Source organism: Streptomyces sp. NPDC050085 (assembly GCF_044460595.1).
Classification (GTDB): Bacteria; Actinomycetota; Actinomycetes; order Streptomycetales; family Streptomycetaceae; genus Streptomyces.
This window is the reverse complement of record NZ_JBITJZ010000010.1, coordinates 109,392-162,007: the sequence shown is the minus strand read 5'-3', so window position 1 is coordinate 162,007 and position 52,616 is coordinate 109,392. Positions and strand designations below refer to the sequence as shown.

At 71.3% G+C, this 52,616-nt stretch carries 59 protein-coding genes, 1 tRNA gene, 1 pseudogene and 1 riboswitch (2 of these 62 cut by a window edge); of the genes and pseudogenes, 29 read left to right on the top strand and 32 right to left on the bottom strand.

The features are described 5' to 3' along the window. The 4 genes and pseudogenes from ACIBUY_RS31450 to ACIBUY_RS31435 all read left to right on the top strand — a co-directional run. Positions 1-521: the 3' portion of a MurR/RpiR family transcriptional regulator gene (locus ACIBUY_RS31450; protein WP_365566667.1), read on the top strand. The gene continues 409 nt to the left of window position 1, outside the view; the window shows 521 of its 930 coding nt (coding positions 410-930); its start codon lies beyond the left edge, outside the window; it ends in the stop codon at positions 519-521. A gap of 140 nt (positions 522-661) precedes the next feature. After that, entirely contained in the window at positions 662-1,603 is a 942-nt protein-coding gene (gene murQ / locus ACIBUY_RS31445) for an N-acetylmuramic acid 6-phosphate etherase (protein WP_399154396.1), read from the top strand. A 46-nt stretch (positions 1,604-1,649) separates the two neighbouring features. Beyond that, on the top strand, positions 1,650-3,152 hold the full coding sequence (locus ACIBUY_RS31440; RefSeq protein ID WP_399154395.1) for a PTS transporter subunit EIIC: 1,503 nt from the start codon (positions 1,650-1,652) through the stop codon (positions 3,150-3,152). A gap of 280 nt (positions 3,153-3,432) precedes the next feature. After that, positions 3,433-3,687: pseudogene (locus ACIBUY_RS31435) on the top strand (helix-turn-helix domain-containing protein); the annotation flags it as partial. Positions 3,688-3,699: 12 nt separating this feature from the next. On the opposite strand, the gene ACIBUY_RS31430 reads toward ACIBUY_RS31435, so the two are convergent. Both ACIBUY_RS31430 and ACIBUY_RS31425 read right to left on the bottom strand, forming a co-directional pair. Beyond that, positions 3,700-3,903 (bottom strand): hypothetical protein, encoded by a 204-nt coding sequence (locus ACIBUY_RS31430; protein ID WP_365566854.1) that lies wholly within the window; start codon positions 3,901-3,903, stop codon positions 3,700-3,702. Then, positions 3,900-4,160: a hypothetical protein gene (locus tag ACIBUY_RS31425; RefSeq protein ID WP_399154394.1), complete on the bottom strand. Its 261-nt coding sequence runs from the start codon at positions 4,158-4,160 to the stop codon at positions 3,900-3,902. Before ACIBUY_RS31425 ends, ACIBUY_RS31430 begins: the two co-directional genes overlap by 4 nt. Before the next feature lie 80 nt (positions 4,161-4,240). Between ACIBUY_RS31425 and ACIBUY_RS31420 the strand changes: the two genes are divergently transcribed. The 5 genes from ACIBUY_RS31420 (at position 4,241) to ACIBUY_RS31400 (ending at position 9,563) form a co-directional block, all read left to right on the top strand. Beyond that, entirely contained in the window at positions 4,241-5,080 is an 840-nt protein-coding gene (locus ACIBUY_RS31420) for a Scr1 family TA system antitoxin-like transcriptional regulator (RefSeq protein WP_399154426.1), read from the top strand. Next, positions 5,061-5,336 carry a DUF397 domain-containing protein gene (locus ACIBUY_RS31415; RefSeq protein ID WP_399154393.1) on the top strand — a complete coding sequence of 92 codons (276 nt, stop codon included), beginning with the start codon at positions 5,061-5,063 and terminating at the stop codon, positions 5,334-5,336. Before ACIBUY_RS31420 ends, ACIBUY_RS31415 begins: the two co-directional genes overlap by 20 nt. Positions 5,337-5,364: 28 nt before the next feature. Then, positions 5,365-6,072: a hypothetical protein gene (locus tag ACIBUY_RS31410; protein WP_365566671.1), complete on the top strand. Its 708-nt coding sequence runs from the start codon at positions 5,365-5,367 to the stop codon at positions 6,070-6,072. Positions 6,073-6,217: 145 nt separating this feature from the next. Continuing rightward, positions 6,218-7,882 carry a hypothetical protein gene (locus ACIBUY_RS31405; protein WP_365566672.1) on the top strand — a complete coding sequence of 555 codons (1,665 nt, stop codon included), beginning with the start codon at positions 6,218-6,220 and terminating at the stop codon, positions 7,880-7,882. Next, positions 7,872-9,563 carry a carboxypeptidase-like regulatory domain-containing protein gene (locus ACIBUY_RS31400; protein WP_399154392.1) on the top strand — a complete coding sequence of 564 codons (1,692 nt, stop codon included), beginning with the start codon at positions 7,872-7,874 and terminating at the stop codon, positions 9,561-9,563. Before ACIBUY_RS31405 ends, ACIBUY_RS31400 begins: the two co-directional genes overlap by 11 nt. A 40-nt stretch (positions 9,564-9,603) precedes the next feature. On the opposite strand, the gene ACIBUY_RS31395 is transcribed toward ACIBUY_RS31400, so the two are convergent. The 3 genes from ACIBUY_RS31395 to ACIBUY_RS31385 are packed head-to-tail and all read right to left on the bottom strand — an operon-like array spanning position 9,604 to position 11,049. Beyond that, positions 9,604-9,825 carry a hypothetical protein gene (locus tag ACIBUY_RS31395; RefSeq protein WP_365566674.1) on the bottom strand — a complete coding sequence of 74 codons (222 nt, stop codon included), beginning with the start codon at positions 9,823-9,825 and terminating at the stop codon, positions 9,604-9,606. A 43-nt stretch (positions 9,826-9,868) separates the two neighbouring features. Further along, positions 9,869-10,546 carry a hypothetical protein gene (locus ACIBUY_RS31390; RefSeq protein ID WP_365566675.1) on the bottom strand — a complete coding sequence of 226 codons (678 nt, stop codon included), beginning with the start codon at positions 10,544-10,546 and terminating at the stop codon, positions 9,869-9,871. Beyond that, positions 10,543-11,049 carry a sigma-70 family RNA polymerase sigma factor gene (locus ACIBUY_RS31385; protein ID WP_365566676.1) on the bottom strand — a complete coding sequence of 169 codons (507 nt, stop codon included), beginning with the start codon at positions 11,047-11,049 and terminating at the stop codon, positions 10,543-10,545. The genes ACIBUY_RS31390 and ACIBUY_RS31385 overlap by 4 nt, the downstream gene beginning before the upstream one ends. Before the next feature lie 57 nt (positions 11,050-11,106). Here ACIBUY_RS31385 and ACIBUY_RS31380 point away from each other — a divergent pair, with 57 nt between their 5' ends. Beyond that, positions 11,107-11,625 (top strand): hypothetical protein, encoded by a 519-nt coding sequence (locus ACIBUY_RS31380; protein WP_399154391.1) that lies wholly within the window; start codon positions 11,107-11,109, stop codon positions 11,623-11,625. 46 nt (positions 11,626-11,671) lie between these two features. Beyond that, positions 11,672-11,965 (top strand): hypothetical protein, encoded by a 294-nt coding sequence (locus tag ACIBUY_RS31375; RefSeq protein ID WP_399154390.1) that lies wholly within the window; start codon positions 11,672-11,674, stop codon positions 11,963-11,965. 31 nt (positions 11,966-11,996) lie between these two features. On the opposite strand, the gene ACIBUY_RS31370 is transcribed toward ACIBUY_RS31375, so the two are convergent. From ACIBUY_RS31370 to thrC, 8 genes are all read right to left on the bottom strand, one after another. After that, positions 11,997-13,199, bottom strand: coding sequence for a hypothetical protein (locus ACIBUY_RS31370; RefSeq protein ID WP_399154389.1), 1,203 nt, complete (start codon positions 13,197-13,199; stop codon positions 11,997-11,999). A gap of 99 nt (positions 13,200-13,298) precedes the next feature. Next, the gene (locus tag ACIBUY_RS31365; RefSeq protein WP_399154388.1) at positions 13,299-13,799 is read right to left on the bottom strand and encodes a hypothetical protein; all 501 of its coding nucleotides are present in this window, start codon (positions 13,797-13,799) and stop codon (positions 13,299-13,301) included. Then, positions 13,792-14,289, bottom strand: coding sequence for a SigE family RNA polymerase sigma factor (locus ACIBUY_RS31360; RefSeq protein ID WP_365566681.1), 498 nt, complete (start codon positions 14,287-14,289; stop codon positions 13,792-13,794). The genes ACIBUY_RS31365 and ACIBUY_RS31360 overlap by 8 nt, the downstream gene beginning before the upstream one ends. Before the next feature lie 92 nt (positions 14,290-14,381). Next, positions 14,382-15,068: a DUF6215 domain-containing protein gene (locus ACIBUY_RS31355; protein ID WP_399154387.1), complete on the bottom strand. Its 687-nt coding sequence runs from the start codon at positions 15,066-15,068 to the stop codon at positions 14,382-14,384. Positions 15,069-15,197: 129 nt separating this feature from the next. After that, positions 15,198-16,823 carry a chaperonin GroEL gene (gene groL, locus ACIBUY_RS31350; protein ID WP_365566683.1) on the bottom strand — a complete coding sequence of 542 codons (1,626 nt, stop codon included), beginning with the start codon at positions 16,821-16,823 and terminating at the stop codon, positions 15,198-15,200. A gap of 319 nt (positions 16,824-17,142) precedes the next feature. Then, on the bottom strand, positions 17,143-17,349 hold the full coding sequence (locus tag ACIBUY_RS31345) for a cold-shock protein (protein ID WP_164304865.1): 207 nt from the start codon (positions 17,347-17,349) through the stop codon (positions 17,143-17,145). A gap of 431 nt (positions 17,350-17,780) precedes the next feature. Then, positions 17,781-18,056, bottom strand: a complete 276-nt coding sequence (locus ACIBUY_RS31340; RefSeq protein WP_188337653.1) for a MoaD/ThiS family protein — start codon at positions 18,054-18,056, stop codon at positions 17,781-17,783. Between the two features lie 39 nt (positions 18,057-18,095). Beyond that, positions 18,096-19,409 carry a threonine synthase gene (gene thrC / locus ACIBUY_RS31335; RefSeq protein WP_399154386.1) on the bottom strand — a complete coding sequence of 438 codons (1,314 nt, stop codon included), beginning with the start codon at positions 19,407-19,409 and terminating at the stop codon, positions 18,096-18,098. An 18-nt stretch (positions 19,410-19,427) separates the two neighbouring features. Continuing rightward, a riboswitch (SAM riboswitch) is annotated at positions 19,428-19,583 on the bottom strand. 148 nt (positions 19,584-19,731) lie between these two features. On the opposite strand from thrC, the gene ACIBUY_RS31330 reads away from it, so the two are divergent. Together ACIBUY_RS31330 and ACIBUY_RS31325 are read left to right on the top strand one after the other, a co-directional pair. Next, entirely contained in the window at positions 19,732-20,679 is a 948-nt protein-coding gene (locus tag ACIBUY_RS31330; protein WP_399154385.1) for a glucosyl-3-phosphoglycerate synthase, read from the top strand. Between the two features lie 99 nt (positions 20,680-20,778). Next, a complete protein-coding gene (locus ACIBUY_RS31325) occupies positions 20,779-22,158 on the top strand; it encodes a trehalose-6-phosphate synthase (protein ID WP_365566686.1) in 1,380 nt (459 codons plus the stop codon). On the opposite strand, the gene ACIBUY_RS31320 is transcribed toward ACIBUY_RS31325, so the two are convergent. Genes ACIBUY_RS31320 through ACIBUY_RS31305 form a run of 4 tightly spaced genes read right to left on the bottom strand, consistent with a single transcriptional unit; the run spans position 22,155 to position 25,163 of the window. Next, entirely contained in the window at positions 22,155-22,694 is a 540-nt protein-coding gene (locus ACIBUY_RS31320; RefSeq protein WP_365566687.1) for a hypothetical protein, read from the bottom strand. The genes ACIBUY_RS31325 and ACIBUY_RS31320 overlap by 4 nt on opposite strands. A 37-nt stretch (positions 22,695-22,731) precedes the next feature. Next, entirely contained in the window at positions 22,732-23,592 is an 861-nt protein-coding gene (gene otsB, locus ACIBUY_RS31315; RefSeq protein ID WP_399154384.1) for a trehalose-phosphatase, read from the bottom strand. Between the two features lie 52 nt (positions 23,593-23,644). Then, complete coding sequence (locus ACIBUY_RS31310; RefSeq protein WP_365566689.1) at positions 23,645-23,872, bottom strand: DUF3263 domain-containing protein; 228 nt, start codon at positions 23,870-23,872, stop codon at positions 23,645-23,647. A 10-nt stretch (positions 23,873-23,882) separates the two neighbouring features. Further along, the gene (locus tag ACIBUY_RS31305) at positions 23,883-25,163 is read right to left on the bottom strand and encodes an extracellular solute-binding protein (RefSeq protein WP_365566690.1); all 1,281 of its coding nucleotides are present in this window, start codon (positions 25,161-25,163) and stop codon (positions 23,883-23,885) included. 162 nt (positions 25,164-25,325) lie between these two features. Here ACIBUY_RS31305 and ACIBUY_RS31300 point away from each other — a divergent pair, with 162 nt between their 5' ends. The 4 genes from ACIBUY_RS31300 (at position 25,326) to ACIBUY_RS31285 (ending at position 28,949) form a co-directional block, all read left to right on the top strand. Beyond that, positions 25,326-26,291 (top strand): ROK family protein, encoded by a 966-nt coding sequence (locus tag ACIBUY_RS31300; RefSeq protein WP_365566691.1) that lies wholly within the window; start codon positions 25,326-25,328, stop codon positions 26,289-26,291. Further along, entirely contained in the window at positions 26,291-27,436 is a 1,146-nt protein-coding gene (nagA, locus tag ACIBUY_RS31295; RefSeq protein ID WP_399154383.1) for an N-acetylglucosamine-6-phosphate deacetylase, read from the top strand. The genes ACIBUY_RS31300 and nagA overlap by 1 nt, the downstream gene beginning before the upstream one ends. A 104-nt stretch (positions 27,437-27,540) precedes the next feature. Further along, positions 27,541-28,479, top strand: a complete 939-nt coding sequence (locus ACIBUY_RS31290) for a 1-phosphofructokinase family hexose kinase (protein WP_399154382.1) — start codon at positions 27,541-27,543, stop codon at positions 28,477-28,479. A 38-nt stretch (positions 28,480-28,517) separates the two neighbouring features. Further along, positions 28,518-28,949, top strand: a complete 432-nt coding sequence (locus ACIBUY_RS31285; protein ID WP_365566694.1) for a hypothetical protein — start codon at positions 28,518-28,520, stop codon at positions 28,947-28,949. Positions 28,950-29,000: 51 nt separating this feature from the next. Here ACIBUY_RS31285 and ACIBUY_RS31280 read toward each other — a convergent pair whose 3' ends face one another. Continuing rightward, the gene (locus tag ACIBUY_RS31280; RefSeq protein WP_399154381.1) at positions 29,001-29,981 is read right to left on the bottom strand and encodes a carbohydrate-binding protein; all 981 of its coding nucleotides are present in this window, start codon (positions 29,979-29,981) and stop codon (positions 29,001-29,003) included. A gap of 122 nt (positions 29,982-30,103) precedes the next feature. After that, positions 30,104-31,816 carry a diguanylate cyclase CdgB gene (cdgB, locus tag ACIBUY_RS31275; RefSeq protein ID WP_365566696.1) on the bottom strand — a complete coding sequence of 571 codons (1,713 nt, stop codon included), beginning with the start codon at positions 31,814-31,816 and terminating at the stop codon, positions 30,104-30,106. A gap of 264 nt (positions 31,817-32,080) precedes the next feature. Between cdgB and ACIBUY_RS31270 the strand changes: the two genes are divergently transcribed. Next, the gene (locus ACIBUY_RS31270; RefSeq protein WP_399154380.1) at positions 32,081-32,680 is read left to right on the top strand and encodes a flavin reductase family protein; all 600 of its coding nucleotides are present in this window, start codon (positions 32,081-32,083) and stop codon (positions 32,678-32,680) included. A 27-nt stretch (positions 32,681-32,707) separates the two neighbouring features. Here ACIBUY_RS31270 and arfB read toward each other — a convergent pair whose 3' ends face one another. Beyond that, the gene (gene arfB, locus ACIBUY_RS31265; RefSeq protein ID WP_365566698.1) at positions 32,708-33,136 is read right to left on the bottom strand and encodes an alternative ribosome rescue aminoacyl-tRNA hydrolase ArfB; all 429 of its coding nucleotides are present in this window, start codon (positions 33,134-33,136) and stop codon (positions 32,708-32,710) included. 187 nt (positions 33,137-33,323) lie between these two features. On the opposite strand from arfB, the gene ACIBUY_RS31260 reads away from it, so the two are divergent. Next, positions 33,324-33,899: a TerD family protein gene (locus ACIBUY_RS31260; protein ID WP_365566699.1), complete on the top strand. Its 576-nt coding sequence runs from the start codon at positions 33,324-33,326 to the stop codon at positions 33,897-33,899. Between the two features lie 90 nt (positions 33,900-33,989). On the opposite strand, the gene ACIBUY_RS31255 is transcribed toward ACIBUY_RS31260, so the two are convergent. Beyond that, positions 33,990-34,604 carry a LysE family transporter gene (locus ACIBUY_RS31255; RefSeq protein WP_399154379.1) on the bottom strand — a complete coding sequence of 205 codons (615 nt, stop codon included), beginning with the start codon at positions 34,602-34,604 and terminating at the stop codon, positions 33,990-33,992. A 186-nt stretch (positions 34,605-34,790) separates the two neighbouring features. Here ACIBUY_RS31255 and ACIBUY_RS31250 point away from each other — a divergent pair, with 186 nt between their 5' ends. Next, a complete protein-coding gene (locus ACIBUY_RS31250; protein WP_365566701.1) occupies positions 34,791-35,309 on the top strand; it encodes a GNAT family N-acetyltransferase in 519 nt (172 codons plus the stop codon). On the opposite strand, the gene ACIBUY_RS31245 is transcribed toward ACIBUY_RS31250, so the two are convergent. From ACIBUY_RS31245 to ACIBUY_RS31230, 4 genes are all read right to left on the bottom strand, one after another. Continuing rightward, complete coding sequence (locus tag ACIBUY_RS31245) at positions 35,304-36,716, bottom strand: M1 family metallopeptidase (protein WP_365566702.1); 1,413 nt, start codon at positions 36,714-36,716, stop codon at positions 35,304-35,306. The two genes, ACIBUY_RS31250 and ACIBUY_RS31245, sit on opposite strands and share 6 nt — an antisense overlap. A 52-nt stretch (positions 36,717-36,768) precedes the next feature. Continuing rightward, a complete protein-coding gene (locus ACIBUY_RS31240; protein ID WP_365566703.1) occupies positions 36,769-37,899 on the bottom strand; it encodes a hypothetical protein in 1,131 nt (376 codons plus the stop codon). Then, positions 37,896-38,501 carry an ankyrin repeat domain-containing protein gene (locus tag ACIBUY_RS31235; RefSeq protein WP_365566704.1) on the bottom strand — a complete coding sequence of 202 codons (606 nt, stop codon included), beginning with the start codon at positions 38,499-38,501 and terminating at the stop codon, positions 37,896-37,898. The genes ACIBUY_RS31240 and ACIBUY_RS31235 overlap by 4 nt, the downstream gene beginning before the upstream one ends. A gap of 164 nt (positions 38,502-38,665) precedes the next feature. Further along, on the bottom strand, positions 38,666-39,223 hold the full coding sequence (locus ACIBUY_RS31230) for a heme-binding protein (RefSeq protein WP_365566705.1): 558 nt from the start codon (positions 39,221-39,223) through the stop codon (positions 38,666-38,668). A gap of 353 nt (positions 39,224-39,576) precedes the next feature. On the opposite strand from ACIBUY_RS31230, the gene ACIBUY_RS31225 reads away from it, so the two are divergent. From ACIBUY_RS31225 to ACIBUY_RS31215, 3 genes are all read left to right on the top strand, one after another. Next, positions 39,577-40,746 (top strand): sensor histidine kinase, encoded by a 1,170-nt coding sequence (locus tag ACIBUY_RS31225; protein ID WP_399154425.1) that lies wholly within the window; start codon positions 39,577-39,579, stop codon positions 40,744-40,746. Positions 40,747-40,813: 67 nt separating this feature from the next. Continuing rightward, positions 40,814-41,464: a response regulator transcription factor gene (locus ACIBUY_RS31220; RefSeq protein WP_365566706.1), complete on the top strand. Its 651-nt coding sequence runs from the start codon at positions 40,814-40,816 to the stop codon at positions 41,462-41,464. Between the two features lie 71 nt (positions 41,465-41,535). Continuing rightward, positions 41,536-42,036, top strand: a complete 501-nt coding sequence (locus ACIBUY_RS31215) for a hypothetical protein (RefSeq protein WP_365566847.1) — start codon at positions 41,536-41,538, stop codon at positions 42,034-42,036. A gap of 20 nt (positions 42,037-42,056) precedes the next feature. Here ACIBUY_RS31215 and ACIBUY_RS31210 read toward each other — a convergent pair whose 3' ends face one another. Beyond that, positions 42,057-43,076 carry a hypothetical protein gene (locus ACIBUY_RS31210; protein ID WP_399154378.1) on the bottom strand — a complete coding sequence of 340 codons (1,020 nt, stop codon included), beginning with the start codon at positions 43,074-43,076 and terminating at the stop codon, positions 42,057-42,059. A 273-nt stretch (positions 43,077-43,349) separates the two neighbouring features. Beyond that, on the bottom strand, positions 43,350-44,036 hold the full coding sequence (locus ACIBUY_RS31205) for a pentapeptide repeat-containing protein (RefSeq protein ID WP_365566708.1): 687 nt from the start codon (positions 44,034-44,036) through the stop codon (positions 43,350-43,352). 169 nt (positions 44,037-44,205) lie between these two features. Between ACIBUY_RS31205 and ACIBUY_RS31200 the strand changes: the two genes are divergently transcribed. Next, a complete protein-coding gene (locus ACIBUY_RS31200; RefSeq protein WP_399154377.1) occupies positions 44,206-45,219 on the top strand; it encodes a zinc-binding dehydrogenase in 1,014 nt (337 codons plus the stop codon). 39 nt (positions 45,220-45,258) lie between these two features. Here the strand turns inward: ACIBUY_RS31200 and ACIBUY_RS31195 are convergent, their stop codons facing one another. Together ACIBUY_RS31195 and ACIBUY_RS31190 are read right to left on the bottom strand one after the other, a co-directional pair. After that, entirely contained in the window at positions 45,259-45,738 is a 480-nt protein-coding gene (locus tag ACIBUY_RS31195; protein WP_399154376.1) for a GNAT family N-acetyltransferase, read from the bottom strand. A gap of 26 nt (positions 45,739-45,764) precedes the next feature. Continuing rightward, positions 45,765-46,667 carry an aminoglycoside phosphotransferase family protein gene (locus ACIBUY_RS31190; RefSeq protein WP_365566762.1) on the bottom strand — a complete coding sequence of 301 codons (903 nt, stop codon included), beginning with the start codon at positions 46,665-46,667 and terminating at the stop codon, positions 45,765-45,767. Positions 46,668-46,684: 17 nt separating this feature from the next. On the opposite strand from ACIBUY_RS31190, the gene ACIBUY_RS31185 reads away from it, so the two are divergent. Continuing rightward, complete coding sequence (locus ACIBUY_RS31185) at positions 46,685-47,428, top strand: rhomboid-like protein (protein ID WP_399154375.1); 744 nt, start codon at positions 46,685-46,687, stop codon at positions 47,426-47,428. Here ACIBUY_RS31185 and ACIBUY_RS31180 read toward each other — a convergent pair. Continuing rightward, complete coding sequence (locus ACIBUY_RS31180) at positions 47,425-48,147, bottom strand: DsbA family protein (protein WP_399154374.1); 723 nt, start codon at positions 48,145-48,147, stop codon at positions 47,425-47,427. The genes ACIBUY_RS31185 and ACIBUY_RS31180 overlap by 4 nt on opposite strands. A gap of 171 nt (positions 48,148-48,318) precedes the next feature. Here ACIBUY_RS31180 and ACIBUY_RS31175 point away from each other — a divergent pair, with 171 nt between their 5' ends. Continuing rightward, positions 48,319-49,743, top strand: coding sequence for an NAD(P)/FAD-dependent oxidoreductase (locus tag ACIBUY_RS31175; RefSeq protein ID WP_399154373.1), 1,425 nt, complete (start codon positions 48,319-48,321; stop codon positions 49,741-49,743). A 91-nt stretch (positions 49,744-49,834) separates the two neighbouring features. After that, complete coding sequence (locus tag ACIBUY_RS31170) at positions 49,835-50,254, top strand: nuclear transport factor 2 family protein (RefSeq protein ID WP_365566766.1); 420 nt, start codon at positions 49,835-49,837, stop codon at positions 50,252-50,254. Between the two features lie 101 nt (positions 50,255-50,355). On the opposite strand, the gene ACIBUY_RS31165 is transcribed toward ACIBUY_RS31170, so the two are convergent. Continuing rightward, complete coding sequence (locus ACIBUY_RS31165) at positions 50,356-50,973, bottom strand: TetR family transcriptional regulator C-terminal domain-containing protein (protein ID WP_365566767.1); 618 nt, start codon at positions 50,971-50,973, stop codon at positions 50,356-50,358. A gap of 218 nt (positions 50,974-51,191) precedes the next feature. Between ACIBUY_RS31165 and ACIBUY_RS31160 the strand changes: the two genes are divergently transcribed. Continuing rightward, positions 51,192-51,641, top strand: coding sequence for a DUF3237 domain-containing protein (locus tag ACIBUY_RS31160; protein WP_365566768.1), 450 nt, complete (start codon positions 51,192-51,194; stop codon positions 51,639-51,641). A 60-nt stretch (positions 51,642-51,701) separates the two neighbouring features. Here the strand turns inward: ACIBUY_RS31160 and ACIBUY_RS31155 are convergent. After that, a tRNA-Thr gene (locus ACIBUY_RS31155) sits at positions 51,702-51,778 on the bottom strand. Positions 51,779-51,973: 195 nt separating this feature from the next. Between ACIBUY_RS31155 and ACIBUY_RS31150 the strand changes: the two genes are divergently transcribed. Beyond that, on the top strand, positions 51,974-52,616 hold the 5' portion of the coding sequence (locus tag ACIBUY_RS31150) for a sn-glycerol-3-phosphate ABC transporter ATP-binding protein UgpC (protein WP_365566769.1). The gene runs 494 nt beyond the window's last position; the window shows 643 of its 1,137 coding nt (coding positions 1-643); it begins with the start codon at positions 51,974-51,976; the stop codon falls past the right edge of the window.

Here is a 52,616-nt window from a genome sequence, read left to right as displayed (position 1 = left end):
CCCAGCTCGGCGCCGCGGTGAACGCGCTGGCCGGGGCCCGCCGCGTCGAGATCTACGGCATGGCCGCCTCCGGGCTCGTCGCCCAGGACCTCGCGCAGAAGCTGCTGCGCATCGGGCAGATCGCGTACGCGCACTCGGACCCGCACCTCGCGGTCACGAACGCGGTGACGCTCCGCTCCGGGGACGTCGCCATCTCCATCACGCACTCGGGCACGACGGGCGACGTCATCGAACCGCTGCGCGTCGCCTTCGAGCACGGTGCGACCACGATCGCGATCACCGGCCGCCCGGACGCCCCGGTCTCGCAGTACGCCGACCACATCCTGACCACGTCCATCGCCCGCGAGAGCGAACTGCGTCCCGCGGCGATGTCGTCCCGCACGAGTCAACTCCTCGTCGTGGACTGCCTGTTCGTGGGCGTGGCCCAGCGCACGTACGAGTCGGCGGCCCCGGCCCTGTCGGCGTCCTACGAGGCCTTGGCCCACCGCCACCAGGCCTCTTCCCGTGGAGGCCGGTCATGAGATGCCGCAGGCATCTCAGGGGCGCGGGGAACTGCGCGACCAGCCACGACGAGCCCGCACACGGCAACGCCACCTAGCCCGGCAGACGCCACCCCGCCACCCGCACAAAAACCCGCCGCACAGAAAGCCCCGAGACGACGATGTCCACCGACGCCCCGTACAGCGACCTCCGCGCCCAACTGGCCACCCTCACGACGGAGGCGTTCCGGCCCGAGCTCGCCGAGATCGACCAGCAGTCCACCCTGGAGATCGCCAAGATCATGAACGGCGAGGACGCCTCCGTCCCCACCGCCGTAGCGGCGCAGCTCCCCCGCATCGCCGCCGCGATCGACGGCACGGCCGAGCGCATGGCCCGCGGCGGCCGCCTGATCTACGCGGGCGCCGGCACGGCAGGCCGGCTCGGCGTCCTGGACGCCTCCGAGTGCCCGCCCACCTTCAACACGGACCCGAGCGAGGTCGTCGGCCTGATCGCGGGCGGTCCGTCCGCGATGGTCACGGCGGTCGAGGGCGCGGAGGACTCCAAGGAGCTGGCGGCCGAGGACCTGGACGCGCTGAACCTGACCGCGAACGACGTGGTCGTCGGCATCTCCGCCTCCGGCCGCACCCCGTACGCGATCGGCGCGGTCGAGCACGCGAAGGCCCGCTGCGGCGCGCTCACCATCGGCCTGTCCTGCAACGCGGACAGCGCGCTCGCGGCCGCCGCCGACCACGGCATCGAGGTCGTGGTCGGCCCCGAACTCCTCACCGGCTCCACGCGGTTGAAGGCAGGCACAGCACAGAAGCTCGTCCTCAACATGCTCTCGACGATCACCATGATCCGGCTCGGCAAGACGTACGGGAACCTCATGGTCGACGTACGCGCGTCGAACGAGAAGCTGCGGGCCCGCTCCCGCCGCATCGTCTCCCTGGCCACGGGCGCCGACGACGCCGCCATCGAGGCCGCACTCGCCGCGACGGACGGGGAGGTGAAGAACGCCATCCTCGTCGTCCTCGGCGAGGTCGACGGCCCCACGGCCGCCCGCCTCCTGACCGAGTCGCACGGCCACCTGCGCGCCGCACTCGCGGCGGCCGCGACCTCGTAACTCCCTTACTCCTCCCCGTAATTCGCACAGCAAGGCAGCACGCACCATGGCTGAGAACAAGAACCGCGACGTGGCGGCCTCGATCCTCCCCCTCGTGGGCGGCGCCGCGAACGTCACCTCCGTAGTCCACTGCATGACCCGGCTCCGCCTCGGCCTGAGGGACCGCTCCCTCGTCCAGGACGAGGCGCTCAAGGCCCTGCCCGACGTCATGGGCGTGGTCGAGGACGAGACGTACCAGATCGTCCTCGGCCCGGGGAAGGTCGCCCGGGTCACCCCGGAGTTCGAGAAGCTCGTAGCGGAAGGCCGCCCGGCGGCAGCGGTACACGCCACCACCGCACACGCCACCACTGCCGATGAACTGGCCGCGCAGGGCGCCGAGTTGAGGGCAGCGCAGAAGGCGAAGAACGCCACGCCCTTCAAGCTGTTCCTCCGCAGGATCGCCAACATCTTCGTGCCCCTGATCCCGGCCCTGATCGGCTGCGGCATCATCGCGGGCATCAACGGCCTGCTGGTGAACCTGGGCTGGCTGACGTCCGTCACCCCCGCCCTCGCCGCGATGGCCTCCGGCTTCATGGCGCTGATCGCGGTCTTCGTCGGCCTCAACACGGCGAAGGAGTTCGGCGGCACGCCGATCCTCGGCGGCGCGGTCGCGGCCATCATCGTCTTCCCCGGCGTCGCGAACATCACGGCGTTCGGCCAGAAGCTCTCGCCCGGCCAGGGCGGTGTGCTCGGCGCACTGGGCGCGGCGGTCCTCGCGGTCTACGTCGAGAAGTGGTGCCGCAAGTGGGTCCCGGAGGCGATCGACGTCCTGGTCACCCCGACCCTCACGGTGCTGATCTCCGGCCTGGTCACGATCTTCGGCCTGATGTACGTGGCGGGCGAGGTCTCCACGGGCATCGGAACAGCAGCGAACTGGCTCCTCGACAACACGGGCGCGTTCGCGGGCCTGGTCCTCGGCGGCCTCTTCCTCCCGCTGGTCATGCTGGGCCTGCACCAGGCCCTCATCCCGATCCACACCACCCTCATCGAGCAGCAGGGCTACACGGTCCTGCTCCCGATCCTGGCGATGGCGGGCGCGGGCCAAGTCGGTTGCGCCATCGCGGTGTTCAAGCGGCTCAAGCACAACGCGTCGATCCGCAAGACGATCAAGTCGGCACTCCCCGCAGGCTTCCTGGGCGTAGGCGAACCGTTGATCTACGGCGTCTCGCTCCCCCTCGGCCGCCCGTTCATCACGGCCTGCGTCGGCGGCGCGGCGGGCGGCGCGTTCATCGGCTTCTTCTCGATGCTCGGCGACAAGGTCGGCTCGACGGCCATCGGCCCGTCCGGCTGGGCCCTGTTCCCGCTGCTCGACGGCAACCACGGCCTGGGCTCCACGATCGCCATCTACGGCGGCGGCCTCCTCGTCGGCTACGTGGTCGGCTTCCTGGCCACGTACTTCTTCGGCTTCAGCAAGCAGATGCTGCTCGACCTGAACACGGCCCCCGAGGACGCGGCGAAGCCCGACCCGGCACCGGCCGCGACCCCGCCGAAGGAACCGGCGAAGGTCTGACCACGCCACCAGATGGGGCACTCTGCCGCAGAGCGCCCCATCACTCGTTCCGGCGCATCGTGCTTCTCACGGTCTTCCGGAAAACCCGGATGCTGGAACGCGGTCAGGTCGATCGCGCGGTACTCCTGCGCAAACTCTGTGAACGCGAGCACGACCCGGCACACTCGACCTACGACCGGCCCGAGAGCGGAGGCACTCGAAGACCCACACCCGGTGGAAACTCGCCCGCGAGAGGAAGCTCGCCGAGGGCTACACCGAGCCCCCCGAAGCGGAGGCCGAGCGCGCCGAGATCCGCCTCGCCATGGCCTTCGCCAAGGCCGTCTACGACCGCCGCCGGGAACTGGGCCTCACGCAGACACAACTCGCGGAGCTCGCGGGCCTCACCCAGGCGAAGATCTCCCGGGTCGAAGGCGCCGACGCCATCCCCACGCTGCCCCTGCTGCGCCGCCTGGCCGTCGCGCTGGACGCGTCCCTGAACATCGACATCGACGCACACCACGAAACAGTGACGTTCACGGCGCACTCGGCGGCCTGACGTCACACGCGATCACGGCAACCGCCCCTCCCGGTTGACCACGCGGACCCGAGCCCTCAACTCCTCGCCCACGGGCGCCGGTTCGACGCTGTCCGGCGGGCAGTCCCACTCGCACCCACCACCCGGCGGCCGCAACTGCACGTAACCGCCCTCGCGCCCCATCACCTGCCCGACCCGCCCGTCCCGTACGTCGATCACGTACGCGCCGATCCTCACCGCACGCCCCCGGCCCGCTCGTGCAGCACCGCGACGAGCCGCATCGCCGTATCCAGGTTCACGCACCCCAGATCCACCAGCGGATACGCGACCTCGCCCGCCGCCGACACCGGATCGACCCGCAGCGACGGCAGCAGCACGCCCAACACCCCGAGCTCTGCCCGCAGTTGGGCGATCACCTCCTCGACCACCCGCAACCGCTCCGCGTCCCGCACCACCATCGCCTGCACCTCCACGCCGAGTTCCGCTTTCGCCACTCAGCGTGACGGGATCGCCTCTACGCTTGCCAGATGCGACGGCCCAACAAGCCGTACTGCTGCCACGGGAGTTGATCGCCATGACGGGACCCAAGGACCTCGACCCCTCATCACGCCGCATCATGATCGGCGAAGAGCTCCGCCACGCCCGCGAGAGAGCGGGCATGACCCAACAGGCCCTGGGTGAGCTGTTGTTCGTGAGCGGTTCGTATGTGGGCCAGATGGAGGCGGGTACGCGCCGCGTGCTGCCGGACATGGCCGAGCGCCTTGATGAGCTGCTGGGTGCGGATGGTTTTTTCGGGCGGAACTGCGCCAAGGCGAACCGTTCCAAGCACCCTGAGCAGTTCGCGGAAGCGGCCGAGGCGGAGGCCTTGGCAACCGAGATCAGGGAGTACGGGGCGATGCTCATCCCCGGCCTGCTCCAGATCCCCGACTACGCCCGCGCGGTCTTCCTGGACTTCCAGCCCACCGCGCCGGACAAGGCGATCGATGAACTGCTGGCGAACCGGATGGAACGCACGGGGCTCCTCAACGATCCAACAAAGCCGGTGTTGTGGGTGGTTCTGGACGAAGCGGCGCTGCGCAGGCCGGTCGGTGGAGCCGAGGTGATGGCCCGCCAACTGCGCCACATCGCCTCTCTCATGCGCGAGCGGCGCGTCCTCGTCCAGGTGCTGCCCTTCGCGGCAGGCGGCCACGCCTCCCTGCACGGCGCACTGAAGATCATGTACTTCGACGACGCACCCCCACTCACCTTCATCGAGGCGCCCGCAACAGGCCAGTTGTTGGACGACACGGCGACGGTCACTCGCAACGAGTTGTCCTTCGACCTCGTCAGCGCGAGCGCACTCACCCCCAGGCAGTCCCTGGCCCTGATCGAGTCCGTGGCGCAGGATTACACCCATGAGGAACAGCACCCTTGAGCACGATCTGAACGACGCCTCCTGGACCTGGCACAAGTCCTCGTACAGCGGCGGCGAGGGCAGCAACTGCGTAGAAGTAGCCACCTGGCACAAGTCCTCGTACAGCGGCGGCGACGGCAGCGACTGCCTCGAAGTCACTTACAACCAACCCGGGTTGATCCCGGTCCGCGACTCAAAGGATCCGGCCGGGCCCAAACTCACGTTCCGGGCGGCAGCCTGGTCCGCGTTCGTTGCAGGGTTGGCCCGGCAAGCCTGACCGTTCGACTCACGGGGGAACAACAACCATGCCCATACGGCACCACACAAGCCTGGCCCTCACGATGGCCGTGGCCGGAACCCTGCTGCTCGCGGCGACGGGGTGCAGCAAGGACGTGCCCGCGCTGAAGTTCGGGGCGGCGAAGCCGTCCGGGGCGAAGCTGGCCGCGCGGTCGCCGGCGAACGGGTCGCTGCCCCTGGCCGAATGGCCCAATGCCTGCACGGTGTTGAGCGACCAGGAGATAGAGGCGGTCCTGCCGCAGGCGAAGGACGTCAAGCGGCAGCCGATCAAGGTCACCATCCTCAACTTCGACCCGCTGTCCGAGGCCGAACCGGGCACGACCGGCGACGTGCCCACGGGCGGCTGCAAGTTCACGTTCGGGCTGCCGGACAAGTACGAGAGCGACGGCAACAGCAACATCCAGGTCACGTTCACCGCCGTCGCCGACACGCCCCTCGTCCGCAAGCACTACGAGGAGGATCTGGCCGACGCGCGTAAGGACGCACCGAAGTACAAGAAGGAGTTCCGGGACCTGGGCACGTCGCTCGGCCCGGCCGGCTGCCACTCCCCCGACCTGTCGCAGGGCGACCTGGTCTGCTACCAGGGCCCGTACCAGTTCGAGGTGAGCGGCTCGTCCACGGCGTCCGGCGTCGGCGAGTACCCGAAGGCGGACCGGAACTGGAGCGACAAGGTGCTGCGGCAGATCGTCCGCACCCTCAGCGCCCGCATGAACTGACCCCGCCCCCGGCCGACCCAGGAACACACCCGCCCCTCACAGGTCCTTCACAGCCCCGCTATTCTGCGCGAGGCGCGATGAATGACGCGCGTACCGGCCGCCTTCTGTCGCGCGGCCGGATCACAGACCTGTGGGGGGTCCATCCATGCGCCATGTGCGCTTGCTGCCGCGTGCCTCGGTGCGCGCGGCGGCCGTTTTCGCCCTGAGCACGGGGCTCGCCGCCTCCGGCGCCGTGCTCGCGCCGTCCGCCGCCGTCGCCGCCACCCAGGTGACCGTGACCGCGGCCACCCTCGACGACGGGCGGCTCGAGATCGGGCTGCCGTACAACACGCTGTCCGTGCGCGTGAACGTGCTCGCCTCGTCGGCCCCGGACGCCGCGACGCTGCTGACCACGGACGCGTTCACGTACCGCGACTACAACCTCTGGGACACCGACGAGCCCGTCCGGCTGCCCGAGGGCACCGCGCACGGCCGCTACCCGGTCACCGTCGACTACCGCCTCCCGGACGGCACCACCGGCACCTGGACCGGCGGCACCCTCGACTACCGCCCGCACACGGGTGTCACCAAGCTCTCCTTCGACCGGGCGACCACCGACTACGTGAACCGCTCGGCCACGCTCACCGGTCACGCCGACACCTTCGACCCGGCGACCGGCACCACGGGCCCGGCGCCCGAGGGCACCGAGGTGGACGTCAACTTCCGTCTGTACTCGGACGATTGGCGCGACCTGAAGCAGACGGCCGTGGTCGGCGCCGACGGCTCGTTCTCCCTCGGCGTCACCCCGCAGGCCGCGGTGGTCGGCGGCACCGCCACCGTCCGGGCGACCGACGCGTCGGCCGCCGACCAGGGCTTCGGCGTACCCGAACTGCCCGTGGCGAAGACCTCGTACCGGATCAGCGGCGGGCTCGACAAGAAGCGCGTGCACGCGGGCGACCCGGTGCAGGTGACGGGCCGCGTCGAGCGGTTCACCGACGCGGGCTGGAAGCCCTTCACCGGGGCGCCGGTCGTCAGTGCGCGTTCGGTGCCCGACACCTACGACTACACGTATTCCGGGCGGCTCGGCAGCGGCACCGCCGACGCGAACGGCGTCTTCACGTACGCGGTGCGGCCCGGCTATTCGGGCACCGTCAGCACCTTCGTGCAGCCCTCGGTGTACCTGGCGAAGTTCCCGTACTTCCAGGGACCGGTGGCCGTCCCGAGGGCCTTCACGTACACGAACGTGAAGACCACGCTCGACGCGGACGGAACGGTGACCGCGACCGCCCGCATGAAGGCGGACTACTGCGGCGACGAGAAGGTCACCCTCCAGTACTCGGCGGACGGCAGGTCCTGGCACACGCTGAAGAACGGCGTCGCCGAGGGCGGCACCGCGGGGTACTGCCCCATCACCATCACGACGAGCGGTTTCGTCAACGCGTACTACCGCATCGTGCACGCGGAGACGGACCGCTTCCTCGCGCTCAACACGCCGTCCGTGCACCTGAAGCGGACCCTGACCCGGTTCACGTCGTTCTCGGCGAGCCCGAGCCGCCCGTACAAGAACGGCCGGTTCACCGTCAGCGCCACCCTGCAGGAGTACTGGGGCGGGAAGTGGCACGGCTACAAGGGCGCCGCGACGCTGCTGCTCTTCAAGCCCAAGGGCGACCCGCAGTGGTACTGGGTCAAGAAGGCCTCGACCGGCTCGTACGGGAAGATCTCGTACTCCTTGAAGGCGGAGTACGGCGACGGGACCTGGGTCATCGTGCTCAACCCGAACGCCCAGCACTTCTACAGCGACACCCCGTCCAAGTACCTCGATGTCCGCTGACCACGGCCAGTCCGGCAAGGAGACGCACCCCGTGCCCACCCGCACCCCCGTCCTGCTGACCGCCACCGCCGCGGCCTGCGCCCTCGTCCTGCTCCCGCTGCCCGCGTCGGCCGCCGACGCGCCCGCGCCGGTTGGCGTCGGCCGGGCCGTCACCGACCCCGCCCAGCGCGGCACCTTCTCGGTGACCGCCTGGACGGACACCGCGGGCGCCACGCTGACCGATGTGTCGGCGACCGTCCGCAGCGGCGACACCGTCGTCGCCGAGGCGGCGCACCTGACCGAACTCACCTGGTCCAAAGGGACGTTCAAGCTCCCGGCGGACCGCGTCCTGAAGCTGGCCGAGGACCAGGGCACGATCCCCGCCCTCGGCCGGTACGCCATCGACGTGACGGCCACCGACAGCGCGGGCCACACCACCACCCGCAAGGACGCGGGCGTCCTCGACTTCACGCTGCGCCCGCAGCTCGCCGTCGACCTGTCCGTCCCGTCCTGGCAGGACCGCACCACCCACGTCACCGGCACCCTCACCGGCATCCAGCCCGGCTCCGGCGACCTGGTCCCGCTGGACGGCCGCACGGTCACCCTCGACCGCACCAAGCCGGCCGACGGCGGGTCCACGCCGCGGGTCACGTCGGCGACGGGCGAGTTCGCGGCCGACTTCACGGTCGACATCGGCGACACGTTCAAGGCGTCGTTCGCCGAGGACAGCGCGCAGGTGCACGGCAACGCGTCCGCCGAGACGTACGTGTACTCGTGGCAGCCGCGCTACGTGACGGTGACCGCCGCGTCCGACCGGATCCGGGTGCTGCCCGGCCAGAGTGCCACGATCACGGGCAAGGTCACCGACAAGGCCGACGGCACCCCGATCGCGGGCACGGACGTACGGGTCGCGGTCCCGAACGGCCCGTCCCGCACGGTCACCACGGACGCCGCGGGCGCGTACACCGCCCAACTCGCGGCGGCCACCGGCCTGTTCAACGCGGACACCTACACCGTGACCCCCGTCGACCGGTACCTCTCGGGCGGGGCGACGGGCCCCCTGTACTCGCCCGCCGAGTCCCGCTTCACCGGCGTGCACGCCACGCTCGCCGCGAACGGCAAGGTCACGGTCACCGGTGCGCTCGGCGCGACGTACGCGACCGACGGCTCCCTCACGAACACGCAGAACGAGCCGATCGTCGTCGAGTACTCCAAGGACGGCACGTCCGGCTGGAAGAAGGCGGGTTCGGCGACGGTCCAGGGCTGGAACAGCAACGACTTCAGCATCACGTCCGCGGCGGGCACCGGCGGCTACTACCGCGTCCACCACCCGCTGACCGACCGGTTCACCGAGTCGACGGGCCCCGTCGCCCACCTCACCCGCCGCGCCACCCGCATCGCGTCCCTGAACGCGGGCCCCGAGCCGGTCACCAAGGGCAAGCCCGTTCGCGTCACCGGCTTCCTCCAGGAGGCCAACTCCGGCTGGAAGCCGATGAAGAACACCCGGGTCAGCCTCTACTTCCGCCCCAAGGGCTCGACGACCTGGTCCTACGTCACGGCCGGGAAGACCGACTCCACCGGCTGGGTCGCCCTGACGGGCAAGGCCACGAAGGACGGCACCTGGGTGATCCGGTACTTCGCATCGGGCGACAGCACGCACTTCTACAGCACGTCCTACGAGGACTACGTGGACGTGCGCTGACGTCCCGGGCCGCTCCCCGCCACCGGGGAGCGGCCCCGCGTCACGGCAGCCACCCCTCCCGCTCCGCCTCCAGCAGCGCCACGTACTGCTCGTACTCCTCGTTCGACATGATCACGGTGTGCTCACCCGGCGGCTCCGGGTCGGCGACCGCGAACGCGGTCGCCGCGGCGGCGGACACCGCCACGGCAGCCACGGCCGTCACACCCGCCGTCACGGCGGCAACCCGTACGGCCTTGCTCAACAGCTCGTCATCGAGCCTCATTTCCCACATACCTCGCGCAACGACCCAACGCGGCCGAAGTCACCTACGGCACATCGGTCGTGCACGTCAGCGGGCCGTCCGTCGGCACGAGCCGCTCGATGGAACCCGGACGTCCGTGCGTCACCGCCAGCTGCTCGGCGTTCAGGTACCCGATGAACAGCTGCTTGCCCTCCGGCATCGCGGACGGGGTGAAGACGAACGTGACCCGCCCGTCGTCCTCCCTCTCCCCCCGCATCACCTTGTCGACGCCGGGGCCGATCCCGCTCGGGCCGACGTCGGGGTCGCCCGGCGCCTTGCAGAACTCCCCGACCTTCATCAGGACCGGGAACCCGGCCTGCTCCAGAGCCTGTTGGACCCCTGCGTGGTCGCTGAAGTACCGATCCTTGTCCCAGGTCACGTGCACGGTGCCGTCCGTCTTCGTGTCCACGCTGTACGCGGCCGTACGCACATGGACCGCCCGCGCCCCCGTACTGTCCCCGGCCTGCGCAGGCGGCGCCGAGCCGCTGCCGATGCCCTGCACCACGAGCGCGGCCCCGGCAACGACCGCACAGGCGGCGGCAGTTGAGCCCACCCGCCGCCGACGCCTGCGCGCCCGCCCCGCCGCCTCGATCCGCTCGACCGGCACCCCCATCGCCACGTCGTCGAACGCCTCGCGCAGCACGTTCCGTACGTCCCGCACGTCCCGCACGTCCGTCGTCCCGTCCGGTCCTTCGTTCCTCATGACCCTCTCGCCTCCGCTGTCATCCATTGGGCGCGCAACGTCGTGACGGCCCGCGACATGTGGGCGGTGACGGTCCCCTCGGCGATCCCCAGGGCCTTCGCCGTCGCGCGGGTGTCCAGATCGAGGAAGACCCGCAGGGCGATCACCTCCCGCTGCCGGCGCGGCAGTTCGCGCAGCGCGGCGAGCAGCCCGGGGTCCAGACCCCGCGGCGGCTCGACGGCGGCGGCCTCCGGGACACCGTCGACGACGATCTCCCGGCGGCGCCGTCGCCACCACGACACCCGGGTGTTGAGCGCCGTCCGCACGATCCACGCCCGCGGCGCGGGATGCCGGGCCACTTTCGCCCAGGACGCCCAGGCCCTGGCGTACGCCTCGGCCACGAGGTCCTCGGCGAGCTGCCGGTCACCCACACACGCGAGCACGGTCCGCAGACAGTCACGCTGACTGGCGCGGTAGAACTCCCTGAACTCCAACTGCTCCACGCCCTCTCCACGCCGGGGCACGGCGATTCCCTTACCGCTCGCGACAACTCCCGCCAACTCCCGTACGAAGATGGGGTCATGGACGACCACCGCGCCGACGACCGCGTCTTCATACGCAGCAAATGGGGCACGAACCGCTATGTCTACAACCCGCACAACCCCGCCGGGATGACCCTCATCGTCGGCTCGCTGCTGTTCGCCGCGGGCGGCATGTTCTGGCTGTACCACCCGGACCTGTTCAAGGGCGGCTGGGACGACGCCGGGCTGCGCTCCGCGGTGAGCGGGGCCACCGCCGAGCTGTCGCAGGACCCGGCCGTCGGCCCCGGCAGCGGCATGTACGAGGAGGTCGTCGCGGAGAAGATCGCCGAGCACGGCGACGGGCCCGCCGACGGCCTGACCGTCACCGCGGCCTCCGCACCCGCGACGGCCGACCTGTGGAAGGGCGGCCCGGAGAACGCCGACTACACGGTCACCGCGCGCGGCACCGAGACCGCCCTGTGCCTGCACGCCTTCGCCCGCCGCGCCCCGAAGGCCGCGGGGTACGAGTCCGTGAGCTTCACCGTGGCCGACGGCGCCTGCCCCGACTCCGTCGACTGAGCACGCTCCACATGCGGGCCCGCAGCCGCTCGCGCATTCTGGCCCCATGGCTGACAGCACGCTTTCCAAGATTTCCTTGACCGAGTTCCGCCCGGACCAGCGGCGTCTGGTGACCGGCGCCGTGCTCACCGGCGTCGGCATGCTCGCCGCCGCCGCGGGCGTCGGCGTCCTCGTCTACGAGCTGGCCCGCGCGGGCCGCACCTGGACCGGCAGCTGGGAGGTGCCGCCCACCGAGCTGGCCTCCCGCGCCTTCCACCAGGCGCAGACCGCGGCCCAGAGCGCGGCGCACGCGGGCCGCGACGCCTGGAGCAGCTACCAGGAGACCCCGGTCACCCGGTAGCGCCTCAGGCACCTCAGGGCCTGTCCGGGCCCTATCCGGCCCAGCGTCCGGTCAGGAACACCACCGCGTACAGCGTGGTCAGCGGGGTCAGGCCGCACAGCAGGACGGTCGCCGCCCGCGGCCTGCGCAGCGTCCACGCGGCCAGGCCCGTCCACAGCGGCCACCACAGCAGCGTCGCGCGCGGCACCGACGTGTACCAGTACGAGGTGCCGAGCGCCCACAGCGTGAGCGCCACGTACGTCGCCTCGGGCCAGCGGCGGCCGCGCAGCAACCAGCCGAGCAGGCCGAGCCCGAGCAGCATCGCGAGCAGTTCGGCCTGGCACAGCAGCGCGTACCCGGTGGGGTACGCCCCGTCGAAGGCCGTGCTCCAGGTGTGCGCCCAGGCCTCCCACGGCGGGTGGAACTCGCGGTACCAGCCGCGTTCCTGCGCGTGCTTCCACGCCATCCAGTCCCCGGTCTCGGCCCGCAGGTACGCCGTGTACGCGAACGCGGGCAGCACGGGCAGCGCCAGCCACGACAGCCGCCGCCACCGCCGCCACCACTGCCGATTTCCTCTGTACGTCACCAGGAACTGGACCAGCAGCGCCGCCGTCAGGAAGAGCCCGCTGATCCGCACCGCCGTCGCGGCCGCGGCGAGCACCCCGGCGAGGGCCCACCGGTCGCGCCGCGCCGCGAGCCACGCGGGCAGCGCGAGCGCGAGGAACAGCGCCTCGGTGTACCCGGCGGCCAGGAACACCGCGCACGGCGACAGCAGCAGGAGCAGCACGGCCCGGCCGCCCGCCGCGCCGCCGCCCGCGATGCGCGCGAGGGCGAGAGCGGCGACGGCGCCCGACACCAGCGAGATCAGCAGCCCGGCGAGCGTCCAGTGCGGCACGACGAGGTGCACGGCGCGCAGCACGAGCGGGAACCCGGGGAAGAACGCCTCGGCGTTGTCGTCGGCCCGGCCCGCCCCGGGGAAGTACCCGAACTCGGCGATGCGCCGGTAGTGCCACCAGTCCCACTGCTCCCACACCGAGAGCAGCGGCCGCGCCCGCTTGGCGTCGGGGTCGGCGGGGAACAGCCGGGCCACGCAGTACGCGGTCACGAGCAGCGCGAGCCGGGTGACCAGATAGGTCACGAGGACCGTCCGGTCGAGGTCGCTCAGTCGTCTCAACCACCTCAACCGCCTCAACTTCCTTCGCCGGGGCGTGGGTTGAGGACGTACAGGAGGTGCTTCGAGGAGGGCCGCGGGCATCCGGGAGCTCCGTTTCTGCGCGTGCGGGACCGCCCGGCGGCGCGTCGTGCGGGCGCCGCCGGTCGGCGGGTGGATGCGGGTGCGAGTGCGAGTGCGGTGCTACGGGGTGGACGTGTCCGGCGCGGTCGGCGTGCTGGAGCCGCTGCCGAACGGGGTGCCCGTCGACGTACCGGTCGACGTACTGGTCGGCGTACCGAACGGTGTCCCCGTCGGCGCATCGGACGCGCCGTCGGTCTCGGTGGAGCTCGCGGTCGCCGGCGGCTGCGACGTGCGCACCGACCCCTGCGGCGGCGACGTGGTCGCTGCGCCGGGCGCCGTGGACGGCGGCCCGGACGACGGCGCGGGCAGCGGCCGCCCGGTGTCGGCGGGCTGCACCGTACGCGGCCCGTCCGCCAGGAGACCGGACGCCACGGCCGCGCCCGACCCGGCGCAGAGCACGACCGCGGCGGCCGCGGCGACGGTCAGGCGGCGCCGCCGCAGCCGGTCGCCGCGGGCCCGGATCACCGGGCCGGGCCACGGGGTGGTCTGCCGCCCGCCGGACGCGGCCAGGTCCTTGAGCGCCTCGGCCAGGCCGTGCTCGTCGCGCTGCTGCTCAGTCACGGTGCGCCTCCTGCGCGCGAGGGTCCTGCATACGGTCGGCAAGGGCGGCCCTGCCCCGGGACAGATGGGTCTTCACGGTGCCGGTGGACAGGCCGGTCTCGGCCGCTGTCTGCTCGACGGACAGATCGCAGATGTAGTGCAGGGCGACGACCCGGCGCTGCTGTGCGGAGAGCCCCTTCAGCGCCTCGACGAGCGCGACGCTGCCGGGCTCGGGCGCGCCCACGGGCGGCGCCCCGCCGTGCCGCAGCCAGGCCTGCTCGCTGCGCCGCAGCCCTTTGAAGCGCCGCACCGCGAGCCGCCAGGCCACGGTCCGTATCCAGGCCTCGGGCGCGGACTCCCGGTCGAGCCGTCCGCGCCGGCTCCACGCCCTGACGAACGCCTCCTGCACGACGTCCTGCGCTTCCTGCAGATCGCCGAGCATGACGTACAGCTGCCCGGTGAGCCGCCCGACCGCATGGGCGTAGAACTCCTCGAACTCCTCAGCGGTCACTGCCGTGCTCCCCGTGCTGCTCCCCGTACGTGCTGTCGTGGTCTATAGACCTGGCGGCCCGCCGCCGGTTGACACCCCGGGGAAGAAAAGTTCTAGGAAGCCCATCCGGGAACGGTCGGCAGCACCCGGTCGGCGACCTTGAGCAGCGTCGCGTCGTCCGGCACGCCGCCGTCCGCGCGCCACAGGGTCAGCTCGAAGAAGCCGCCGCTGTCCTTGGCGTGCAGCGGGACGACGAGGACCCGCGCCGGGACGCCCGGCGTGCTGGTCGCGTCGCTGCCGTCGAGGCGGAAGCCGATGCCGATGGTGCGGTCGGAGTAGAGGGCCCCGGTGCGGCCGAGCACCTTGCGCGGTGTGACCTCGGCGCCGAGCAGCTCGGTGGTCGTGGCGACCGTGAGCCGGTTGTACGTCGCCGCCAGCGTCACGGTGTACGTGTCGAGCTCGACCCGCGCCGAGGGGTGCGGGGCAGTGCCGATCGAGCCCCCGCTGCCGCTCGCGCTCTTCGCGACCTCGCCCGGGGTGCCGACGAGCGCGGCGAGGTCGGTGCGGTTGAGGGCCTTGCACAGCTGCGCCCCGTGGACGCGGCCCGCCGCCTCGTCCCCCTTCTCTGCGGCCCCGCCGGTGCAGGCCGCGGGCTTCGCGTCGCCGCCTGTACCGTCGGCGTTCTGCGTCCTCATGAGCGCCCAGAACCCGATGACGAACACCGTCACGAGGGCCACGGCCGATATCGCCTGCCCCCAGACGTTCGTGACCTTCGCAGCCCCGTCAGTTCTGTCGCTCATGTCCCCCACCTGCGGTGATCCCCCCATACGTGCCCGGGGACAGTAACCGATAACGCCCGAGGGCGGCACCCCCTCACGAAGAGGAGGTACCGCCCTCGGAACGTAGGACAGTCGATCGACCGGGGTCGATCAGAAGTCCATGTCACCGCCCGGCATGCCGCCGCCGGCCGGGGCAGCGCCCGCCTTCTCCGGCTTGTCGGCGATGACGGCCTCGGTGGTGAGGAACAGCGCGGCGATCGACGCGGCGTTCTGGAGCGCGGAGCGCGTCACCTTGGCCGGGTCGAGGATGCCCTCGGCGATCATGTCGACGTACTCGCCGGTCGCGGCGTTCAGACCGTGACCGATGGGAAGGTTGCGCACCTTCTCCACGACGACGCCACCCTCGAGACCACCGTTGACGGCGATCTGCTTGAGCGGGGCCTCGAGCGCGAGCTTCACGGCGTTGGCGCCGGTCGCCTCGTCACCCTGCAGCTCCAGCTTCTCGAACACCGCGGAGGCCTGGAGGAGGGCCACGCCACCACCGGCGACGATGCCCTCTTCGACGGCCGCCTTCGCGTTGCGAACGGCGTCCTCGATGCGGTGCTTGCGCTCCTTGAGCTCGACCTCGGTCGCGGCACCGGCCTTGATGACCGCAACACCGCCGGCAAGCTTCGCCAGGCGCTCCTGCAGCTTCTCGCGGTCGTAGTCGCTGTCCGAGTTCTCGATCTCGGCGCGGATCTGGTTGACGCGGCCCTGGACCTGGTCGCTGTCACCGGAGCCGTCGACGATCGTCGTCTCGTCCTTGGTGATGACGACCTTGCGGGCGCGGCCGAGCAGGTCGAGACCGGCGTTCTCCAGCTTGAGGCCGACCTCCTCGGAGATGACGGTGCCACCGGTGAGGATGGCGATGTCGCCGAGCATGGCCTTGCGGCGGTCACCGAAGCCCGGGGCCTTGACGGCGACGGACTTGAAGGTGCCACGGATCTTGTTGACGACCAGGGTCGACAGGGCCTCGCCCTCGACGTCCTCGGCGATGATCAGCAGCGGCTTGCCGGACTGCATGACCTTCTCGAGCAGCGGAAGGAGGTCCTTCACGTTGCCGATCTTCGAGTTGACGATCAGGATGTACGGGTCGTCGAGCGACGCCTCCATACGCTCCATGTCGGTGGCGAAGTACGCCGAGATGTAGCCCTTGTCGAAGCGCATGCCCTCGGTGAGCTCGAGCTCGAGACCGAAGGTCTGCGACTCCTCGACGGTGATGACGCCTTCCTTGCCGACCTTGTCCATCGCCTCGGCGATGAGCTCGCCGATCTGGGTGTCGGCGGCGGAGATGGAGGCCGTCGAAGCGATCTGCTCCTTGGTCTCCACGTCCTTGGCCTGCTCGAGCAGGGCGGCGGAGACGGCCTCGACGGCCTTCTCGATGCCACGCTTGAGGGCCATCGGGTTGGCACCCGCGGCGACGTTGCGAAGGCCTTCGCGAACGAGCGCCTGGGCCAGGACGGTCGCGGTCGTCGTGCCGTCACCGGCGACGTCGTCCGTCTTCTTCGCGACCTCCTTGACCAGCTCGGCGCCGATCTTCTCGTACGGGTCCTCGAGCTCGATCTCCTTGGCGATGGACACACCATCGTTGGTGATCGTGGGGGCGCCCCACTTCTTCTCGAGGACGACGTTGCGACCCTTGGGGCCCAGGGTCACCTTGACGGCGTCGGCGAGCTGGTTCATGCCGCGCTCGAGGCCGCGCCGTGCCTCCTCGTCGAACGCGATGATCTTGGCCATGTGAAGTGGTCCTCCCGGACGGGGTGGAAACGCAAACGGACCGTGCTGGTGCCCGCGACGGACGGCCTGCAGTCCTTGTGGTTCCTTGCCCCACCCGGCCTGCGGACCTCACCGACTCGATCCAAGTTTTTAAGGGGTACAGCCTGTCACTCTCACTGGGAGAGTGCTAAGCCCAATGATTAGCACTCGACCCATGCGAGTGCAAGGCCGTACCACATAACCCCAGGTCACGCCCGCCCGCGCAGCACGAAGGGCCCGCGCCCCCTGGGGGACGCGGACCCTTCGTCTCGTACGAAGCTTCAGTCAGACGCGACGCGCTTCAGCTAGTGGCCAGGCGGACCATGTCGGCCTGCGGCCCCTTCTGGCCCTGCGAGATCTCGAATTCCACTCGCTGACCCTCTTCGAGGGTGCGGTAGCCGTCCATCTGAATCGCGCTGTAGTGGACGAATACATCCGCACCACCGTCGACCGCGATGAAGCCGTACCCCTTCTCCGCGTTGAACCACTTGACGGTGCCCTGAGCCATGCCTAACTCCCCTATTACTGGCCCTTGCGCGAGTCCGCACTTCGCGGACCCGGGTCAGACCTCACGCCCCAAAGGGTTTGGGGGTGTGCGCCGGAACGCGTCGACCGCGGCTGAATGTATCTGCCCAACTGCCGTCTGCAACAGGTCAATCGGACGAGAATTCTGGGCACGCTCGATCGGGGGAATCGGGCCAACTCGCCGGATCTCAGGGCAAGTCGGGCCGCGTAAATGCCATAAAAGGCCCGAATGGGCTGGACACTTTGGCTGCTTCTTGTCGGGGCCCGGGCGAGAACTCATATGCGCCCGTCATGCACCACAGAGGAGAACGAACCAGCTTCCCCAACTGTACCCCCCTCAACCATGCAGAATTGCCCCCTCCGCTTCTCTCGCGGAGGGGGCAATTCAAGTAACTCTGCGTAGAACGCGAAAGATCAGCCGCCGGCGACGGCCGGAATGATCGAGACCCCGGCGCCGTCCGGCGTCGCCGTCTCGAGGCCCTGCTCGAAACGGACGTCGTCGTCGTTCACGTACACGTTCACGAAGCGGCGCAGCTTGCCCTGGTCGTCGAGGACGCGGGCGGCGATGCCGGTGTGGTTCTTCTCCAGGTCGGCGATGACGTCGGCGAGGGTGGCGCCCTCGGCGGGGACCTCGGCCTGACCGCCGGTGTAGGTGCGGAGGATGGTGGGGATGCGGACGTTGACGCTCATGGGGGTGACTCCCGGTGCTACAGGGCTGGTTCGATTGGCTCAGTCGGTGGCGAGGCCCGCATCGCGGAACGCCTCGAGGGACGGCCGGATGGTCGCGGTCGCCTGGGACGAATCGGCAACGGCGTCGAGCGTCTTGAGCCCGTCACCGGTGTTCAGGACGACCGTCGTCAGGGTCGGGTCGATGAGGCCCGCCTCGATGAGCTTCTTCGTGACGCCGAGGGTCACACCGCCCGCGGTCTCCGCGAAGATGCCCTCCGTCTGCGCGAGCAGCTTGATCGCGTCGACGACCTGCTCGTCGTTGACGTCCTCCACGGCGCCGCCGGTGCGGCGCGCGATGTCGAGGACGTACGGGCCGTCGGCCGGGTTTCCGATCGCGAGCGACTTGGCGATCGTGTTCGGCTTCTGCGGGCGGACCACGTCGTGGCCGCCCTTGTAGGCGACGGAGACCGGGGAGCAGCCCTCGGCCTGGGCGCCGAAGAGCTTGTACGGCTTGTCCTCGACGAGGCCGAGCGCGATGAGCTCCTTCAGGCCCTTGTCGATCTTCGTGAACTGCGAGCCGGACGCGATCGGGATGACCAGCTGGTCGGGCAGCTGCCAGCCGAGCTGCTCGCAGATCTCGTAGGCGAGCGTCTTGGAACCCTCGCCGTAGTACGGACGGAGATTTACGTTCACAAAGCCCCAGCCCTCGCCCAGCGGGTCGCCGATGAGCTCGGAGCAGAAGCGGTTCACGTCGTCGTAGTTGCCCTCGATGGCGACGAGGTCACCGCCGTAGACACCGGCCATGACGACCTTGCCCTGCTCCAGGTCGTGCGGGATGAACACGCAGGAGCGGAAGCCGGCGCGGGCGGCGGCGGCGCCGACGGCGCCGGCCAGGTTGCCGGTGGAGGAGCAGGACAGGGTGGTGAAGCCGAAGGCGCGGGCGGCCTCGATGGCCTGGGCGACGACGCGGTCCTTGAAGGAGTGCGTCGGGTTGCCGGAGTCGTCCTTGACGAACAACTTGCCCTGCTCGACGCCGAGTTCACGGGCGAGGTTGTCGGCCTGGACGAGCTTGGTCCAGCCCGGGTTCAGGTTCGGCTTCTCGGCGACGTCGGCCGGGACGGGCAGGAGAGGGGCGTAGCGCCAGATGTTGGCCGGGCCCGCCTCGATCTGCTTGCGGAGGGCTGCGGCTTGTTCGGGCCCCCCGACGGGCAGGTCGTAAGCGACCTCCAGAGGCCCGAAACACTCGACGCACGCGAAGATCGGACCGAGCGGGAACTGGGCGCCGCACTCGCGGCAGGAGAGGCCACTGGCCGGCCCCAGATCAACAGCGGCGACGGTGGTGGTCGTTTCGGTGGCGACAGTCTGTACAGCCATGAGAGGCGAGGCCCTTTCTCCTCATCTTCCTCGCGACGCACCTCGCCGCGAGACGGATTTGGCACCTTCCCTAGCCGGGAGCCTCGCTGCGCACGGTGATGTGTGCGGACGAGACCGGCTGGAGGGTTGCCGGGGCTTCAACGGGCCGTATCCCTCTGCCCCTCTGGATGAGCGGTATTCGATTGTGAGTTTCAGTTGTGGGCTCGGGTGACCCCCGACATGCGATGGTCACCGGCGTTGTTCAAGACTGTAACCGAAGCCCTGGACCCTTGAGATAGTCGTCCGTACCGCGAGATGGATCACATACGGGAGGACCCTGACCGTGCTGGAAGAGGTCGAGCGCTGGCTGAGCAGGCGTTCCTGGTCCGTGGCCGACCGCCCGCTGCACCAGCTGATCGCGGCGAAACGTACGTCGGGCCAGAAGGTCAGCGTCGTCCTGCCCGCGCTCGACGAGGAGTCGACCGTCGGCGAGATCGTCACCGTGATCCGGCGCGAGCTGATGACGCAGGCGGTGCCGCTCGTCGACGAGCTGGTGGTCGTGGACTCCGGTTCCACGGACCGTACGTCCGAGGTCGCCGCGGCGGCCGGGGCCCGGGTGGTGCACCGGGACACGATCCTGCCGCGCATCCCGGCCAGGCCCGGCAAGGGCGAGGTGCTGTGGCGGTCGCTGTTCGTCACGTCCGGTGACATCGTCTGCTTCGTGGACGCGGACCTGAAGGAGTTCTCGGCGGACTTCGTCTCCGGGATCGTCGGTCCGCTGCTCACCGACCCCGGCGTGGATTTCGTGAAGGCGATGTACGACCGGCCGCTGGGCGGGGCGGCGGGCCAGGGCGGGCGCGTGACCGAGCTGATGGCCCGGCCGATACTCAATCTGCACTGGCCCCAACTGGCGGGATTCGTCCAGCCGTTGGGCGGTGAGTACGCGGCGCGCAGGTCGCTGCTCGAGCGGCTGCCGTTCCCCGTCGGATACGGGGTCGAGCTCGGCCTCCTCGTGGACGCGCTGCACACCGTGGGCCTGGACGCGCTGGCCCAGGTCGACGTGGGGGTCAGGATCCACCGGCACCAGGACGGGCAGGCGCTCGGCCGGATGGCCGCGGCGATCTACCGCACGGCGCAGCTGCGGCTTGCGCGCGGGCATCTGGTGCGGCCGGTGCTGACGCAGTTCGAGCGGGGCGAGGACGGCTTCGAGCCGAGGACGTACGCCGTGGACACCGAGGAGCGCCCGCCGATGGCCGAGATCGGCGAGTACGCGGAGCGCCGCGTGGCGTGAGGCAGGACGGCCCGCTGCCGAGCGGGTCGTATACGGCCGGGCCCCGGACGGGGTCCGGCCGTACGTTTGAACGCTTCCGGCCCGGGCTAGCGTGCCGGTATGGCTTCCACGCATGGTGCTGCTGAGGTTCTCGTCGCGTCCAACCGCGGCCCGGTCTCGTACGTCGTCGACGACGACGGGACGATCGGGGCGAGGCGCGGCGGAGGCGGTCTCGTCTCCGCGCTGAGTGTGGTCGACGACAAGCTGTGGGTGTGCGCGGCGCTGGGCGACGGCGACCGGGAGGCCGTGCGGCGCGGGGTCGGCGAGCCGGGTGTGCGGATGCTGGACATCGACGCGGGCGTGCACGAGGACGCGTACAACGGGATCGCGAACTCGGTGCTGTGGTTCGTGCACCACATGCTCTACCAGACGCCTCTGGAGCCGTCGTTCGGCACGGAGTTCCGGCGCCAGTGGGCTTCCTACGAGGCGTACAACCGGGCGTTCGCCGAGGCGCTCGCGCAGGAGGCCGCCGAGGGGGCGGCCGTCGTCGTGCAGGACTACCACCTGGCGCTGGTGCCGGGGATGCTGCGCGAGCTGCGCGACGACCTGCGGATCGGGCACTTCTCGCACACGCCCTGGGCGCCCGTCGACTACTTCCGGATGCTGCCCGACGACATCGCCGAGCAGCTGCTCAAGGGCATGCTCGGCGCGGACCGGCTGGCCTTTCTGACCCGGCGCTGGGCGGACGCGTTCATCGACTGCTGTACGCGGATCCTCGGGGGCACCTCCGGCACGCGGATCGGGGTGCACGGGCTCGGCGCCGACGCGGACTTCCTGCGGGAGCGGTCGCGGCGGGCGGACGTCGAGGAGCGGCTCGCGGCGCTGCGGGAGCAGGTGGGCGAGGGCCGGAAGGTCGTCGTGCGGGTGGACCGGACCGAGCTGTCGAAGAACATCGTGCGCGGTCTGCACGCCTACGAGCTGTTGCTGGAGACCCGCCCCGAGTGGCGCGAGCAGGTCGTCCACGTCGCGTTCGCCTACCCCTCGCGGCAGGACCTCGCCGTGTACCGGGACTACACGGCGGAGGTGTCACGGGTCGCCGATGCCATCAACGCCCGTTTCGGTACGGAGAGTTGGACGCCGGTGGTGTTGCACGTGAAGGACGACTTCGCGCGCTCCCTGGCCGCGTACCGGCTCGCCGACGTGGCCCTGGTGAACCCGATCCGCGACGGGATGAACCTCGTCGCGAAGGAGGTGCCGGTCGTCTCCGACGAGGGCTGCGTGCTGGTGCTCTCCCGGGAGGCGGGGGCGTACGAGGAGCTCGGCGAGGACGCGCTGGTCGTCAACCCGTACGACGTGACCGGGACCTCGCAGACGCTGGCCGCCGCGCTCGACATGGCGGGGGACGAGCGGGCGGAGCGCACGAAGAGGCTGGCGGCGGCGGCCACCGCCCTGCCGCCCGGCCAGTGGTTCCTGGACCAACTGCAGGCGCTGCGCGACTAGTGGGGGCAGCCGGTGCCGACGGGCTCGAAGGTGATCTTCTTGCCCTCGGCGATGCCGGACGCCCGGTGGTAGTCGGCCGAGGAGACCTCGTACCAGACGTCGTCCTTCTTCGGCTTGCCGCCCACGTTGTCGAGCTCGACGCACCAGCGGGCCCGGCGCAGGACGCGCGTGTACGTCTCCGTGCCGTGCTGCACCTTCTTGCAGTCCTGGGACGTCTCGGTGGTGTACCAGGTGCGGGTCCTGCGCTTCTTGCCGCTGCCGCTGCTCGACGTGTGCTTGACCCGCCGGGTGTGGGTGGCGCCGCATTCCTTGACCATGTGCGGGCGCGTGGCGCGGGTGGTGCGCTTCGGGGTGGAGCGGAGGTCGTCGCGCAGACCGGTCACGGCGTGGTCGGCGGCGGAGCCGCCGGACGACGAGCCGCCCGAACCGCCGGACGACGAGCCGCCCGAGCCGCCGCCGCAGGCGGTGAGCAGGGCGGCGAGGGTCAGGGCGGTGGCGGCGAGAGCGGCGCGCAGGGGGCGAGGTCGGGGTCGCATAAGGGTGTGATCGTAAGCGGGCCGCCCCCGGCGCTCGTCACCGGCCCCGGGTGACCGCCCGGGTCAGGTGGGCGAGCAGGCCGACCACCCCGGCCGGGCCGTCGAGCACCAGGTCGGCCCGGTCCGCCAGCTCCGCGATCACCGTGTCGGCCGCCACCAGGAGCCCGGGCAGGCCGTCCGAGCGGAGCTTCTCCACCGCCGCGAACGCCGGGAGGTCGCCGAGGTCGTCGCCCGCGTAGAGGACCGACTCCGCGCCGACCTCGCGTACGTACTGGGTGAGGGCCGCGCCCTTGTCGACGCCTGGCGGGCGCAACTCCAGGACCAGGCGGCCCGGTTCGAGCATCAGGCCGTGGCGGGCGGCGAGCGCGGCCAGCGGTGCCTTCAGCGTCTCGAACGCGCCCTGCGGGTCGCCCGCGCGGCGCGTGTGCACGGCGACGGCACGGCCCTTCTCCTCCACGTACGTGTCGTGCCACAGGCCCAACTCGGCGAGGACTCCGGGGAGTTCGGAGCGCACCGCGGCGACTCCCGGGTGCGGGGCCGGGGCGCGCACCGTGCCCGTGACGGCGTCCCAGCGCTCGGCGCCGTAGTGGCCGAGGACGACGAGGTGTTCCAGGCCCGGCACGCCCGCGAAGGCGCCGTGGCGGACGGCGACGCCCGCGGGGCGCCCGGTGATCACGGCGACGGACGCCACGTGCGGGGCGAGCGCGGCGAGCGTGGGGACGGCGTCCGGGTGGGCGCGGGCCTGTTCGGGGTCGGGCACGATCGGGGCGAGGGTCCCGTCGAAGTCCAGGGCGATGACCGCCCGGGAGGGGCGGGCGACGATCGCGGCCAGGCCGTCACGGCCGGCGGGAGTGGTCGGGGTCCAGAGGTCGTCCTGGTCGTCCTGGTGGCTGCCCATGGCGTTGACGATAGCCGGGCCGGGAGCCCCGGAGACAGCGCGGTCAGCACGGTCAGCGCTCGCTGCGCCGCTCCTCGCGCACCCTGCGCAACCGGTTGACCGTCACCGGGGCGTGCTCCAGGGCCCGCGGGTCGTCGAGCAGCGCGTTCAGTATCTGGAAGTAGCGGACCGGCGCCAGGTCGAGCTCCTCGCGGATGGCGCGTTCCTTCGCCCCCGGTGACGGAAAACCGCGCCCCTCGAACGCGAGCACGGCCCGCTCGCGTTCACCCAGAGACTCCATGCCGGTCACGCTACTCGGCGGACTCGGCGGCCGCCGCCTGGTTCTGGATCCGGCCGAGGACGGCACCGGGGCTGTTGTTCGCGGTGACGGCGGAGCCGATCTGCTCCTTGACGTCGGCGGCGACCGACGCCCAGGACGTCTTGCCGACCGGGTAGATCTCGGAGTTGTTCAGCGAGGAGAGGAACGGCCAGAGCTTCTTGTCCTCCGCCGCCCCGGACATCGCCTCGGAGGCGCTGTTGGTGACCGGCAGCAGGTCGTACTCGCGGGAGAAGTCCAGGACGTTCTTCTCGCTGTAGACGAAGTCGAGGAAGTCGCCGACCTCCTTGCGGTGGCCGTTCTGCTTGAACGCCATCATCCAGTCGGCCACGCCCATGGTGGAGCGGGCCGGACCGTTGGGTCCCGGCAGCGGCACGGTGCCGTACTCGACGCCGCCCTTCGTCGCCATCTGCATCAGCGTGGGGTGGCCGTTGAGCATGCCGACCTCGCCCTTGGAGAACGCGGCGAAGGCGGCGGCCCGGTTGAGCTTGCCGGGCGCGGTGGGGCCGGTCAGGCCCTTGCCGACGAGGTCGTCCTTCAGCCAGTCGAACGTGGCGACGTTCTGCTTGGAGTCGATGGTGTACGAGCCGACGTCGTCGGTGTAGCCGTCACCGCCGCTCAGCATCCAGATCATGGTCTCGGCCTGCGCCTCCTCGGCGCCCAGCGGCAGCGCGTAGGGCGTCTTCACGCCGTGCGCCTTGAGCGCCTTGGCGTCGGCCTCGAGCTCGGCCCAGGTGCGGGGCGGCGTGATGCCCGCGTCCTTGAAGAGCTTCTTGTTGTAGAAGAGCAGGCGCGTGGAGGCGGCGAACGGCATGCCGTACTGGGTGCTGTCGACCTTGCCCGCGTCGGCGAGCTGGGACAGGTAGTCGGCCTGGGTGGGGACGTTGAGCAGGTCGCCGACCGGATAGAGCTTGCCTGCGGCGGCGTAGTCCGCGTAGGCGCCGATCTGTGCCATGTCGGGGGCGTCGCCCTCGTCGACCATGGTCTTGACCTTGGCGTCCACGTCGTTCCACGAGTAGACGTCGACGTCGACCTTGACGTTCGGGTGGTCCTTCTCGTACGCGGCGACGAGCTTGTCCCAGTACTTCTGCGAGCCGTTGTCGGCGGAGTCGCCGTAGTCGGCGGCGACCAGCTTCAGCGTGACGTCGCCGGAGCCCGTGCCGCCGCACGCGCTGAGCGTGCCCGCCATGCCCAGTGCGGCCGCTGCCGCTATCAGACCGGTGATGTGCCGCTGCACCGCTGTTCCCACCCTCATGCCCTCATGTCCGTGTCACGCGCGTCCGTGTCACGCGTGAACCCTAAGGTCTACACCACCCGCATCACGCTCCGGCAACAGGGCCGTGCCCACGGCCGTTTCCGCGCAAGATCGTGCGAGTGGACTAGACCTTTCAAGGGGGTACGCGCGACACTGTGCCCCGTGGAACATGTCATCGCCCTCGACGTGGGCGGCACCGGGATGAAGGCCGCCCTGGTCGGGGCGGACGGCACGCTGCTGCATCAGGCGCGCCGGGCGACGGAGCGCGAGCGCGGCGCCGAGGCGGTCGTGGAGACCATCCTCGACTTCGCCGCCGAGCTGCGCGCGTACGGGGAGGAGCGGTTCGGCGAGCCCGCCGTGGCGGCCGGCGTCGCCGTGCCCGGCGTCGTCGACGAGGCGAACGGCATCGCCCTGTTCGCCGCCAACCTCGGCTGGCGCGACGTGCCGATGCGGGCCCTGCTCAGCGAGCGGCTCGGCACCATCCCCGTCGCGCTCGGCCACGACGTGCGCACCGGCGGGCTCGGCGAGGGCCGGCTCGGCGCGGGCAAGGACGCCGACCGCTTCCTGTTCCTGCCGCTGGGCACCGGGATCGCGGGCGCGATCGGCATCGACGGGCACATCGAGCCGGGGGCGCACGGCTCCGCGGGCGAGATCGGCCACGTCGTCGTACGCCCCGGCGGCGTGCCCTGCGGCTGCGGACAGCGCGGCTGCCTGGAGCGGTACGCGTCGGCGTCCGCCGTCACCCTGGCCTGGCAGGCCGCGAGCGGCGACGAGACGGCCACCGCGGCGGACTGCGCGCGGGCCGTCGACGCGGGCGACGAGAAGGCCGCCCTGGTCTGGCAGGACGCCGTGGACGCGCTCGCCGACGGGCTCGTCATGGCTCTCACTCTGCTGGACCCCCGCACCCTGATCATCGGTGGCGGTCTGGCCGAGGCCGGGGAAACCTTGTTCACACCCCTGCGTGCGGCCGTCGCGGAGCGCGTCACCTTCCAGTCGCTCCCCACGATCGTCCCGGCCGTCCTCGGGGACAGCGCCGGCTGCCTGGGCGCGGGACTGCTCGCCTGGGACCTGCTCCACCACGCCAGACCCACTACTGACAGCACTGATAGCGCGGAGGTAACCGCCTGATGGCCACAGCAAAGGTGCTCGCCGGTGCCCGGGTGGTACTGCCCACCGGGACCGTCACCGACGGACGCGTCATCGTCGACGGTGCACGCATCGCGGGGTCCGCCCCCGCCGACGCCCCGACCGTCGACCTGTCAGGACACTGGGTGGTCCCCGGCTTCGTCGACATGCACAACCACGGCGGCGGCGGCGCGTCCTTCACCTCCGGCACGGTCGACGACATCCTCAAGGGCCTGCACACCCACCGGCTGCACGGCACGACCACGGCCGTCGCGTCCTTCGTCACCGGTGACATGGACTTCCTCACGCAGCGCGCGGGCCTGCTCTCCGAGCTGGCCGAGCAGGGCGAGCTCGCGGGCATCCACTTCGAGGGCCCGTTCATCTCCCCGTGCCGCAAGGGCGCCCACGACGAGACGCTCCTGCGCGACCCCGACCCGGCCGCGGTGCGCAAGCTGGTCGACGCCGCGCGCGGCAAGGCCAAGATGGTCACGCTCGCCACCGAGCTGCCCGGCGGCATCGACTCCGTGCGCCTCCTGGCCGAGCAGGGCGTGATCGCCGCGATCGGCCACACCGACGCGACGTACGAGCAGACGGCTCTGGCCATCGACGCGGGCGCCACCGTCGCCACGCACCTGTTCAACGCGATGCCGCCCCTCGGCCACCGCACCCCGGGCCCGATCGCCGCGCTCCTGGAGGACGACCGCATCACGGTCGAGCTCATCAACGACGGCACGCACCTGCACCCCGCGGCCCTCGAACTCGCCTTCCACCACAAGGGCGGCGAGAAGGTCGCGTTCATCACCGACGCGATGGACGCGGCCGGCTTCGGTGACGGGCGCTACATGCTCGGCCCGATGGAGGTCGAGGTGAAGGACTCCGTGGCGCGGCTCGTCGAGGGCGGCTCCATCGCGGGCTCGACGCTGACCCTGGACCGGGCGTTCAAGCGGTCGGTCACCATCGACAAGCTGGACGTCGAGGACGTCGTGCGCGCCATCTCGGCCAATCCGGCACGGCTGCTCGGCATCGACGACACGGTGGGTTCGCTCGAGCCCGGCAAGGACGCCGACCTCGTCGTCCTGGACGAGGAGTTCGAGCTCAAGGGCGTGATGCGCAAGGGCGAGTGGATCGTCGACCCCACGGCGTCGTAACTCGCGCACAGGTCATGGCGGTTGGTCCGAGGTCTGGGCCAACCGCCTTGTCTTTGGCATGATCGGCCCCCGTTACCAAAAGTACGTAAGGGGGGTGGGGTCCAGTGATCCTCACTGTCACGCTGAACACCGCACTCGACATCACGTACCGAGTGCCGTCGCTGCGCCCGCACTCCTCGCACCGTGTCACCGAGGTCACCGAGCGGCCCGGCGGCAAGGGGCTGAACGTGGCGCGGGTGCTGGCCGCACTCGGGCACGAGGTGACCGTCACGGGCTTCGCGGGCGGCGCGACGGGACGTACGGTCCAGGACCAACTCCTGGGCGCCGAGCGGATTTCCGACGCTCTCGTGCCCGTCAGCGGTTCGACCCGTCGCACGGTCGCCGTCGTCGACGCCGCGACCGGCGACACCACCCAGCTCAACGAGCCGGGCCCGCTGGTCTCCCCCGCCGAATGGGCGGCCTTCCAGGAGGCGTACGCGCATCTGCTGCGCCCGGAGTCCTCGGTGGCCGCGGTGGCCCTGTGCGGCAGCCTGCCCCCGGGGCTCCCGGTGGGCGCGTACGCGACGCTCGTCCGGGTCGCGCGCGCCGCCGCCGTGCCCGTACTCCTCGACACCAGCGGCGAACCGCTGCGCCGCGGCATCGCGGCCCGCCCCGACGTCGTCAAGCCGAACGCGGACGAACTGGCCGAACTCACCGGCTCCCACGAGCCGCCCAGCGCGATGAAGGACGCCCGCAGGCGCGGCGCGCACGCCGTCGTCGCCTCCCTCGGCGCCGAGGGTCTGGTCGCCCTCACCCCGGACGGCGAGTGGCGCGCCCCGGCCCCCGACCGGCTGTCGGGCAACCCGACGGGCGCGGGCGACTCCGCGGTGGCGGGCCTGCTCTCGGGCCTGGTGGAACACCTGCCGTGGCCCGAGCGCCTGGCCCGTGCGGTGGCGCTGTCGGCGGCGACGGTGGTGGCGCCGGTGGCGGGAGAGTTCGACCGCCCGACGTACGACCAGTTGGTGACGAAGGTGTCGGTGACGCAGCAGTCAACTGCCGCATAGGGCAGCGCCGTTGATCAACACCCCGTACTATCGCGGCCATGTCAAAGGTAAAGAACGTTCTAAGCAAGCGATCCGTCCAGCTCGCAGGCGGCGCGGTCGGCGCCCTGGCCCTGACGCTGACGCTCGCCTCCCCCGCCTCGGCCGGGACCTACGCCGCCGAGTGTTCCACCACCGGCGCCTACGGGCGGATCATCGCCGACTACTGGGGCGCCGACGACCGGCTCGACTTCTACATGACCGTGCTCGACTCGGCGGCCGACGGCCACCACGCCCGCGCCCGTCTGATCACCAAGAACGTCAACGGCACGCGCAAGAACTGGGCGTGGCACGCGGCCACCGGCGGCAGCGGCACGAGCATCGACCTGACGTCGTACGCCATCGACGACTCCGGCATCTTCGACTGGGGCGTCCAGGTGGCGCGCTTCGAGGGCGACACCCTGCTCAACTCCTGCACGGAGTGGATGTCCTGACCCGTCGTCAGGCAACGGGGGCGGGGGCGGGGCGCGGGCCCCGCGCCCCGCTCAGCCCTTGGTTCCCTCGACCAGGTACATCTGGTCGATGAGCGCGTTGCACTGGTTCCCCTGCTCGCAGGAGAGCGCGATCGCGTTCGTCCCCTTGGTCAGCTGGACGACACCCCAGGTGTCCGTCCAGCCCTTCTCCCACTTGCCCTTCTCGGCATGCGCGTAGTTCTTCATGCTCAGGGGGCGGGACTGCTTGGTGCCGTTCACCGTCATCGTGGCGTTGCCGTCCTCGCCGGGCACGCTGTACCTGACGTGCAGGCTGTACGCCGCGTCCTTCGGGATGTCGCTGACCGTCCACGTGACGCTCGCGCCCACCGTGTTGAAGCCCGCGACGTACTGGCCGCCGTCGGCCTTCGCGCCCGGGACGTCGGTGGCGAGCGCCGTGCCGCCGTTCAGCTGCAGCACCTTCGCGTCGGTCTTGGGCAGGTCGACCGGGTCCGCGGAGGCGGACGCCGAGGCGGACTCGCTCGGCTGCACCGTCTGCGAGTCGCCGGAGGGCTTGCCGCCCGCGTCGCCGCCCTTGTCGTCGTCCGTTCCGTTGCCGAGCATGGCGACGCCGATGCCGATGACGACGGCCGCGACCACGGCGACCGCGCCGATCAGCAGCGCCTTGGTGTTGGGTCCGCGGCCGCCCGAGCCGCGACCGCCGCCGTGCCCGGGCGCCTGCGGCGGTCCGGGCTGGCCGGGGGCGCCGCCGGGCAGCGTCTCGGGCGCCTGGTAGTAGGCGTCCGGCTGGTTGTTGTACACGGCGGTCTGCGGCTGCTGCTGCGGGACCTGCTGCCCGTACTGCTGCTGCTGGCCGTACTGGCGCTCGCCGACCGGACGGACCTGGTGGTATGAGGACCGGGGATTCGGGTAGCCGTAGCCGCCACCCCCGCTGTTGGGCGGGGTCGCCCCGGCCGCCTGTCCGTCGGCGTACAGATAGCCGAACGGATCGTCGTCCTCGGGCGTGGTGCTCGCGCCGTTGTTGCCGGGCGCCATCCCTGATCACTCCCTACACGTGTGCTTACCGGGCGAGCGTACCCGCTGCGAGTGACCCCAAGGCGTGGCCTTGACCTCACCGAAACCTGTGGAACCAGGAGTGATCCCGTCGCGCCGACCGGTCAGCCGGCGCGCCGGTGCTGCTTGGCGCGTGATCTTTTCTCTACGTACATCCGCTGGTCAGCGGATTGCAGCACTTCCTCGGCGGTCATGCCGCAGTGCGCCCAGCCGATGCCGAAACTGGCGCCCACGCGCACCGCCCGGCCGTCCACGCGGATCGGCGGAATGATGGCGTTCCGCAACCGGACCGCAAGGTCGGCGGCGTCCGCGCGGCCGAGCCCGTCGGCGAGCACCACGAACTCGTCACCACCGAGCCGGGCGACGGTGTCGCCGTCCCGGACGCCGCTGGTCAGACGGCGTGCGACCTCGATGAGGACGGCGTCGCCCGCGTTGTGCCCGAACCGGTCGTTGATCGACTTGAAGCCGTCGAGGTCACAGAAGAGGACAGCGAGGCCCTTCGTGCCGTCGTCGGCACCGGACCCGTCGGCCCCGCTGCCCTCGGGCGCGACGACGTGCACATGGTGATCGAACCCGTCGAACCCGTCGTCGTACAGGCCCGACTGGTGCGGGACGGGGAGGGCGGAGGAGAAGTCGAAGCCGTGCCCGTTCGAGTCGCTGCCGTTGACCGAGGCCACGTGGTCCCCGTACGCCGCGTCGAGGGAGTCGATGGCGCTGGGCCGTGTGCCCTGCGGGTGGCGGCACAGCCGGGCGGAGAGGCGGGCACGCAGCTCCGCCGAGTTCGGCAGGCCCGTGAGGGAGTCGTGCGAGGCGCGGTGGGCGAGCTGCAGCTCGCGGCGCTTGCGCTCCTCTATGTCCTCGACGTGGGTGAGCAGGAAGCGGGGCCCGTCGGTGGCGTCGGCCACCACGGAGTTGCGCAGGGACACCCAGACGTACGTGCCGTCGCGCCGCCCGAGCCGCAGCTCCGCACGCCCGCCCTCGGCGGAGGTGCGCAGCAGGGTGCCTATGTCCTCCGGATGCACGAGGTCGGAGAAGGAGTAGCGGCGCATGGCCGACGCCGGGCGGCCGAGGAGGCGGCACAGCGCGTCGTTCGTCCTGAGGATCCGGCCGTGCTGGTCGCCGCCCATCTCGGCGATGGCCATGCCGGAGGGCGCGTACTCGAAGGCCTGCCGAAAGCTCTCTTCACTGGCGCGCAGCGCCTGCTGCTCGCGCTCGAGCCGCACCAGGGCGCGCTGCATGTTGGCCCGCAGCCGGGCGTTGGCGATGGCGATGGCGGCCTGGAACGCGTACATCTGCAAGGCCTCGCGGCCCCAGGCGCCCGGCCTGCGTCCGTTGCGCGGGCGGTCCACGGAGATGACGCCGAGGAGCTCGCCGCCGGAGGCGCCGGTCGCATACATGGGGGCGAAGAGGCGGTCGGCGGGGTGCCACTCGTCCTCGAAGCGGGGAGGGGGGCCGTCGGTGAACCACTGCGGCACGTCGTCCTCGTCGAGGATCCAGCCCTCGGTGTACGGGATGAAGCGCAGCTCGCCCCATGCCTCGCCCATGGCGAGGCGGCGGTCCCAGGAGGTGCGGGAGCCGACGCGGCCGGTGATGAGTGCCTCCGCCGCCGCGTTCCCCGCGAAGGCGGCGACGACCAGGTCGCCGTCGGGGCGGACGAGGTTCACGCACGCCAGCTCGTAACCGAGCCCGTTGACCACGCCGTCGGCGACGGTCTGCAGGGTGTCGGCCAGGCTGCGGGCCGTGTTCATGTCCGCCATGACCTGGTGCAGCTGACGCAGGGTCGCAAGACGGACGTAGGGCTCCGACTCGGTCTCCATGCTCAGCTCTCCCCGAGACCTCGACAGCACTCCAGAATCTTGATCGCTCTCTACGCGCACGTGCAGCGGCACGTTCATTTCGCAGTGTCGACCGCCACTGAATCACAGCGAGCTGTGCACCCGGTACACAGGGTCAACAAAATATGGCTCCTGTGACTCAAGTCACAAGGGGAGACGGAGGGTTGAGGTCCCAGGAGGACCTAGGTCCCGTCTCGGTCGTCCGCCCGATGTGGGGCGGGCGGGCCCGCGACTAGCGTTCCTGACGTGCTGAAGACTCCCCCTGCCACCGCCACTCCCCCTGTCCCCCTCACCCCCTTCCCCCCCTCCCCTGCCGGCCCCGGGCATGCTGAGGGAGTGAGCAACGACGAGTTCCGTGCCGCCCTGTCCCGTCTCTCGGCGGGCGTCGTCCTGCTGACGGCGCACGAGCCGCCGCTGGACCCGGACGGGCCCGTCGGGGAGGACGCGGGCATGACGGCGACGGCGTTCATGTCCGTCTCCCTCGACCCGCCCCTGGTCCTGGTCTCGCTGCGCAACGGGTCCCGGATGGACGACCTGATCGACGAGCAGCCCCTGTGGGCGGTGTCGATCCTGTCCGAGTCCCAGAGCCACATCGCCGGCCGCTTCGCCATGAAGGGGCGGATCAGCGACCGGCTCCTGTTCGAGGACATCCCGTACGTACGCGGGGAGCATTCGGGGGCACCACTGGTGGGCGGAGCGCTCGCCACGCTGGAGTGCCGCACGGAACAGGTGGTCCCCGCGGGCGACCACACGCTGGTGATCGGCCGGGTACTGAGCGCGGCCCTGCCCAGCGCGGAGGGGGGCCCGCTGATGTACTTCCGGGGGCGGTACCGGAACCTCGGGTAGGGCGGCCCGGGGATTGAGGGTCGGGCGCTACCAGTCCCGTCCGGTGCGGCCGCGCTTGGTCTCCGAGCGGGCCTTCTTCTCCCTGAGGCGGCGCTCGTTGATACCCCGCGGGATGCGCGTCGGGCGGCGCTGCTTCGGCGGGGGTGCCGTCGCCTCCGCCAGGAGCGCGGCGAGGCGGGTCGCCGCCGTCTCGCGGTTGCGCCACTGCGAACGGTGCTCGGAGGCCCGGACCGAGACGACCGACCCGTCCACGAGGCGGGACGCGAGCCGCTCCAGGGCCCGCTCCTTCCACACCGGCGGCAGCGCCTTCGTGGCGGCCAGGTCGAAGCGCAGCTCCACCTGGGAGTCGCTGGTGTTCACGTGCTGACCGCCCGGCCCGGACGACCGCGAGAAACGCCAGACGAGCTCGGCCTCCGGAAGGACGACCGAGCCGCGGATGGGATAGGGCCCTGACATGTGTCCATGGTCGCGTGCCCGGGCCGCCCCGTCACCCCGTTTTCGCCCGCACACGAACAACGTAAAGAAAGTAAAGGGAGCTGGAACCTCTGGTACCCCCCTCCGCGTTCATAGGGGTACGAGTAGCTTCGGCTACGCACGTACTTCAGGTACCCAGGTACTTAACGAGGGAAGGGACTCCCGAACCATGGCTGTAAGCCTGTCCAAGGGTGGCAACGTCTCGCTCACCAAGGAGGCTCCGGGCCTGACCGCCGTCACCGTGGGCCTCGGCTGGGACGTCCGCACCACCACCGGCACCGACTTCGACCTGGACGCGTCCGCGATCGCGGTGAACACGCAGGGCAAGGTCTACTCGGACGCCCACTTCGTCTTCTTCAACAACAAGCAGACGCCGGACCAGTCGATCGTGCACACCGGTGACAACCGCTCCGGTGAGGGCGCCGGCGACGACGAGGCGATCAATGTGAACCTGGCGGCGCTGCCCGCCGACGTCGACAAGATCGTCTTCCCGGTCTCGATCTACGACGCCGAGACCCGCACGCAGAACTTCGGCCAGGTCCGCAACGCGTACATCCGCATCGTGAACCAGACTGGCGGCACCGAGATCGCCCGCTACGACCTCTCCGAGGACGCGGCCACCGAGACGGCCATGGTCTTCGGCGAGCTGTACCGGAACGGGGCGGAGTGGAAGTTCCGCGCCGTCGGCCAGGGCTACGCCTCGGGTCTGGTCGGCATCGCGCAGGACTTCGGCGTGAACGTCTGACGCAGCTGAGCCAGCAGGGAGGGGCACCGGCCGTGGGCCGGTGCCCCTTTGGCATGCGCCGCCTCCGGAGAAGGAGGAAACCGGGCGGCCCTATCCCGACAGCGCCAGGCGCACCGCGAGACCTCCGATCAGGAGGCTCGACGTCAGCCCCGTCGCGAGTCGCCCCCGTGGGCCGGTGAGCGCGCGGCCGAGGAGTGCGCCGCCGCCGGCGAGGAGGAGTTGCCAGCTCGCCGACGCGGCGAACGCGGCCGCGGCGAACACAGCGCGCTGCGCGGTGCCGGAGACGGTTTCGCCGCCGCCGAGGACGAGGGCGGCGAAGTAGACGACGGTGATGGGGTTGAGCAGCGTCAGCCACAGCAGGCCCAAGTAGGCGCGGTGGCCGGGGAGTTCGGGTTCCGCCGCGCGAGGCGCGTGGCGGCGCCGCAGCGTGCGTACGGTGCCGTGCGCGGCCAGTGCGAGCAGGACCGCCGCCGCCGTCCAGCGCAGCGGGGTCTGGACCGTCCGGATCAGAGGGGCGAGGGCCGCGCCGCCCGCGACCGCGGCGAGGGCGTAGAGCCCGTCGGCCGTGGCGACGCCGAGGGCGGCGCAGGCGCCGGTCCGCAGATTGGTGCGGGCCGTCAGGGACACCAGATAGGCGGCGATGGCGCCGACCGGGACGGCGATGCCGTACCCGGCGAGCAGCCCCGCTGCCAGGGCCCCGGTCACGCGACGCGCGGGATCGGCCTCCGGCGTCGGGCGGCCTGCTGCTGTCGCCGGGCCGGGACGGCCGGGGCGGACAGCGGGCGCGGGTACGAGGTCGAGGTCATGGCGGGATCGTGCCCGCACGCGCGCCCGCCGTGCAACGCAATTTCCGCCCGTGCCTCGCGCCCGGCCCGGCCTTACGCTCACCGCATGATCCTCGAACCGCTCTCCCCAGGCCCCGACCACGCCCTGCCCGGTGAGCTGCTCGGCGAGGTGGCGGAGCTGTACGCCTCCAACCGGGAGTTCTTCGCGCTGAGCGGGGACTACCCCGACCCCGACCACATCACCGTCGAGCAGGTCGCCACCGAGCTCGCCGACGAACTGGCGCAGCCCGGCGCCGAGGTGCTGCTGGCGCGGGCCGGGGGCCGCCTCGCCGGGGTCGCCGTCACGCTCGCGCACCACCCGGATCCGGCGGACCCGGATCCCTGGATCGGGTTCCTGATCGTCGACGGGGCGCGGCAACGCAAGGGGTACGGGCGGGAGTTGGCGGCCGCGGTCGAGGAACGGTTCCGGGCGGCCGGCCGGGACGCCGTGCGCCTCGCCGTGCTCGAGGCCAACCCCAAGGGGCTCGCCTTCTGGCAGTCCCTCGGCTACGAGGAGATCGACCGCCGCGTGGACCGCCAACTCCAGCGCCCCTGCCGGGTGTTGAGGAAACGGCTCAGTTCATGACCCGTCGTCGGCCGGCTTGCCGTTGCCGTACAGCCACACGCGCCAGACGTCCTTCAGTTCCTTCGCCTTGCCGGGGTTCTTCTGCTCGACGTAGGCGGTGAAGTCGTCCGTGTCCGCGTTCCCGTACTTGTGGTCGGCGGGCCAGGTCTTCAGCAGGGCGAAGAACCGGTCGTCGCCGATCGTCTCGCGGATCCTGTGCAGGACCATCGCGCCGCGCTCGTAGACGGGCGGGTCCGAGACCTGCGCGGCGCTCGGCGGGTCCGCGGGCGGGAACGCCCACATCGCGGCGCTCTTGGGCCGCTTGTAGAGCTGGTCGAAGGTGTCCTGTGCGGAGACAGGATCGTCGGCGCGGTCCTCGTCCCACAGCCATTCCGCGTACGTCGCGAAGCCCTCGTTGAGCCACATGTCGCGCCAGGTCTTCGGCGTGACCGAGTCGCCGTACCACTGGTGCGCCATCTCGTGGACGAGCAGGAGGAGTTCGGGGGCGCCGGGGAAGACGGGCCGGTTCTGCGTCTCCAGGGCGTACTCGGCGTCGTCCTCGCGGTCGATGATCGCGCCGGTGGAGGAGAACGGGTACGCGCCGAAGTTCTCCGTCTCCCAGTCGACGACGTCGGGGAGCTGGGCGAGCACCTTCTGGCTCGCCTCCGCCTCCTCCGGGTCGACGGCGGTGTAGACGGGCAGGCCGGAGTCGGTCGTGGAGCGGTGGGTGTCGAAGCGGCCGACGGCGACGGTCGCGACGTACGTGGCCATGGGCTGCGGGACGTGCCAGGAGAAGGTGCTGTGCCGCCCGTCGGCGGACGTCCGCTCGCTCTTCAACTCCCCGTTGGACACGGCCTGTTGCCCCTTGGGGACGGTGACCGTGATGTCGTACGTCGCCTTGTCGGAGGGGTGGTGGTTGCCGGGGAACCAGGCCATCGAGCCGGTGGGTTCGCCGAGCCCGAGCGCGCCGTCCTCGGTGCGCAGCCAGCCCTCCTCGGAGCCGTCCGCGTCGGTGATGGTCACGGGTTCGCCGGAGTAGCGCACGGTGGTGCGGAAGGTGGCGCCCTTGCGCAGTTCGTCGTGCGGCCGGACCGTCAGCTCGGTTCCGGCACGGCTGCCGACGGCGCGCTTGCCGTCGACGGTGACGCCGTCGACCGTCATCCCCTTGAGGTCGAGGTTGAACGCGCTGAGGTTCTTGTGCGCCTTCGCGGTGATGTCGGCGGTGCCGGTGAGGTGGTGGGTGGCCGGGTCGTAGGCGAGGTCGAGGGCGTAGTGCGTGACGTCGTACCCGCCGTTGCCCAGCTTGGGGAAGTACGGGTCGCGCAGCCCCGCGGCGCCCGGGCTGCCGTGCACGCCGCCGGAACAGGCGGGGACGGCGGCGAGGGCCAGCAGGACGGGGATGGTCACGAGGGGCCTGGGGGTGCGCATCTCATGATCCTATGGCCGGTTATGCCCGCACTGCCGCTCAAAAGGCAGGCTCTCAGAGCACCGCGATCCCCAACGGCCGTTCCCCCGCTGCCAGTCGGCGGGTGTCGCCGCTGTCGAGGTCGACGACCGTGATGCCGTTCCAGTAGCCCTCGCGCGTGAAGCCGCCGGTGACGTAGGCCGTGCGGCCGTCGGCGGAGACCGTGACGTCCTCGTGCGGGCCGTCGAGCGGGATCACCTTCTCCTTGCCGTCCGGGGCGCGGACGGTGAGGGACGGGCCGTCGTCCTGGGAGGGGTTGATGGGGCCCGTGCCGACGACGAGGAGGGTGCCGTCGGGGGTGATCGTGGTGCCGTGCTGGTGGGTGTTGGCCGTCATCTTCTCGATCGTCGAGCGGCCGGTGTCCGGGTCGACGACCACGAGCTTCTCGCCCTCGAAGGGGAACAGGAGCCTGCCGTCCGAGGGCCGCACGGCCGCGTAGTGCGGCTTCAGCCAGGAGCCGAGGCCGCCCTCGGTGCCGTACGGGGCGACCTCGATGCGGCGGGTGTCGTCGAGGTCCGCGGGGTCCGTGACGTCGACGACCGTGACGTCGAACGAGTCGTGGTCGGTGGCGTACGCCTGCGTGCCGTCGCGCGACACGTCCACGTCGAAGGGGCGGCGGCCGACGTCGGCCGTGCCGGTGACCTTCAGCGTGGCGGTGTCGACGGCCTCCAACGCCCCGTTGCCGTCAGGGACGTTGACGCCCACGTACACGTGCTTGCCGTCGGGCGCGAGGGCGATGCCCATGCCGCCGCCGCGGTACTCGCCGTACGTCGGCTCGCCGAGGTTCCCCGTCTCGTACGGGATCAGCGCGATCCGCGTACGGGCGTCGGTGTCGACGACGGCGACGCCCTCGGCGGTGGCGACCCAGGCGCGTCCGTCCGCGCCGAGCGCCACACCGTAGGGGGCCGTGCCGACCTGCACCGAGTCGAAGACGCCCTTGTCCGGGTCGACGAACGAGACCGTGTCGGCACCGAAGTCGGAGACGAGGAGGGTGCCGTCGGGGGTCTTCGCGGTCGTGGGGGCGGGCGCCGTGGGCGCCGCGGGCGTACGCGAACTCGCCGTGGCTTCCGGGGTGTTACTGGTCTGCGCGGCGCACCCCGCGAGCAGCACGACCGCCGTCGCGGCCAGCAGCAGACGCCGCTTCACCGCACGGCCCTCAGCAGACCGGCGATCTCGGCGAAGCCGCGCCGCTCGGCGTGGGCCAGGGCGGTGACGCCGTCGCCGTCCGGCAGGCCCGGCGTGGCACCCGCGGTGATCAGCAGCTCCACGATCTCCTGGTGCGCGCGGCCGCCGTCGCCGAGGATCACGGCCTCCAACAGGGCCGTCCAGCCGAGGCGGTTGACGTGGTCGACGTCGATGTCGGTCTCGCGCAGCAGGGCCCGTACGTACTCGACGTGACCGCGCTCGGCGGCGGGGATGAGGGCGATGCCGCCGAACCGGTTGCGCTGCTTGAGGTCCGGGCCCGCCGGGAGCAGCGTGCGCATCATGCGGACGCTGCCGGTGACGCCGGTGGCCAGCCAGGGGCTCTCGGCACGGTCGTCGGCGGCGTTCGGGTCGGCCCCGGCCGCGACCAGCACCTCGGCGGCCCGAACGTGATCGTCCTGGACCGCGAGCAGCAGGGCGGTACGCCGGTGCGCATCGCGTGCATCGACACGGGCACCGGCGCCGAGCGCGGCCCGGACGCCGTCGGCGTCACCCTGCCCGGCGGCGGCCAGCAGGGCGCGGTCGTCGTCGCTGAGTGAGGGCATGGCAGTACTCCTCGTGGAGCGGGATATGACGGACCGGCGGCACACGGTACGGGGGGAACCATGCGCCGCCGGGGCGTGGGGGGACGAGCCGCGCGGACGGGCGCGGCTCATCCGGCCGGACGGGCCGCGGTCAGCGGCCCACCCGGTCAACTGGCAAGCAGGGCTTACTTGCCCAGCGAGGCGACGCCCGCCTGGGCGATCTTCTCGTCGATGTCGCCGGACGGGGCACCCGCGACGCCGATGCCCGCGATCGGGGCACCCTTGGCGGTGACGGGGGCGCCGCCGCCGAGGAACAGCGTGCCGGGGATGTCCTTCAGCGTCGGCGCGTTCTCGAGGCGCTTGGCCAGCTCGGAGGTCGGGGCGTTCCAGGAGACGGCGGTGAACGCCTTCTTCTCGGCGGCCTCGTACGACTGCGGGCCCGCGCCGTCGCCACGGACGGTCAGGATGGTGTTGCCGTTGCGGTCGACGACGGCGACGGAGACCTTCTGGTTCTCCTTCTTCGCCTCGGCGAGCGCGGCCTGCGCGGCCTTCTGGGCGGCGTCGGCGGTGAGGTGCGTGGTGGACATCGTGTTGTTGTTCTTGGCGTCGGCCTTGGCGGCGGCGGCCGGGGCGGCGGCCGGGGCCGAGGCGCTCGCGGTGACGGCGCCGAAGGTGCCGGCGGCGACGGCGGCGATCACGGCACCGCTGGTGACGAGGGTGGTGCGGCGGGAGAGCTTCTTCATGGGAGGTACTCCTGAGTGAGAGCCAGTCGTGCTGGTCGGTCGTTCCTTCTGCTCTCAATCCTGGGTCCGGAACCGGCCTCGACCCGTCGACGTTCCGGCTGCTCGCGGCCTGCCGAGCGGCCGATGCCGGGGTCATCCGATCGGTTGACCCCGGGGGCGCGAGGGCCCGCGACAATGGGAGTGTTTGCCCAGTTCGGGCCGCATGCGGAACAGAGCAGTACGGAACAGAGCCGTATCGAGCAGAGCCGTATCGAGCAGAGGAAGGGGTGGGGGCCGTGGTCGAGACCCAGCGGGCGCACGTCGGGCGGATCGACGACGACTACCACGCGGACACCCGCCGGCTCGCCGCCGTCATGCACGCCGCGTTCTTCCTGCTGCTCGCCGTCTCGCTGGCCCGCTTCCTGCTGCGCCACCCCGGCGGCACCCGCACCCCGTGGATCGTCGCGCTCTCCGTCGTCCTCGCCGTCGTGTACGTCCTCGGCCTGGTCCGCGTCACCACCCGCCCGTCCGCCGTGGCGCAGCGCGTCTGGCTGACCCTGGTGGTCGCGGTGTGGGTGGTCCTCGTCGTCCTCGCGCCCAGCTTCGCCTGGTGCGCGGTGCCCCTCTTCTACACGGGTCTGCGGATGCTGCCGACCCGGGCCTCCCTGGTCCTGGTGACCCTGCTGACCGGGCTGGTCATCTTCGCCCAGCTGCGGCTGTCCGGCCGCTGGGACCCGGACCTGGTGCTCGGCCCGCCCGCGGTCGTGCTGATCGCCACGGCGGTGTTCCTCACGATGGAGCGGCAGGCCGCCCGGCAGCGCGCCCTCATCGACGACCTGATCCGTACGCGCCGCGAGCTCGCCGCCGCCGAGCGCCGCGCGGGCACCCTCGCCGAGCGCCAGCGCCTGTCCATGGAGATCCACGACACCCTCGCCCAGGGCCTGTCCAGCCAGCAGATGCTGCTGCAGGCGGCGGACCGGGTGTGGGACGCGGACCCGGGCAAGGCGCGGGCCCACGTCCGCACCGCCGGGTCGGTCGCCGAGCACAACCTCACCGAGGCCCGCCGTTTCGTGCACGACCTGGCCCCCGCCGACCTCGTCCACGGCCTCGAGCAGGCGCTGCGCACCGTGGCCGAGCGGGAGTCGGGCGAGCACCTCACGGTCCACGTCCACGTCGACCCGCTGGGCGAGGCGGACGGCACCCCGCGCCTGCCCGACCGGGTCCAGGGCGCCCTGCTCCGCATCGCCCAGGGCGCCCTGGCCAACGTACGGGAGCACTCCGGTGCCGCCACCGCCGCGATCACCCTCACGCTCCTCGACGACCAGGTGGTCCTGGACGTCGCCGACGACGGCCACGGCTTCGACCCGGCGTCGCTGCCCGGCTCCCCCTCGGGCGTGCGCGGCCACGGGGTCCCGGCGATCCGGGCGCGGGTCAGGCAACTGGGCGGGACCCTGACGATCGAGTCGGCGCCGGGCGAAGGCACGGTCGTGTCGGCGTCGATCCCGCTGGAGGGACCGCACCCCCACGGCGAACAGGCACCATGACCCAGGGCCACCCACCCGGGCCCACCCCAGGCCCACCCAGGTCCACCCCGAGAACGGAGCCCCACCCATGTCCGGCCCCGCGGAAGCGAACCGCCCCGTCAGGATCCTGCTCTGCGACGACCACGTGGTCGTACGGGCAGGACTGCTCGCCCTCCTCGACAGCGCCGACGACATCGAGGTCGTGGGCGAGGCCGGTACCGGCGAAGAGGCCCTGGCCCTCGCCGCCAAGCTCACCCCCGACGTGGTCCTGATGGACCTCCAGCTCGGCGACGGCATCGACGGCGTCGAGACGACCCGCCGCCTCAGCACGCTGCCCGGCGGGGGCCCGCACGTCCTGGTCCTGACCACGTACGACACGGACGCCGACATCACCCGCGCCATCGAGGCGGGCGCGACCGGCTATCTGCTCAAGGCCGAGCGCCCGGAGGAGCTGTTCGCCGCGATCCACGCCGCCGCCGAGGGCCGCACGGCCCTGTCCGCGCCCGTCGCCAGCCGCGTCATGGCCAACATGCGCAAGCCGCGGCCCACGCTCACCGACCGCGAGCGCGACATCCTCGCCCAGCTCGCGCACGGCCTGGGCAACCGGGAGATCGCCAAGGCCCTGTTCATCAGCGAGGCCACGGTCAAGACGCACCTGGGCCGGATCTACGACAAGCTCGGCGTCGACACCCGGGCGGGCGCGGTCGCGGTGGCCAAGGAGCAGCGGCTGCTGCCGTAAGCCCTGGCTGCTGCCGTAGGCCCGGCCGCTGCCGTGAGCCGCACGTGCGGGCACGTGACACCATCGACCACGTGCTCGACATCGGTTACGCCCTCTCCCGCCGCTTCCCGGACCCGCCGCAGACGGACTACCGGCGCGCGGACGTCCACGCGCTGCGCCACGACCTGTTCAGCGGCGACGTGTACCTGGCCGACACGAAGGCCGACCGGGAACTGTCCACAGCCTGGGGATGGGTGCCGGTCCTCGACTTCGCGTGGGCGCTGTGCGACATCGTCGAGCGCATCGACCGCGACCCGCGGGGCAGCCGCAGCGCCACCCCGCAGTACGCGGAACTGGACTTCACCGAGTCCACCGACCGGATGCTCTTCGAGCGCCGCTTCGGCTGGGTCGACATCGAGGCCGACTGGCAGCCGGGCGACGAGCCCCCGCTGACCTTCTCCCACACCGAACTGCGCCGCGAGGCAAGGGACTTCCTGCACGACCTGATCGCCGACCTGACGGACATGCACGAGGACCTGTCCGACAACCCGGCGATCTGGGACCTGCAAGGGCGCTTCCCCCGCATCGGTTAGCGCATCGGTTGGCGCGACGCTCAGCGGGCCGTGGCCGGCCGGGGCGCGATCACCGCGGCATGGCAGCCCGTCGGCACCGCGGGGAACAGGGTGACCTTCTCCGGCACGCCGCCGCCCTCGGTACGCGTGATCAGCTTCGGGGCCCGCGTGGTCGCGCCGTCGATCCGGCCGATGATGCCGGCGTCGGCGGGCAGCGTCGGGTGGACCCGGTCGAGCGGCATCAGGATGCGCTGCTCCTTGCCGGAGTCGTCGGGCGACGTGAAGTAGACGCGCGGCCCGGTGGGGCTGTTGCTGAGGTGGGCGAGGATGGCCGCGCCGATGTTCGTGGTGCGGGTCGCAGTGCACTTGCCGGGTGCGGGCTCGACGGGGGCGGTCGCCGGGTCGTACGAGGTGAGGGTGCCGTCCGCGCTCAGCACCACGTAGAGGGACTTGCCGCCGGGGTCCACGATGTCCATGCCCGCGTAGACGTTCGTCAGCCCGCCGTTGCCGTCGTCGACCGCGTGCGTGTCCAGGGTCAGGAACGCGCCGCCCCCGGGCCGCAGGAACTTCCCCTCCCACTGGTTCGGGCCGGTCTGCGACACGACCGCGGTGTAGTCGCGCTCGATCGTGAAGGTGCCGGGGCCGTGGAACTCGTTCTTGCCCGAGGTCGCGATCCAGGAGCCGAAGTGGCCCTGGTCGGTGAGGAACACGTACTGCCCGTTGTCGTCGCCCACCGCCGTGTCGCCGTCCGCGTCGAGGATGCTGACGCCGCCGTGCGCGCCGCCGGTGATCATCCGGCCCCAGTAGTGGGAGTCCGAGACGCGGTAGATCTCGACGTACCCACCGCCGCCGGCGACCACCTCGGTGCGGACGTACGTACCACCCGGGTTCTCCTCGGCCGACGCCGACGCCGACGCCGACGCCGACGCCAGGGATACCGTGCTCTGCGTGTGCGCGGGGGCCGCGAGTGCCGTCGCCGCGGGGGCGAGGAGGGCGGCGGCGGCCACGGCCGTGGCGACGACGACGCGGACGGGGGTGCGACCCTGGGTGAAGAACGACATGCCTACTGCTCCTTCAAGTGGGGCCGCTGGTGGGGCAGTTCGGCCGGTCTTGGCTGCTGAGAAGAACATTAGGAATCCGGGTTCACCGAAAGGTCGGGCGCACGTCATGAACGCGTGACACGCCCGCCTGTCACCACACCCCGGGCATCACCGCCCTGACCTGCCGCTTCCGCCCAAGCACTCACCCCGTGCACCAATACGGCGGAAGATTCCCTGCCCGCTACAACCAATCACCTGCCCGGCGTGTCCAACTCCCTTCCCCCCAGCCCTCGTTCACCCCTCGCCCTCCACCCGCACCCCCAGGTGCGCCGCGAACGCCGGTGCCAGATCGAGCAGTTGACCCGTCGAGATCACCGCGCCGCCGAGCCGGTCGATGCCCCGCGCGATCTCCAGCTGCGCCGCGTCCCGCAGGTCGACGTCCACCAGCGTCGCCGCCGAGAGGTCCGCCCCCTTCAGCACACAGCCAGGGAACTCCACGCGCTCCAGCTTCGCCCCGCCGAAGTCCGGCTCCACCAGCACACAGCCCTCGAAGACGACGTCCTTCAGCCGCGCCTTGCGCAGGTTCAGATAATCGATCTTGCCGCCGCGGATCACCACCCGCTCCAGGACGGCGCCGTGCAGCTGCACCCCGCCGAGCCGCGCGTCCGTCACCTCCACGTCCCGCAGCATCGCCCCCGCCAGATCCGTGCCCACCCCGCGGATGCCGGTCAGCGTCGAGTCCAGGATCCGGGCCCGCGCGAGCCCCGCCTCGTCGAAGCCGCACCCCTCGATCGCGCAGTCCATGAACCGCGCGCCGATCCCCTCCTGCCCGGCGAAGTCCGCACCCGCGAACTCCACCCCGTCATAGTCGCCGTCCGGCTCGAGGCGCCCGCCGTCCTCCCACGGCGCCAACGCGGGCAGCCGCACCTCCGGCCGCCGCGCCTTCTTCACCTTCGCCGCTCCACCACGCCTGTCCGCCATGCCCCCATGCTGCCCGCCCCCACTGACAATCGGGCCGACGACCATCACGGCCTTGACCTCAACCTCACTTGAGGTCGAAGACTGGCACCGGAATCCCGACCCACAGACCCATCCACCAGGCCCATCCGCCAGACCCATCCGCCAGACCCATCCGCGACGGGGAGCACTCATGCACGCCGTACGACTGCACGCCTTCGGCCCGGCCGAGAACCTCACGTACGAGAAGACCGAGGACCCCGAACCGGGCCCCGGCCAGGTCCGCATCGCGGTCGAGGCCGCAGGCGTACACCTCATCGACACCGCGATCCGCACCGGCGTCAAGGGACCCCTGCCGCACCTCCCCGACCTGCCCACGATCCCCGGCCGCGAGGTCGCGGGCACCGTCGAGGCCCTCGGCGCGGGCACCGACCCCTCCTGGCTGGGCAAGAAGGTCGTCACGCACCTCGGCCTCGCCCCCGGAGGCTACGCCGAACTGGCCGTCGTGGACGCCGACCGCCTCCACGAGATCCCGCCGAACCTGGACGCCGCTGCGGCCGTCGCCCTGATCGGCACGGGCCGCACCGCCCTCGGCATCCTCAACTTCACCGATGTGGGCCCCGGCACGGTCGCGCTCGTCCCGGCCGCGGCGGGCGGCATCGGCACGCTTCTCGTGCAGTACGTGAAGCACGCGGGCGGCACCGTCATCGGCCTGGCGGGCGGCCCGCGCAAGACGGCGCTCGTCGAACGCAACGGTGCGGACCTCGCCCTCGACTACAAGGACCCCAACTGGCCCGTCCTGGCAGGGGAGTTCCTCGACGCCCGCGGCACCCGGGCCACCGTCCTGTTCGACGGCGTCGGCGGCCCGGCCGCGGCCGCCGCGCTCGACCTGCTCGGCCCCGGCGGCCTGCACCTCGTCTTCGGCTGGTCGGACCAGGGCATCAGCGACGAGGGCGGCCCCCAGTTCCTCGACGAGGCGGAACAGATCCGCCGCGGCATCACCCAGCAGAGCGTCCTCGGCCCGGCGATGATGCAGAAGGTCGGCACCGACAACCCGATGCGCACCCTGGAACTCACCGCACTAGACCTCGGCGCCCGCGGCGTCCTCACCCCCGCGGTCCACCGCTTCCCGCTCTCCGAAGCGGCCGCCGCGCACCGCGCGCTGGAGACGCGGGGCACGACGGGCAAAGTGGTCCTGGAACCGTGACCTCAGGGATCTCAGGGATCTCAGAGGTCTCAGAGGTCCTCAGGCGGTCCCGCCGAGCCGGGCGAGCGCCTCGTCCGTCAGCCGGTACACGGTCCACTCGTCCTGCGGGCGTGCGCCCATGGCCTCGTAGAAGGCGATGGACGGGGCGTTCCAGTTCAGCACCGACCACTCCAGGCGCTCGTACCCGCGCTCCCCACAGATCCGCGCCAACTCGGTCAGCAGCGCCTTGCCGTGCCCGCCGCCGCGCGCCTCGGGCCGCACGTACAGGTCCTCCAGGTAGATGCCGTGCACGCCGCGCCAGGTCGAGAAGTTGAGGAACCACAGCGCGAACCCGGCGGCCTCGCCGCTCACTTCGTCCTCGGCGATGTGCGCGAAGGCCGCCGGACGCTCGCCGAACAGGGCCTCCCGCAGCTGTTCCACACTGGCCCGCGCCTCGCCCGGCACCTTCTCGTACTCGGCGAGTTCACGGATCAGGGTGTGGATGAGGGGGACGTCTTCAGGCGTGGCGGTACGAATCATTGGGGCAGGTTACGCCGGGGCCGCGCTCAGACCCCCCGCCCCAGCAGCAACCCGGCGATCACCATGTCGTCGGCCCCGAGACCCCGCCCGTCCGCCACGTCCCACAACGCGTTCTGCACCACCCGCCCCAGCGTCCACGCCCGGGCCCGCCCCCGATCGAGCCCCAGCACCTCCGTCATCGCGTCGAACCGCCACAGCACCTCACCCGCGTCGAAACGGTTGTCGAGCGCGGGCCACAGGTCGAAACCCGGGTCACCGGCCAGCGGTTTCGGGTCGATGGCGACCCAGGGTTCGCGCGCGCCCGGGCCCCTGGGCGCCAGGACGTTCTCGAAGTGCAGGTCCCAGTGCAGCAGCCGGTCCCCCGGCTCGTCGACGACCTCCCGCAGCGCGGCCGCAGCGTCCGCGACGATCCCCCGCTGCACCGGATCGGAGATCCGCGGCAGCGCCCCCGGCACCTCCGCCAGCATCTGCCCCGCGATGTCGGCCAGGCGCCGCATCCCTTGCGGCGCGGGCCCCGCCGTGAGCCGCGCGAGGAGCTCCGCGATGACGAGCACGGCCGCCCGCGTGTCCTCGACGGAGCTCAACATCCGCTCCTCGTCGAGCCGTTCGAGCAGCATGGTCCCGGTGCCGGGGTCGTGGTCGATCAGGCGCACCGCCCCGTCCCCGTCCCACACGCGCAGCGCGACCGGCTCCCCCTCGGTCTCCTCGTCGAAGACCTGGAACTTCACCACCGCGGGCACCCCGTCCGCCCGCCGCACCACCGGCAGGACCAGCGCCGCCATCCCGTGCATCGGCGGCCCGTCGACCTTCAGCCCCCACCGCTCGACGAACTCCTCGACGCGCGCGGGCAGCGCCGCGATGAACGCCCGCCCCGCCTCGCCCGCGTACTCGTACTGCGACTGGACCAGGCCCTCCGGAATGTCGATCACGTCCCGACCCTACCGACGTGCCTGAATCGACCATGCGCCATTTTCTCCGCAAGCCGCGACGCACAGGGACGTCCGTGTGGTCGTCCGCGTGGTCGACCACGCGGGTGTCCGCGCGGGTGTCCGTGTGGACGTCCGCGAGGTCGTACGTCCGCAGCGCGCCCGGCACGTACGTCTGGCTGGCCGCGCTCTTCGTGACGACGGTCGCCGTGCACCACATGAGCCCGGAGTTCGAGCAGGACTTCCTGCGCCAGCGCTCCACGAACCTGCACGAGCTGTCGAAGAACCCGATCCGGGTCCTCGTCTCCTCCGCGTTCTGGATCGACGGCAGCAGCTGGTGGCCGTACGCCGTGCTCTACACGGTCTTCCACGCGCAGGCGGAACGCTGGCTCGGCACCGCCCGCTGGCTGGCGGTCGCCGCGGCCTCGCACGTGCTCGCGACGCTGATCAGCGAGGGCGCCCTGCTGTGGGCGATCCGGCACGGCCACGCACCCGCGTCGTCCGTCAGCACCCTGGACATCGGGGTGAGTTACGCGCTGGCGGGCATCGTCGCCGTACTCACGTACCGGATCGCGTCGCCCTGGCGGTACGGCTACCTGGCCGTGGTCCTCTTCGTCTACGGCAGCCCGCTCGTCACGGGCCGCACGTTCACCGACCTCGGCCACTTCACGTCGGTCCTGATCGGCCTCGCCGGCTACCCCCTGGTGCGGGACAGGGGCGAGCCGTGGAACCCGCTCAGCCTCATCAGAAGACCGCGGCCCTAGGAGATCCCGGCCTGCTTCAGCACCGCCGCGAACGACGCCTCCCCGTACATGGCGTCCTCCCCGCCCCCGGCCTTCTTCCCGTCGATCAGCACGGTCGGCGTCCCCTGCACCCCGTCGTCCCGGAAGGACTGCATCGCCCGGCCCACCCACTTCTCGTACGACCCGTCGTTCACGGCCTTGTCGAAGGCGGCGGAGCGCAGCCCCTCCACCTTCCCCGCGATCTTCAGCAGGAAGGCGTCCGTGTACGCGTCGACGGACTCGTCGGCGGGCTGGTTGGCGTAGACGGCGGCGTGGAACTCGGGGAACTTGCCCGCGTCCACGGAGGCGCGCAGCGCGTTCGCCGCCTTCACCGATCCCGAGCCGCCCAGGTTGTTGTCGAGGAACGACGCGATCGTGTACTCGATCTTCACGTCGCCGTCGGCCACCGGCTTCACCAGGGCCCGCGCGCCGCCCTCCTCGAACTTCTTGCAGAACGGGCAGCGCGCGTCCTCGTACACCTTGACCGTGTGCGGGGCGTCCGCCTCGCCGACCGTGATGACACCCCCGTCCACGCGCGCGGGCAGCCCGGCGAGCCCCGCCGTGTCGGCGGCGGCCCGCACCTCGGCGACGGCGTCCGGCTTCGCGCTCGCGGAGTCGGAGCCCTCGGTGCTCCCGGTGCCCCCGCCGCCCGACGAACAGGCGGCGAGCCCGACCCCCAGGCCCACCACAGCCACAGCCACCCCCGCACCACGCACCGCAAGCTTCATTCTCAAACCCTCCTGAAAGCGTAGGACCCTCCCAAACTACGCACGCCCGCCCTCTCCCCGCGCCCCCGAACGGCCCGACCCGCCGGGACCAACGCCCTCTCCCCCCTGCCGCTCGGCACCCCGACGGCAGTAACGTCCACCGCCATGAGCAGCACGAACAACGCGACGGCGGCGACCGTCAACGGCGGCATATCGTTCTGGTACGCACAGAGCCAGGGCGTCGGCATCCCCGACGCCCGCGAACCCCTGGCCGGTGACGCGAGCGCCGACGTCGTCATCGTCGGCGGCGGATACACGGGCCTGTGGACCGCGTACTACCTGAAGAAGGCCGCACCCTTCCTGCGCATCACCGTCCTGGAGCAGAAGTTCTGCGGCTACGGCGCCTCGGGCCGCAACGGCGGCTGGCTCTACAACGGCGTCGCGGGCCGCGACCGCTACGCCGAACTCCACGGCCAGGAGGCAGCAGCCCGCCTCCAACAGGCGATGAACGCGACGGTCACGGAAGTCATCGACGTGGCGCGCACCGAGTCGATCGACGCGGACATCCACCACGGCGGAGTCCTCGAAGTCGCCTACACACCGGCCCAGTTGGCACGTCTCAAGTCCTTCCACGCCGCAGAACTCTCGTACGGCGAGAAGGACAGGGAGCTGTACGGCGCCCGGGAAACGGCGGACCGGATCCGCGTCGCCGGCGCCGTCGGCTCGACGTGGACCCCGCACGGCGCGCGCCTGCACCCGGTAAAGCTGGTCACGGGCCTGGCCCGCGCGGTCGAGGCCCTGGGCGTCACGATCCACGAATCGACGCCCGTCACGGAGATCAAGCCCAAGCACGCCGTCACCCCGTACGGCACGGTCAGGGCGCCCTACATCCTGCGCTGCACGGAGGGCTTCACGGCCTCCCTCAAGGGCCAGCGCCGCACCTGGCTCCCGATGAACTCCTCCATGATCGCGACGGAGCCGCTGTCCGCGGCCCAATGGGAGTCGATCGGCTGGGAGGGCCGCGAAACCCTCGGCGACATGGCGCACGCCTACATGTACGCCCAGCGCACCGCGGACGACCGCATCGCACTCGGCGGCCGCGGCTTCCCCTACCGCTACGGCTCAAGAACAGACAACGACGGCCGCACCCAACAGTCCACGATCGAGGACCTGTACGCGATCCTGACCCGCTTCTTCCCCCAGCTCACCGGGGTCGGCATCACCCACGCCTGGTCCGGCGTCCTCGGCGTCCCCCGCGACTGGTGCGCCACGGTCACCCTCGACCGCTCGACGGGCCTCGGCTGGGCAGGCGGCTACGTCGGCTCGGGCGTCGCCACCACCAACCTCGCCGCCCGCACCCTGCGCGACCTGGTCCAACAGGACTCGGGCCAGTCGGGCCCCACCGACCTCACCACCCTCCCCTGGGTCAACCACAAGGTCCGCAAGTGGGAACCGGAACCCTTCCGCTGGCTCGGCGTCCACGGCATGTACGCCACGTACCACGCGGCCGACCGCCGCGAACTCACCACACACACAGCGGAGTCGTCCCGCCTGGCCCAACTGGCGGACCGGGTGGCGGGGCGGCACTGACCCCCGTCCGACCTCCCGCGACAACGCCAAGTTGTCGCGGGAGAAGCCCAGTTGTTGGCGCCACCGCACCCCACGGCGATTCACTACAGCCATGAACACAGACCTCACCCCCAAGGCCGTCGTCACCCGCTACGTCGAGGCCGTCGCCGCCGGCGACCTGGCCACCATCACCGACTCGTTCGCCGAGGACGCCGTCTGGATCTACCCGGGCCACGACCTCCCGCTCACCGGCGCCTGGAAGGGCCGGGACGTGATCATCAACGACTTCCTCGGCAAGGCCACCGGCACCCTCTTCGCCCCCGGCACCACCCCCACGGTCACGCTCACGTCCGTCATCGCGGAGGGCGAGAAGGTGGTCGCCGAATGGCACGCCGAGGGCGACGCCGCAACGGGCAAGCGCTACGACAACCGGTGCCTGGGGATCTACACGGTCCGCGACGGCAAGATCACCGAGGTACGGGAGTACGCGGACACGCGACACGTGGGGCAGGTGCTGTTCGGGCTCGCATGATCACGAGGCACCCACGAGCCCCGCATCAAACGCAGCAGACGCAGCAGATGCCGCAGATGCAGTAGACGAGTAGATGCAGTGCCGGTTGGCGACGGCGCCCCTCAGGGCGCCGCCAACAACCCGTCGACCACCCGGCGCACCCGGTCGCCCACCCCCGCCTCCCCCAACTGCACAGCCGTATTCGCAGCAAGCAACACCGCGTCCACCTGGAACACCACCAGATCGACATCGACCTCAACGACCTGCCCCGCCTCCACCGCGTACCGCAGCTCACCGGCCAACAGCCCACGCCACCCGCTCCGGTCGGCGAACAACACGTCACGGACCCGCCCCGGCCGCCCGTCGAAGACCCCCAGATTCGCCGCCCAGAAACACCCACCCGGGAACAGTGGCCCCTCCGCGTACACGATCCACGCATCGACCAGCGCCCGGAACCGCTCCACACCCCGCGCCGCGGACCGCGCCGGCCGCACCACGGCCTCCTCGAACACGCCCCGCGCACACTCCACCGTGGCGACCTGAAGGTTCTCCTTCGACCCGAACAGCGTCTGCACACCGCTCTTGCTGACCCCGAGATCACCAGCGAGACCACCAAGGCTCAGCCCGTCGAGCCCGTCCACCGACGCCACATCGACGGCCCGCCGCAGCAGCGCCCGCCGCGACCGCGCCCCGCGCAACAGCCGCCGGTCCGACGTCCCTCGCTCCTCCACCTCGCTCATACCCCCAATCCTGCCAGCACCCCTTGCGGTAAGAGTACGTACGGCCGTACGTTTTTCTCATGGACGCTCACCACAGGCTCCACCACCCATCGCCCACGGCCACACCGCCAACCGCAAAGCCCTGACCCGCTTCTTCACCACCTCGCGGAACTGTGCGCACAGTCCGGCGTCTCCCCCGACACCGTCCGACAGACCCTCTTCGGAAGGAACGAAGCGGCATGACGACCACCCCCACGGCCGACCCCCGCATCAAGGACGTCGACGCCATCCGCACGGCCCAACTCTTCGACATGGCAGTCGACTTGAACCCCCGCCTCGACCACGGCCCCGGGCCCCTCGGCCGCCGCACCTTCTTCGGCTCCGCAGGCGGCAGCTTCCACGGCCCCGAACTCCACGGCGAGGTCCTGCCCGGCGGCGGCGACTGGGCCCTCTTCCGCCCCGACGGCACGATGACCCTCGACGTCCGCCTCACCCTGCGCACCCACGACGACGCCCTGATCCACATGACGTACGGCGGCCGCCGGGTCGCCTCCCGCGACTACTTCCGCACGACCCCGGTCTTCGAGACGGGGGACGAGCGGTACGCGTGGCTCAACGACGTGGTGTGCGTGGGCTCGGGGTACCTGATCGAGGGCGGGGTGGCGTATCGGGTGTCGCGGGTGCTGTGAGCAACCGAAGAGCCCAGGTCAGCGAAAAGCCCAGGTCACGTGGTGCGACCTGGGCTTCTGTGGAGCCCCCTGTCGGATTCGAACCGACGACCTACGCATTACAAGTGCGTTGCTCTGGCCATCTGAGCTAAGGAGGCAGCCCGAGCAGTGTAACCAGACCCGGACCCCCGCCCCTCGAAAATTTCGGCGAATCTCACAGCCCCCGACCTGCTGACAGACCCGCCACCCCCCAGGTACGGTCCGATCAGTTCACCCGCGTGGACTACACCACATTCCGCCTTCCACTACGGATCGTCCGGCACGTTCCTGCCGGTGAAGGGGGCTTCACAGCCATGGCTTCTGTCACGTTCGACAAGGCGACCCGCGTCTACCCGGGTTCCACCAAGCCCGCCGTCGACGGCCTGGACATCGAGATCGAGGACGGCGAGTTCCTCGTCCTCGTCGGCCCGTCCGGCTGCGGCAAGTCGACCTCCCTGCGCATGCTGGCGGGCCTCGAGGACGTCAACGGCGGAGCGATCCGCATCGGCGACCGCGACGTCACGCACCTGCCGCCCAAGGACCGGGACATCGCCATGGTGTTCCAGAACTACGCGCTCTACCCGCACATGTCCGTCGCCGACAACATGGGCTTCGCGCTCAAGATCGCCGGCGTGAACAAGGCGGAGATCCGGCAGAAGGTCGAAGAGGCCGCCAAGATCCTCGACCTGACCGAGTACCTGGACCGCAAGCCCAAGGCCCTCTCCGGCGGTCAGCGCCAGCGTGTGGCGATGGGTCGCGCCATCGTGCGTGAGCCCCAGGTCTTCCTCATGGACGAGCCGCTGTCGAACCTCGACGCCAAGCTCCGCGTGTCGACCCGTACGCAGATCGCGTCGCTCCAGCGCCGCCTCGGCATCACCACCGTCTACGTCACCCACGACCAGGTCGAGGCCATGACGATGGGCGACCGTGTCGCCGTACTGAAGGACGGTCTGCTCC

Excerpts from the sequence above, each read along its gene's own strand:
- ACIBUY_RS31205 (WP_365566708.1), bottom strand. The coding sequence starts at position 44,036 with ATGGCGGACAGGCGTGGTGGAGCGGCGAAGGTGAAGAAGGCGCGGCGG.
- ACIBUY_RS31175 (WP_399154373.1), top strand. The coding sequence starts at position 48,319 with ATGAGCAGCACGAACAACGCGACGGCGGCGACCGTCAACGGCGGCATA.
- ACIBUY_RS31235 (WP_365566704.1), bottom strand. The coding sequence starts at position 38,501 with ATGCCCTCACTCAGCGACGACGACCGCGCCCTGCTGGCCGCCGCCGGG.
- ACIBUY_RS31305 (WP_365566690.1), bottom strand. The coding sequence starts at position 25,163 with ATGAGGGTGGGAACAGCGGTGCAGCGGCACATCACCGGTCTGATAGCG.
- nagA (WP_399154383.1), top strand. The coding sequence starts at position 26,291 with ATGGCCACAGCAAAGGTGCTCGCCGGTGCCCGGGTGGTACTGCCCACC.
- ACIBUY_RS31370 (WP_399154389.1), bottom strand. The coding sequence starts at position 13,199 with ATGCCCGCGGCCCTCCTCGAAGCACCTCCTGTACGTCCTCAACCCACG.
- ACIBUY_RS31200 (WP_399154377.1), top strand. The coding sequence starts at position 44,206 with ATGCACGCCGTACGACTGCACGCCTTCGGCCCGGCCGAGAACCTCACG.
- ACIBUY_RS31160 (WP_365566768.1), top strand. The coding sequence starts at position 51,192 with ATGACGACCACCCCCACGGCCGACCCCCGCATCAAGGACGTCGACGCC.
- murQ (WP_399154396.1), top strand. The coding sequence starts at position 662 with ATGTCCACCGACGCCCCGTACAGCGACCTCCGCGCCCAACTGGCCACC.
- otsB (WP_399154384.1), bottom strand. The coding sequence starts at position 23,592 with ATGGGCAGCCACCAGGACGACCAGGACGACCTCTGGACCCCGACCACT.
- ACIBUY_RS31320 (WP_365566687.1), bottom strand. The coding sequence starts at position 22,694 with ATGCGACCCCGACCTCGCCCCCTGCGCGCCGCTCTCGCCGCCACCGCC.
- ACIBUY_RS31415 (WP_399154393.1), top strand. The coding sequence starts at position 5,061 with ATGAGGAACAGCACCCTTGAGCACGATCTGAACGACGCCTCCTGGACC.
- ACIBUY_RS31260 (WP_365566699.1), top strand. The coding sequence starts at position 33,324 with ATGGCTGTAAGCCTGTCCAAGGGTGGCAACGTCTCGCTCACCAAGGAG.
- ACIBUY_RS31280 (WP_399154381.1), bottom strand. The coding sequence starts at position 29,981 with ATGGCGCCCGGCAACAACGGCGCGAGCACCACGCCCGAGGACGACGAT.
- ACIBUY_RS31395 (WP_365566674.1), bottom strand. The coding sequence starts at position 9,825 with ATGAGGCTCGATGACGAGCTGTTGAGCAAGGCCGTACGGGTTGCCGCC.
- ACIBUY_RS31310 (WP_365566689.1), bottom strand. The coding sequence starts at position 23,872 with ATGGAGTCTCTGGGTGAACGCGAGCGGGCCGTGCTCGCGTTCGAGGGG.
- ACIBUY_RS31245 (WP_365566702.1), bottom strand. The coding sequence starts at position 36,716 with ATGCGCACCCCCAGGCCCCTCGTGACCATCCCCGTCCTGCTGGCCCTC.
- arfB (WP_365566698.1), bottom strand. The coding sequence starts at position 33,136 with ATGTCAGGGCCCTATCCCATCCGCGGCTCGGTCGTCCTTCCGGAGGCC.
- ACIBUY_RS31230 (WP_365566705.1), bottom strand. The coding sequence starts at position 39,223 with ATGAAGAAGCTCTCCCGCCGCACCACCCTCGTCACCAGCGGTGCCGTG.
- ACIBUY_RS31345 (WP_164304865.1), bottom strand. The coding sequence starts at position 17,349 with ATGGCTCAGGGCACCGTCAAGTGGTTCAACGCGGAGAAGGGGTACGGC.
- cdgB (WP_365566696.1), bottom strand. The coding sequence starts at position 31,816 with ATGGAGACCGAGTCGGAGCCCTACGTCCGTCTTGCGACCCTGCGTCAG.
- ACIBUY_RS31400 (WP_399154392.1), top strand. The coding sequence starts at position 7,872 with ATGTCCGCTGACCACGGCCAGTCCGGCAAGGAGACGCACCCCGTGCCC.
- ACIBUY_RS31250 (WP_365566701.1), top strand. The coding sequence starts at position 34,791 with ATGATCCTCGAACCGCTCTCCCCAGGCCCCGACCACGCCCTGCCCGGT.
- ACIBUY_RS31220 (WP_365566706.1), top strand. The coding sequence starts at position 40,814 with ATGTCCGGCCCCGCGGAAGCGAACCGCCCCGTCAGGATCCTGCTCTGC.
- ACIBUY_RS31195 (WP_399154376.1), bottom strand. The coding sequence starts at position 45,738 with ATGATTCGTACCGCCACGCCTGAAGACGTCCCCCTCATCCACACCCTG.
- ACIBUY_RS31380 (WP_399154391.1), top strand. The coding sequence starts at position 11,107 with ATGGACGACCACCGCGCCGACGACCGCGTCTTCATACGCAGCAAATGG.
- ACIBUY_RS31410 (WP_365566671.1), top strand. The coding sequence starts at position 5,365 with ATGCCCATACGGCACCACACAAGCCTGGCCCTCACGATGGCCGTGGCC.
- ACIBUY_RS31285 (WP_365566694.1), top strand. The coding sequence starts at position 28,518 with ATGTCAAAGGTAAAGAACGTTCTAAGCAAGCGATCCGTCCAGCTCGCA.
- ACIBUY_RS31170 (WP_365566766.1), top strand. The coding sequence starts at position 49,835 with ATGAACACAGACCTCACCCCCAAGGCCGTCGTCACCCGCTACGTCGAG.
- ACIBUY_RS31340 (WP_188337653.1), bottom strand. The coding sequence starts at position 18,056 with ATGAGCGTCAACGTCCGCATCCCCACCATCCTCCGCACCTACACCGGC.
- ACIBUY_RS31165 (WP_365566767.1), bottom strand. The coding sequence starts at position 50,973 with ATGAGCGAGGTGGAGGAGCGAGGGACGTCGGACCGGCGGCTGTTGCGC.
- ACIBUY_RS31225 (WP_399154425.1), top strand. The coding sequence starts at position 39,577 with ATGCACGCCGCGTTCTTCCTGCTGCTCGCCGTCTCGCTGGCCCGCTTC.
- thrC (WP_399154386.1), bottom strand. The coding sequence starts at position 19,409 with ATGGCTGTACAGACTGTCGCCACCGAAACGACCACCACCGTCGCCGCT.
- ACIBUY_RS31440 (WP_399154395.1), top strand. The coding sequence starts at position 1,650 with ATGGCTGAGAACAAGAACCGCGACGTGGCGGCCTCGATCCTCCCCCTC.
- ACIBUY_RS31355 (WP_399154387.1), bottom strand. The coding sequence starts at position 15,068 with ATGAGCGACAGAACTGACGGGGCTGCGAAGGTCACGAACGTCTGGGGG.
- groL (WP_365566683.1), bottom strand. The coding sequence starts at position 16,823 with ATGGCCAAGATCATCGCGTTCGACGAGGAGGCACGGCGCGGCCTCGAG.
- ACIBUY_RS31375 (WP_399154390.1), top strand. The coding sequence starts at position 11,672 with ATGGCTGACAGCACGCTTTCCAAGATTTCCTTGACCGAGTTCCGCCCG.
- ACIBUY_RS31210 (WP_399154378.1), bottom strand. The coding sequence starts at position 43,076 with ATGTCGTTCTTCACCCAGGGTCGCACCCCCGTCCGCGTCGTCGTCGCC.
- ACIBUY_RS31390 (WP_365566675.1), bottom strand. The coding sequence starts at position 10,546 with ATGAGGAACGAAGGACCGGACGGGACGACGGACGTGCGGGACGTGCGG.
- ACIBUY_RS31325 (WP_365566686.1), top strand. The coding sequence starts at position 20,779 with ATGGCTTCCACGCATGGTGCTGCTGAGGTTCTCGTCGCGTCCAACCGC.
- ACIBUY_RS31420 (WP_399154426.1), top strand. The coding sequence starts at position 4,241 with ATGACGGGACCCAAGGACCTCGACCCCTCATCACGCCGCATCATGATC.
- ACIBUY_RS31405 (WP_365566672.1), top strand. The coding sequence starts at position 6,218 with ATGCGCCATGTGCGCTTGCTGCCGCGTGCCTCGGTGCGCGCGGCGGCC.